The following is a 57671-nucleotide window of genomic DNA, read 5'->3' as shown; positions in this document are numbered from 1 at the left end:
ATGAAAATCTATTTTTCATGGCACTAATTTTATTATCCCTACTTACCGCTGCTTAGCCATTTTTCTTTAGCTGCTTTGTAAGTATCAAACCCCAGGTGAACACCTGCACCATCGCCGCGTATTAACTGATTGGGTAAGCACAAACCCAGCCCGTTTACAATAAATTTATCACAAAGGCGCTTAATCAAGTCAACTTGATCATTATCTACAGCATCCATATCAAGATCCATTATCGCAACGAAATCAGCGCTGCCGTTTGGGTCGTTTTTATAAACATCAGGTGCCTCATATATTTGGGTATCCGGGTTTAATATCGGTTTTAAGCACGGGTTTATCCTCACCAAACAAGCTTCATTGCTTAATGAAGGATCAATCATGGCATATGTTATAAATGTGGCAGAATCGGGTGGGTCACCCACAATACTGGTCGATAATTTCTTTATATCGGCAAAAAACGAAGAGCTGTTATCTGTAATGGCCAGTTTGTTGCCTTTGTTTTTATTATAAATAGCGGCAATTACAGGGTCGGTTGAATTTTGATAGTCGGCAATAATGGCTTCACCACCCGTACCTGTTCCCAACGAAAGAATATTAAAATCACTTAATGGCAAGTCGGGATTATTTGTGCGGGCTTCTATAAAGCCTGCAAGTACCGGGTTGTTAAAACCGGATATTGCGCCATCCCAAAACCAGGTTTTACGTTTATCATTTCCGCCAAGTAAGTTGGTAGTAATTGCTGCAGGCGAATCAAAGTAGTTAATAGGCGCGTTACTTGACGAATGTATGGCATCCGCCAGGCTTACCTGGTAAAACTTTCCGTTATTAAAACCTGTCTTGCTTGCCGGGTTTGATCTGAAGAAAACCGCTCTTTGCCTAAAATAATCAAAGCCGGCAACAAGTATCTGTAAATCATTTTTGCCAATGATAGCCGGCAGTTCATTTAAGTAGGTATCTAAAATAGGCTTGGTAGCCTTTTTTTGTACAATAAGGCTATCATATTTATTCAATACATTTTTAAATCCGCTTAGCTTTCTATCGGTGCTGTATTTGGGGCCAAGCACATTGGTAAGGCTTGCAATATTTTTAAATTTTAATTTTTCCCAGAAGGATAATTTTGAAAAAACCTGTTTTCGTTTACCTTCATCTTCAAAAACAGAGATTATCTCACTAATTAACATGTTGTTGCATAGCGAAGCCAAAACAAGGCTACCACCTGAATTTGCAATAACGAGGTTGAATTGGCGTAAAATTTCATGCCCCGAAACATCACCATAAATATCTTTAAGTACCCTGGCCTGTATCAGGGCCCAGGAGCCGCCGCCATCTAATGAAAGTATTTTATATGCCATTTTGAAAATTGGTTTTATGAATTAGGTTTAACATTATATATTCTTCAGGTGTGTTAGTGATAAATCAACTTGTTGTTAAAAGCCATTTGCGGGGGGAGCCAATATGCTATATGTAAAAAACCTCTTAAAAGCAAGGTTCGGGGTTTATCTTATAGAAGCTGTTGGATGGAGTGCTAAGTACTTACCGTTCAATGATTTAATCATGGTTCTGTATCCTGGCAGTTGGCTTTGCATAAAATACTTATTGGGTTACATATAAAGATTAAGCCAATTGCACCTCAATGATTTTAAATTCCAACATAGTGCCTCCTTTTTTATTAATTAAAGAATAAATTATCCAGGTATATCAGATCAAACTGCACAGCGGATTTACGCTGTTGCCATCTTAAATAAAAAACACTTTTATAATTAAAAAAGATTAACGCTGTACGGTAAATTAAAAGGCCGATGTCTTTTTTATTTAAGGTTTATGTACTATAAAACTCTTAAACATCATAGATACATGCAATAGTTATTAATAACTATTTATTAAGTTGTTTTAACTTTATAGATTTATAAATCAAATACTTAAATCTAAATTTCAGTATCAATACATACATTGATACTGACGAGTGTCTACAAAAAAAATAGTTATGGAAACCTATGAAACCGGGAATAATGAGCACCAGATAAGTTTGGCTGTTAATATCTTTACGTTTGGCCTTGCCGCCTCCAGTGCAACAATTAAGATTGTTGATCCGCCTACTGTGGGTATCTCCGTTGCTCAATCAGAGGATGCATCTGGGGATATCATTACTCAAGCTATTGGAAAAGCTTCAGATATCCAAAACAAGCGACTTACCATTTTGACCAAAATTGATCTTATTGGGTCATTGGAAGATAGAAAAAATGCATATAATGATATTGATGCAACCTATACTTTAAGCGGTGGATCAGACGGCTTACAAACCTATGTTGATCCGTTAAAAAGTGTAGATGATGATTTTACTACAGTGCTGTTAGCTAAACCAATTGATTTAATATGAAAAAGTTAATATCATTTAGCGCATTCTTGTTATTAGCCTTAATTACAAATGCGCAGGAGGGAGTAAAATTGCAGGATCTTGCCCTTCCCAATTCACCAGGTTTTATCCTTACTGATTTAACTCCCTCATTGGTACAAACGCCAAATACGCCAAGGAAGTTTATTTTAGGATTGGCCCAATCTTTTGATAAGTCATCTTCTGGCTTCCCGGATAATTATTCGGCTGAGTTTGCACCTTACTGGTTTATCAATCCCGATGGAAAGAGTGTTTACGCTGCAGTGGGGCTTAATACAAAAATAGGTGAGGATCAAAAGTTAAAAATAGGTAGTGAAGATATTTTTTCGGGACTAAAGTTTACAAGTTTATCGGTGTCATTTATCCATAAGGATCTTATTCCTGATAATGTGGATGTATCTCAAAAAGTATTTGCATTAGGAATAAAAACTACCTTGATAAAAGTGCCGCAATCCGGGTATGCTCAAAAAATCAATAATTTAATAAGTCAATGGCATGAAGCTGCGCAAAAAGATCTGGAAGACTTTAACAACCAAAAAACATCGGTTAGCACACAATTAGATTTAGATAATTTATTAAAGAACTACATGGAGAAAAAAGGCCATAAAAGTTTGGATCTGGCAAAGCAAATTGGCGATCTATATAAGCAAAAACCCAAATTTGTATGGGATTTTGCCGGTGCTTACGCCACCTATGGTATAGATAATGAACCATGGAAAAGCGGGCGTACAGGTATATGGAGCACACTATCATATTACGCGCAATTGGCCGGTACAAATAACAAACCTTCAAATAATTATGTAAGCCTCAGCTTTTCAGCACGGTCTTTATGGGATAATTTTGCAAAAGATGAAAACAATAATATTGTAAAAACCAACAATATTGATGTGGGAGGTAAGGTTGGTATCGATCTGGACGATCTTTCATTGGGTGTTGAGTCATTGTACCGGTACATAAATGGCAGGGGAGGCAACGAAAACAGAACTGTTGGTATTGTTACTTATAAAATAACTGAAAATATCATTTTAACAGGCGCGTTCGGGAAAAATTTCGAATCACTGGGCAAGTCGATAGCATTGTTTAGTATAAACTGGGGCTTTGGTTCCGAGAAAATAAATCTGCCGGATAAATGATAAAATAGTTATAAATGGCTATTTCACTTGTTATTAAAGATGCTCAATTTTAACGTATAGTTTAATTATGAAATATTTTTTATAAAAGCTATCTGGCCAAATCTATAACTGATTAAAAGCCTGCAATTTCTTAAAATACATCTATACTTATCATTTTTATGGAAACTGCTTTAAAAAATAACTGGTACATTATTTATACTTTTCCCAATCTCGAAAAAAGAATATATAATGAATTAACCAGGAAAAAGATCAAAGCTTACCTGCCTTTGCAAAAAGTAATAAGGCAGTGGAGCGATCGGAGGAAGGAATTGCAGGTACCTATGTTTCCTAACTATGTTTTTATTAATTCAACCGAAAACGATCGCTTTAAGCTATTAAGTATAGGTGGCATTTTGAAGTTTATTACGTTTGAAGGCAAGCCAGCAACAATGACTGAAGATGAAATTTTAAACATCATGAAATTTGAAAAAGTGGCCTTTGAGCTGGAGCCAAACCTTATTCAGGGAGATGATGTAATGATTGTTGAAGGCCCTTTTACAGGATTGCAGGGAAAACTGTTTTTTAAACGCGGAAAAGAAAGAGTAGGTGTGCATTTAAATTCAATTAACCAATCACTTTCTATTGAGGTTTGTTCATCATGCCTCCGGAAATGTTAATGTAAAATAGTTACTATTGGCTATTGTTCCTGATTTTGAATGCCCTTATTTTTATAATATAATAGTTGAGCTATTAGAGTTACACTACCATTGAATCTAAATTAGTACCAGGAATTTTACGCTTTAAACGGATATGTATGTGACAATCCTTAAGCGAAGCTTTATTCTACCGCCAAAATTCAGGTATTCCGCTTAATTACAATAAGAAAAATATTTACTGTCAATCAAAAGTATGGATAAGCTTCCGCTTGTATCATGCATCATGCCTACTTATAACCGCAGGCGTTTTATACCACATGCCATCCGGTATTTTCAGCGGCAGGAGCATCAAAATAAGGAATTAATTATCATTGATGACGGAACGGATTGCATTGAAGACCTGGTTTTGAACCAACCTGGTATAAAATATATTCGCCTTGATCATAAAATTACACTTGGCGAAAAATTAAATATGGCCTGCAGCAAGGCATCCGGCAGTATCATAGCCAACTGGGATGATGATGATTGGTACGCCCCGCATCGTTTAAAATACCAAGTACATGAATTGAATAAAAATAATGCAAAAGTTTGCGGAATAAACAACCTGCTTTATTATGATTTTTTTAATAACCAAGCCTATCAATATAAATACCCTGCAGATCAGCGTAAGTGGCTTTTAGGTAGTTCATTATGCTATTACAGATCGCATTGGGAAATGAACCCGTTTAAAAATATCGACGTAGGCATGGATGGTTTATTTGTATGGGGTACCGCGCCGGAGTATGTTACCGAACTTGAAGACACAACCATGTCTGTTCATATGATACATGATCAAAATATTAGTCCCAAACAAACTTCGGGAGATTGGTGGCATCCTTTTCCTGTAAATGATATTGAACAAATTATGCAGGCTGATTTAAAACACTACCGTGATTATCACATGGCCACAACGAATAAGCCTGTGGTCAGAAGTGCAAATGATGCTCCTGTTCAAAACAATACCCAAAAAGAAAAGAATATTTATGCCTGCCTGGTGCATGAAAACCCGGATTGTATAATTGACATGGTTCGTAATTTACATTATAACGATCCTTCATCCATAATTTTAATTTTCAACGGGGGAACCGACTTTGAGTTCAGCGCCACATTGTTTCCTTTTGAGCAATTTGGTGCTGTTATATGCCCGGTTAATTACCCGGTAAAGCACGGTTACCTGCATCCATTTGCACTTGAGTGTATGGAATTTGCGCTTGACAATTTTTCATTTAGTACATTAACAATTGTTGATTCTGATCAATTAAGTGTTCAGCCTGGATACTCATCATTTATATCCAATTTTCTTTCTGATAAAAGTAACGTTGGGCTATTATCAAGTCGGCCAGAACGCATTACTGCGGAAAACAAGGATGTATGGACATCTATTAAAGCATTTGAAGAATATGATTTGTGGAAGCCTTTGTTAAAAACCTTTCCCGATGGGGAGGATAAGTTTGTACACTGGTCTTTTTGGCCTTCTACAGTGTTCACTTATGATGCTGTTAAAGATTTGGTTAAACAATTTAAAAAAAATATCCTGCTCAAGGGAATCATGCAGCACACCGGGATATGGGCAACAGAAGAAATTATTTTACCTACAATGGTGAGTTTGCTTGGTTATGATATTTTACTGAACCCGTGCTGCAGTACTTTCAACAACTATCAAAAATCCTACTCAACATTTGATCTGGATTGTGCAATAAATGATCCTCACGCTTTTTGGATACATCCGGTGGCCCGGGAGTATGATAATGAGATCAGGAATCGTACACGTTTACATCTCAATAATTATATCCCAGCCAAGAAAAATACGGTGCAGAAAGCTATTGATCAGTCATTGTTTTTCCCGTTGAAGGTAATATCCGAAACAAAAAAAATTGAGGGATGGCTAAATGATGCTGAGTCCGAATTATTGATGGCTTTCGCTTTAAAGGCGTGTATTAAATTCCCTGACGCCCATGTGGTTGAAGTTGGTAGTTTTCATGGCAAAGCAACCATATTGCTTGGTAAAATTGCCAAATCCATATCAAATGAAATTAAGGTATACGCAGTTGATCAACACGACGGAAAATTGGGCGCTTTGGGCTCAAATTTGTGTGTTTTTGAACCATCTCTTGAAAGCTTCAACCTTAATATTGAAAATGCCGATCTATTAGATACGGTGATTTCATGTGTGTGTAAATCAATTGATGTTAAATGGGATAGTGCAATTTCGCTTTTATTTATAGATGGTTTACATGATTATATCAGTATCAATGATGATTTTCAGCACTTTTCATTCTTTGTGGAAGTTTACGGATATGTAGCTTTTCATGATTATGCAGATTATTATCCCGATGTGCAGGCGTACGTAAACCAACTGCTTACAAGTGGAAATTACCGGCAGGTTCACCAGGCAGATTCCCTTATCGTTATTCAAAAAATAAGCTAAATACTTTAATCGTGACTAACCAGGAATCAACAGATTTACCGGTATGGCTTTATTGGGAAGGAGATCTTCCTGATTGGATCAGCGAATGCCAAAAAACAGTATTCGCGCACGCCTCTGACGTTCGATTGCTGACATCTGAAAGCTTTGAAGAAATGCGCATTGCCGATCTCGATATCCGTCTTGAAAATCTGTGTGTTGCACACCGGGCCGATTTTATCCGGGCGTTTTTACTAGCCAAACATGGTGGTTTATGGATCGATTCGGATTGTTTGGTTGCTAAGTCTCTTAAGCCATTAACAGATACTTTAAATAGTTATGAGTTTTTGGGGTACAGGGAACGTTCGGGCGAGGTTACCAACAACCTGATGGGTGCATCTAAGAACAGCACTATCGCCCAAAACTATTATAATCGTGTTTGCGATATTTTGAGGGATGGCCAACCTATTGAGTGGCTTACCTTAGGGTCAAAGGCATTAACATCTACACTTAATGAAAGCAATGTTCCCTGGTGCGAATTAACTGTAGAGCAAATTCAGCCGGTGTGCTGGAGTAAACCCGAAGAGTTTTTTACCAAAAGGACAGATGAGGAACATCGGAAGTTTGTTAATCACGACTCTTACTGCTATATGATTTCCGCTAATATGGTAAGGAAACATGTTTCTGAAAACCCCGATGATGATATTTTAGATAAGAACACTTTTTTCAGCTACCTGGTGAGAATGTTTTTACCGGTTGAAGAGAATTTTTTAACAATTGCTTAAGCCTGGTACAATGAATGATGTTTTGGAAATAGCCTACCGTAAAGATACCGATGATGACCGTTGGGTAATTCCAGAGGTTATTGATCAGGATATGTATTGTGTAAAAAGCCTGTTAACTAATATTCAGCCAGCGGGGCCCAGTTATATTATTGATTGCGGTGCACATATTGGCGCTTTCTCCATTATGTGTGCACAGCATCTTTCAAATATTGAGGTAATTTCATTTGAACCCAACCCCGATAGTTTCATGTATTTGAGCCAGAATGCAGACCGGTTTGGTAAGATACAGGCGTTAAACAAGGCCGTTTCCATAAACGATGGAACATTAAACCTTTACGCTCCTGATCAAAGCGATTGGAGCGGAAGGTGGACAACATTGCCCAATTCAAATGAATTTTTAACGGTTGAATCTGTTGGGCTATTTTCTTTTATCAACAAACTGGATAAAGAGGTATTTATACTGAAACTTGATGTGGAAGGATATGAGGAGGCCCTGATAGATGAATTAAAAGATGGGGACCTGAAAAATATACAAGTTATCATAGTTGAAACCCACACAGATCATTTTGATCATCAGAAACTTATAAACCACGGTTATAGTCTTCTGTTTAACCCCGGCATATCATCTGCGCGGCAATTTGTTTACTCCCGGAATTGAGAGCAGGGTGCACATTTAATTAAAGATATGTTACGAACCACATTTGAATTTTTGTCGGATGAACTTAACGCTTACATCAAGCGGAAAGATTCAACAAACTTTGGTAATGAGGATGTAGTTGTGGTTTCATCATTGATGAATCCCGATGGCACATTTGCGGTTTCAACCGAAGGTAGTGACGTATCAAAAGTGATCCTGACACTTATTAACCTGGAAGAAGACCGGATAGCTGATTCACAATATAACTATCAAAAAATTGATGATCGTATCCAGGTTATCAATCCACCTGTAAATATTAATGCTTTTGTTCTTTTCTCGGTATTTGCCAATAATTACTCTACCGCGTTAAGGCTGTTATCATATGTGATGGCATTTTTTCAGGGTCGCCAGGTTTTTGATAGCGATCAGTATCCTCAAATAAATGCCAAGGTAGATGCCGATAAACCCTGGCAAAAGGTGGGGCGGTTACTTGTAACGTTTCACTCCACAACTTTTGAACAGCAAAATAATCTTTGGGCGGCATTGGGCGCAAAATATATGCCTAATGTGATCTATAAAATAAGAACCATAAGCTTTGTTGATTCCGAACCTAAAATGGAAACACCTCCAATTACCGAGATTACAATTTCTGATAATTAAGCATGTAGTTTATATAGTAATGATAAAAATTAAATATAAAGCGCTTTTTACTTTGGAATTTGCCCATACATTCTATAAATCGGGTAAAAGCCCTGATATCATCATGCAGCCATCTGCCAAGTGTTCAACACTTATAGCATCATTGGGGCTTCACTTTTTACCAACTGCATTCGGCGGGAAATTATTTGCCAAGGTGGATGTTGTTGCAGGCAATGATATTATTAAAAACCCCTTGCCCGATGGTACAAAATTTACTTTTTTACTGAAGCTAAGAAATAATTTATTTGAAAATATTACCAATATAAATTTAATCAAACCGCCCTCAAGCCACTACTATTTTAACAATAGGGGTAACAACATGTCAGCTGATAATTTGCCGCTGCTTGTGGCCAATACCGGGAGTAAAATAGTATCAGATGCTGATCTGCTTCCTTTTGCAAGCGGCAGTTTTTCTTCGGTTCAAAACAGTACTGCCAGTACGCAAAGCGGCCAGTTGAATTTTATTGATAGTAATGAGCAATTGCTGCAGGATTTAAACAATTCAAATAATTTATTTAACTATTCTTTTGATCTCAATAAAGCATCGGGTGGAAGAGCCAGTTTTTTAGTTGATGGTACAGAAAAGGCTTCTTTTTATTCGCTTGACCCTGCTGATATGTCTGATGTATTTGGGGTGGTTGAAATATTTTTCAAAACTGATTTAAATGGCAATTACCAGTTTCAGGGTGCCGATAATTCCATCACCACAGTAAATTATAAAATTCCGTTTGTTAACCGCGCAACCAAATGGCGCTATATCATTACCCGGAAATTTAACCCGGCAATTACATCGGTAAGTGTGGCCAAAACAAATGGTTCACCAATAAATTTTAGTTTACTTGGCGGTTCTCCTGATGGGACGTTTATTGTTACTTCAAACAATGCACTTCCATTATCAGAAGAGCCTGTAGCCGGCATCAAGCTAAGCGATAATACAAATAAAGTGCTTATTGCCAACTTGCCAAATCCTCCCTTAAATCTCATAAAAACAGAAGGAGCAGATACCTTCTCAGATATTTTAATCACCATTTAATTAAAAAAATACCGCCATGGCAGATGTATTTAAAACTCCCGGGGTTTACATTAAGGAAATCCCAACGTTTCCACCTTCGGTGGCAGAAGTTGAAACCGCAATTCCTGCATTCATCGGATACACCGAAAAATCCAGTTTCAATGGCAATGATTTTGGGAAACAGCCGCAGCGAATAGGTTCGTTGTTAGAGTATGAACAATTATTTGGGCTTGCTCAAAAAGAAACGGCAATAACGGTAACCATAACAGATACAAGTGATGTAAATACTGTTACCAGAACAATTAACGCGGCAATTAACCCTGTCACAAGTTCTAAGTACAAGATGTATTATGCCCTTCAAATGTATTTTGCAAATGGTGGTGGCCCTTGCTACATTGTTTCGGCAGATAAGTATAATGCGGGAGGTGTTAACGCCACCAAATTAACTGATGGCCTTACAGAGATTGCAAAGGTTGATGAACCTACACTATTACTATTTCCTGATGGTCCTTCACTGCCATCTGTTAACTACTATGCAGTTATAAACAGCGCATTAAATCAATGTTTTATATTGCAGGATAGGTTTACCATTATAGATGTTAAACAGTTAACCGGTACTATAAATGATATCAACTCATCGGCAGATGATTTCAGAAACACGGCTACTTTAGGCAGTAACCTTGATTTAATGAAGTATGGTGCGGCTTATTTCCCTTACCTGCAAACTATACTCAGCTACAGGTATGATGATGTTGATGTAAATATTATTTACAAGGTAAACGGTGTTGAGGCAACAGATATTGGCACTGGTAAAATAAGTCTGGCCTCTATTTTAAATCCGCCGGTAACTTTAAAGGCTGCGGTACGTACCGGGCTCAACCTGCAGAAACCTACACCTACAGTACCAACATCACCGCCGGCAGCGCCGCAGGTAGCAGGTAACTCTGAATTATACAACCAGGTTAAATTACAATTACAAAATTTAAATATTTTAATGCCCCCTTCATCGGCAGTTGCAGGAGCTTATGCTTCTGTTGATAGTTCAAGAGGCGTATGGAAGGCCCCGGCCAATGTTACATTAGCCTATGTAAATTCGGCATCACTTCAAATTTCTGCAAGTGATCAGATGTCGTTGAATGTTGATCCTACTTCGGGCAAATCTATAAATGCCATAAGGTATTTTACAGGGAAAGGAGTAATGATCTGGGGAGCGCGTACGCTGGCCGGAAATGATAATGAATGGCGGTATGTACCAGTTCGCCGGTTCTTCATCTTTGCAGAAGAATCTATTAAAAAAGGATCAGAATGGGTTGTTTTTGAACCCAATGACGCCAATACCTGGGTTAGGGTTAGGGCAATGATTGAAAACTTCCTGATAAAGCAATGGAGGGCAGGGGCGCTTGCCGGTTCTAAACCAGAACAGGCGTTTTTTGTAAGGGTAGGACTTGGCCAAACCATGACGGCTCTTGATATTCTGGAAGGACGAATGAATATAGAAATTGGTATGGCTGTAGTACGCCCTGCCGAATTTATTATCCTGAAATTCTCTCATAAACTCCAGGAATCTTAATTAACCAAAGGCTATCAAAACCTAAATAATATATAAAAACAAAAAACATGGCAAATTATCCATTACCAAAGTTTCACTTCAGAGTAGAGTGGGGCGGGTCAAACATAGGCTTCTCTGAAGTAAGCGGGTTGAATATCGAAAATAAATTGATTGAATACCGCGACGGAGCCTCGCCGGAGTATAGCAAAATTAAAATGCCGGGTATGCGTGAGTTTAGCAATATTACTTTTAAAAGAGGGGTATTTGCACACGATAATGATTTTTTCAAGTGGTTAAATACCATTTCATTAAATACCGTTGAAAGGCGGGATATTACTTTGACTCTGTTAAATGAAACGCATGACCCGGTTGTTGTTTGGAAAATTAAAAATGCATTCCCGGTAAAAATTCAGAGTACCGATTTAAAGGCAGACGGAAGCGAAGTAGCTATTGAACAGCTTGACGTTGCACATGAGGGTTTGGTTATACAAAACGATTAAACTAATTCTGTAATCATGAGCCTGATTAGCGGTATTGTAGATGGTCTGATCTATCCACCTCCGGGATTTCATTTCCTGGTGGTTATTGAAATGTTTCCGCAAACTCCGCAGGATATCCGGTTTCAGAGTGTAAGCGGGTTAAGCGTCAATATACCAACAGAAACTGTTGCCGAAGGTGGCGAAAACCGATTTAAACACCAGTTTCCGGGCGTACCTCAATTCAATAAACTGGTTTTAAAAAGAGGGTTGTTCCTGGGGTCGTTTGTTAGTCATTGGGCTCGCAACAGTATCGAAAACTTTGAATTCGATCCAAAAAATGTGCTGATAAGTTTGTTAAATGACAGCCATATCCCACTCAATGTATGGCATGTTTTTAATGCTTATCCAACAAAGATTGATATCTCTGAATTTAATGCCGAGCAGAATACCCTGGTAGTTGAAACGCTTGAACTTACTTATCAATATTTTAAACCAATGGGCCTCGATGATCTTGTTGCTGGTGCTGTAGGGGCAGTTGCGGGCGCAGTGTCAGGTTCTGTAAGCTTTTAAATTATGTCAGTTATAATTACGGAGATAGAAATATCTGTAGCTGTTGTTGATAGCAATTCAACAAACGGTGCCGGCTCTGCTGATGGCTCTTTAAAGCAGGAGATCATTAAAGAATGTATTGAGCAGATTATGGAAATTCTTGACAAAAAAAATGAACGCTGATGGTGAACATACTTAGTAGTTTATTGCCCGGTAAAGAAGCTCAAAAGCTTAAAATTGAATCGTGGACCGATATTAAAAGAAATGGCCCTGCCGAAAAAACATTTACTTCTTTTATTAATCCGGATGAGTTTACACTTAATTATACGGTTATAACCGAGAGCAACAATGCAGCTGGTGCCAACGGAAGTGCTGGTGGGTTTCTTGGTACCAGGCCCTTAGAAGTAGCATTAAAGTTTTTTCTCGATGGCACAAATGCCAATGGCGTTAAATTAGATGTTCCATCAAAAATTAAGGAGTTTTATGAGGCAGTTGGCTATGATGGTAAAAAACACCGTACCTGTTTCCTCAGAATAACGTGGGGACATCTTACATGGTTGCGAACCAATCAATATGAATTTGATTGCGAGCTTAAAACCACCTCCATTCAATATAAAATGTTTAAAAACGATGGCACGCCACTTCGTGCTATCATTAATGCAACATTTGCAGAAAAGCTTCAGGCTGCAGTAAGACAGGCTGAAGAAAGAAACTCCTCGCCAGACCTAACACACGTTCGTATAGTTAAAGAAGGTGATACATTACCAGCTATGGTAAATAAAATTTATGGCGATTTTAAATATTATCTTGAGGTTGCCAGGATAAATAATCTTAAAAACTTCAGGGATCTGCAACCCGGACAAAAATTAGTTTTTCCGCCTTTTGATAAAAATACAAAGCCAACTGATAATGTCTGAAGAAAGAGTTATTCCTGCGATTAATACGGTAGCCGAATTTAAAATATTAATTAACGGTACTGAAATTCCCAGGGAAGTGGCGAAGCTTTCGGTTAACGTTATGAAGATGGTAAATAAAGTTTCATCAGCAACAATCGTGATCCAGGACGGTGAGGCTTCAAGTGGTGAATTTCCATTAACCGATGGGGATCTGTTTACTCCGGGCAACGAGGTGGAAATAACAGCCGGTGATCCTGATAATAGCGTTAGCATATTTAAGGGTATTATCATTAAGCAATCCATCAAGATAAGAGAGTCGGTATCGCCAAATCTGGTAATTGAATGTAAACACAAAGCGGTAAAAACCACCATCGGTCGTAAAAATGCTTATTTCCATGACCTCACCGATGCCGATATTATTAGCCAGATTTTAGAAAGCGATGGCTTTGCATCTTCAGATCTGGACATTGGATCAACAGATGTTACTTATAAAGAAATGGTTCAGTACAACAGCACCGATTGGGATTTTATATTGAGCAGGGCAGAAGCTACCGGGAATGTTATACTCACAAACGACGATAAAATAGTTACTAAAAAGCCTACTGTTTCTGGGGATGCCACCCTGTCATTACTGCATGGAGCAACCGTTATGGAGCTTGATGCTGAAATGGATAGCAGAAATCAATTTACTGCGGTAAAAAGTGTTTCATGGGATATGGCTAACCAGGCAAATGCCGAATCGACAGCTAATGACCCTGCTGATCTGGAAGAAGAAGGAACCCTTTCGGTTAATGACCTGGCGGGAGTTGCTAGTCCGGAAGATTTTGTTTTAAATCATTCTGGTTCAATCACCTCAGAAGAGCGCCAGGCCTGGGCCGATGCGCAATTATTAAAATCGCGCCTGTCTAAAATACGCGGCCGGGTTAAATTTGATGGTATCGCTACTATAAACCCGGGCGATGTTATTGAACTGAACGGCCTTGGTGATACATTTAATGGAAAAGCTTTTGTCAGTGGCGTGCGGCAGGATTTCTCCGCTGTTTCCGGGTGGAAAACTAATGCCCAGTTTGGCCATACGCCTGATTGGTTTATTGATGAAAATAGTGTAACAGCACCCAAGGCCGGTGGTTTATTGCCGGGTGTTATTGGTTTACATACCGGCATTGTAACAGACAATGAAGATCCTGACGGAGAGCAAAGGGTAAGGGTAAAAATGCCATACGTAAATGCTGATGACGACGGTGTATGGGCAAGAATAGCGCTTACAGATGCCGGTAACGAACGCGGGATGTTTTTTAGGCCGGAGGTTGGTGATGAAGTGCTTTTAGGCTTTTTATATGATGACCCACGCCAACCGGTAATTTTAGGCATGTTGCACAGCTCCAATAAGGTGCCGCCGATAAGTCCTACCAATGATAATTTTAAAAAAGGATATACTTCCAGGGAAAAGTTGAAACTTACTTTTGATGATGAAATAAAAGAAGTTGTTATTGAAACCCCGGGAGTAAACAAGGTACTCATCAGCGATGACAAACAGGGGATACGACTGGAAGACCAGAATGGTCATGTCATAACAACCGAGCCATCCACCATAACCATTAAAGACTCAAACAGTAATCAAATAATTATTGATGTAAACGGCGGAATTATTACGGTAAAGGGGAATACCAAAGTGATAGTTGACGCGCCACAAATAGAATTAGTTGACGGGGCATCGCATCCCCTGGTTTTTGGAGATGAATTGCTCAGTTATCTTAACCAGATAGTTAATATATATCAAACACACATGCACCCCGGCGAGCTTGCTTTAGGGGCATTACCGGTAACTCCAGCTCCTCCTGTTCCGCCTATGCCTCCACCAACTCCATCCTTATTATCGGTTAAAGTAAAAACAGGTTAAAATATGGCGCTCAAAGCAGGCACACCATCAGATTTTTCGGGCAGTATGGCCGAGGCTATACAAACCGCGTTTACCAACCACTACCAGGAAGTAATGGGAAGTGCGGCCCCGCCGCCAAGTAAACAGATGCAACTCTTATTTGTAGCTGTGGCCGAAGGGGTGATCAATCACCTTAAAGCACATCCCGAAGCTTTTAAAGTTAAAACAACTTTCAACGATGGAACGCCTTACGATGGTGTAGTTGAAATTTCCTGATCCGCAATAAAATCTCTTATAAATGGACAAGCTTACCAATGTTTCTGAAAAGTCTTTTTTGGGTAGGGGATGGAGTTTTCCGCCAACTTTTTCAAAAATAGCGAGCCAGGTTTTAATGACCGCCGATGAGGAGGATATTAACAAAAGCCTGGAAATACTGCTTTCAACCACTATTGGCGAACGTTTTCTCCAACCTTTATATGGCTGCAACCTGGAAGATTATGTATTTGAAGCAATGAATGCTACAACAGAAACCGCTATTAAAGTAACCGTAAAAAACGCGGTGTTGATTTATGAACCCAGAATAAAATTATTAACTATTGAGCTGCTGGATGATTTTTTAACAGAAGGAAGAATTGATATACTGGTTGACTATGAAGTGATCAGTACAAACACCCGGTTCAACCTGGTATATCCGTTTTATTTAAACGAGGCTAATAACAAATCGGCATGAGCACTAAAGCTATTGACTACAAAATAATTCTTAAACGCGATGGGCAAACTCAGCAACAGCGAATGCCGCAGTTGCTTGATCCGGCCCTGGTTCCGGTTGATCAGCGTAGTAAGGAAGATTTGTATAAATACGTTCAAAAAATAGCATCACTGATCAAGTTTTACGATCTGAATCCTGCTACCCAAAAGTTGATTGAAAATGGCGCCTGGAATAACTTTTTTGATAAAAGTATTGAAGAATTGAATGCCCTTGCGGCAAACGCTTCCCTGCCACCTCATATTGCTTTGCTGGATTGCTTTTTTGAACTGATGGATCAACCCAAGGCGCTGATGAATACGCTTACCAAGCGTCATCTTGATTTTTATTACCAGCAAGTTTTAATGCTGGGTAAAAAGGCGCCCGTGCCGGATAACGCGCATGTTATTTTTGAGCTTAAGAAAAACACAGAAGATACTTTGCTTACAGCCGGTACAGCCTTACTTGCAGGCAAGGATGCTACTAAGAAAGATCTTAACTACGTACTTACACATGATATTGTAGTTAATCAATCAAAAGTTGCTCAGTTAAAGTCGCTATATGTAAACCCGGTTAATAAAAACTATTTGCATTATGCACCAATAGCCAATTCAAAAGATGGCCTGGGCGCGGTTTTAGATCCCACAAACCCTAAATGGAATGGATTTGGAAATTCCAGTCTTCCCCTGGCTCAGGTTGGTTTTTGCCTGGCCAGCGATATTTTAATGATGAAAGAGGGTAATCGTAATGTAACTGTTAACTTAACGGTAAGAAACCTGGATGTTGCCGCCAAAAATGCGGTGTTAACAGCTAATCTTTTTAAAATAAGTATCACGGGCGAAAAAGGGTGGATTGGTCCTAAGCTTTCATCAGCTACCATCACTTCGGCAGATAATCAAGTGTTCAATGTTCAATTCACCTTTAATATAACTAAAGATGAACCCGCGGTAATTGCCTATAATAAAGCAAGCCACGGCAGCGACTTTGATACCACTCATCCTATACTACAGGTACTTGTTAATACAGATAAATATGATTTCGGATATCGGAATTTGGTTAATGCCGAACTCATTGATTCAACAATTGAAGTTAATGTAACCGGTATTTCTTCGCTCAGCCTGGAAAATGATTTCGGAACGTTGAATGCCAAGAAGCCGTTTACTCCATTTGGGCCGTTATCTGATAAAAACTCAAACTTTTATATCGGCCACCAGGAAACGTTTTCAAAACGATTAAAAGAATTTTCGCTTGATGTGGATTGGAAAAATATCCCGGATTCAGACCTGGCATCATATTATATTAATTATAACCAGTCAAATAACGGCAACGGCGATTTTAATGCAGTAGCAGCTTTTAAAGATGGTTTTACCTGGCAGGAGCAACATAAATCTGTCCAGCTTTTCAACACTGCCAATGCGCAGGCTGCTACAACCTGGAAGTTTTCAAACCCTGCATTCCCGGTTTTATTTCCGCTATATATCCTGCCACAATTTGTTACGCCATATTATATAAATCCCGGTCATTCAATACTGCAAACAGTAACAAGCAAAATGTCATACCTGTTACCCGGGTTTTCAAACCTGCAGGCTAAAACCAATTTTGTAAAAGCTAAGGCATCTTTAACACTGCAGTTATATAAACCAGTTCTTCAGTTGCTTTTTGATGTGTATAGAGATATCAGGAAAGGGCAGGTACAGCTTCGTTTAGATCATAGTTTCCTGTTTAAAGATTACCGTGAAAAATATACGGCAGAAATTTTAAGATTTAGCAGGGATGGCGGAACATTGAAACTTCCATCAGAACCTTTTGCCCCCGAAATTCAATCCATAACCTTAAATTATACAGCTACAACGGCTAAAATTAATTTTAGCGGAACTACACTGAATGATTATATAAATGAGGAGATTGAATTTTTTCAATACGGAGCATTCGGGCAAATGCGCGAACATGCTTATACCCGTAGCAAGCACGATTTTTTGAACAATACGCTGGTAAAACTGGTGCCGGAGCATATTGATGAGGGATCATTACAGATAGGTTTAAGCGGCCTTTATGCCGAAGATTCTGTATGCATGCTTTTCCAGGCGGCAGAAGGTAGCGCCAACCCGGATAAACCTAAAATTGATATATCATGGAGTGTGCTTTGTGATAATTATTGGAAAACCTTAAGCAACGAAGATTTTATTTTTGATACAACCAACGGTTTATTAACCAGTGGTGTAATAAAGATAGTTGTCCCTCCCGAAGCAACAACATCCAACACTATTTTGGCAAATGGCTTATTGTGGTTTAAAGCGGCTATAAAAAATGACAGCGATGGTGTTTGCAATCTGCTTGATGTGCAATCAAATGCCGCCATTTCATCTTTTAACAACCAGGATAATGATCCTCAGCATTTAGTAAATGCCATGCCGCCTAATACCATAACAAAACTTAAAAATGATAACGGCAACATTAAAAAAGTAACACAGCCATACTCATCATTTGGGGGGCATTTAATAGAGGACGACCAAGCTTATTATATCAGGGTAAGTGAACGGTTAAGGCACAAGGAAAGAAGCGTTGCTATATGGGATTATGAGCGGATGATCTTAAACCATTTCCCTACGGTACATAAAGTTAAATGCATTAATCATGCTACACCAACTTCCTTTTATGCGCCGGGCAATATCCTGATGATTGTGGTACCCGATTTAACAAATCGTAACGCTGTTGATCCTTTTAAACCAAAGGTTGATAAAAATACCCTCGATCAGATTAACACATTTCTTACTCAACATTCTTCAGCCTGGGCACAATTCCAGGTCATGAATCCTTTATATGAAGCCGTAAAGGTATCGGTAAAGGTTAAATTAAAACGAGGATACGAGTTTAATTATTACGAAAAAATAATCGATCAAAAACTACAGGGCTTTTTATCGCCGTGGATAATATCAGATGGCGGGAACGACCTTCATTTTGGCGGTAAGGTTACCAAATCGATGATCATTAAATTTTTAGAAGACCTGGAATATATAGATTATCTGACCGATTTTTCGTTATATAAGTATTCGCCTAATAGGCAGATTTTTGGCCGTAATGTTGAAGTTGCCGAGGCATCAAGCCCTGCATCTATACTGGTATCGGCTATGCATCATGATATCATCAATGATTGATACTGCAAGTGGTACCCGTTTTTTAACTATTAGATGAGCAGTAGCTTATTCATTTTAAACAGAACAACAAGATAACCATGAGTGATGCACTAACTATTTCACCGCAAAAACCTCAAAACAGCGCTTTTGATTTTGAAGAATTAAGAAAGGTTGGAGTTGGCCATATTGAAAAAACTGCATCCGCTCTCTGGACGGATTATAACGTACACGATCCGGGTATTACTACGCTTGAATTGCTTTGCTATGTAATTACCGATTTAAGTTACAGAACAAATAATACCATTCCCAATTTATTGGCCACACCTACCGATACCAAGGCCAATATCCTGAAACATTTCTTTTCGGCAGGCCAGATATTCCCTAACAAACCGGTAACTATTAATGATTATCGCAAACTACTAATTGATATTGTAGGCGTAAAAAATGCATGGTTGCAAAAAAGAACCATTCCTATTTTTGCCGATATCAGCCTTAAAAAACTACAGTTTACTCAACCTTTAAGTTTGAAATGGGAACCGGTAAATGTGCAGGGTTTTTATGATGTGCTTATTGAGTTTGACACTACCGTAGCCGAAACATTTAAGCAAGGGATTAAAGATAACGTTAGAAAGGTGCTGATGCAAAACCGCAACCTTTGCGAAGATTTTTTATCCATAAGCGAAGTTGCCCGGCAAGAATTTAGAATCTGTACTGAATTGGAACTAAAGCCCGGTGCGGACCCTTTTGATGCCGTTGCTCAACTTTTTTTTAATATTCAATTATACTTAACACCACTAATAAAATTTTACTGGCTTAAAGATCTGTTGGCGCAGGGGTACACTTCTGATGTGATTTTTGAAGGGCCTATGCTTATTCACGGCTTTATTAAAGAAGATGAACTAATAAACGCCGGCCTGAAAACAGAAATTCATTTATCTGATATCATGCAGCAAATATTGAATGTTGATGGCATAATTAATATTCTTGATATCATTTTTAACCCCCTGGATCAGGCTACCGAATTGCCAAATAAATGGATAATTCCGGTAGCTACCGGAAAACAACCTTTAATCAATATTCTTGATTCCAATATTTTGATCTATAAAAACGGAATCCCGTTGCGGCCGGATATGAATATCATTAAAAGCAGGTTTGATAAGTTGATGAGCGACTTTATAGTTGGCAATGACAAAGTATTAACCGAAGATATTACATTTGATACAGGCAGCTTTATAGATACAGGCAATTACTATTCTTTTCAAAATCATCTGCCCAAAAACTACGGAATAAGCCATTGGGGCTTGCCCGGCGATGCTACGGATGAACGAAAAGTGCAAGCAAAACAATTGCAGGGGTATTTATACTTTTTTGATCAGCAATTGGCAAACTATGCTTCGCAGCTTTCACATTTGCCTAACTTGTTTTCGGTGAACCAGGAGTCAAGTACTTATTTTACACAAGTAGTAAAAAGCTTTAAAGATGCCGATACATTATTTGTAAACAAAAACACGGTAAGTTCAAATATTCAGTCGGCTGCCGAGGACAAGCCTACTTATTATAAACGGAGAAATTTATTTTTAGATCATTTGCTTTCGCGATTTGCCGAATCGTTTTTTGATTATGTGAATGTGCTTTATTCCGGCTTTACCTCAAATCCTAAGGATGTTATAAGCCCGGCAGTTGTAAATCCGGATGATATAATTCAGGATAAAATTGATTTTCTTAAAAACTATCCCGAATACAGTTCTAAACGGTTTGGCGGATACAATTACACCGATGGTAGTAAAATATGGGATACGGATAACATAAGCGGCCTGGAGAAACGATTAGAACGTTTATTGGGTTTTGATAATATTACCAGGCGCAACCTTGTAAATTTATTTACGCTTATTCAGCATGGCTTAAATGCTGCTAATAAAGATGAATACTGGTTTCGGATTATGGATTACCGTACCGGCAAAATTCTATTGGAGGGGGCTCAAAAATATCCCGGACAGGAGGAAGCCGCATTTGATCTTGATGATGCACTTACTTTACTTTATACTCCTTCGGCTTTAAAAATTATTACAAATGCCGATGGCACCTTTTCATACCAGGTTTTAAATGCTGCTAAAATCATTGGCACCAGCGTTATAAAATATGCATCTGCGAATGCTGCAAGTGTTGATACTATAAAGCTGGTTTCGTTGGTAACAAAGACGAGGGCAGAAGAAGGTATGTTTTTAATTGAAAACACGTTGCTTTTACCTAATCAGGATGTACAAGCCCCCGCAAGTCCGCCATTATCACCACCAGCAGCATCTTATAATGGCTTTTTGCCAATTTGCGTTGATGATAACTGTAAAGACTGTGATGACAAAGATCCATATTCATTCCGCATCGGTGTTGTTTTACCGGCTTATGCACCACGTTTTCTTAATCTTGGTTTCAGGCAATTTAGCGAACAAACTATCCGGATGGAAGCTCCGGCCCACGCTTTTGTAAAAATATGTTGGGTTAGCAACGAACAGTTGGTGGAGTTTCAGGATGCTTATAAAGATTGGCTCCGAGTAAAGGCGGGGCAATCTGTTGATGTTGGTAACGTTAAATTAAATAGGTTCATAGCAATTTACACAGCGCTAAAAACAGTATACCCTGTTGCACGCCTTGAGGACTGCAAAAGCACCGAAGAGCGTACACTTTTTTTATTGAATCAAAACGCATTGGGAACACTTAAAACATAAAATTATGGGTAACGTACTCGACAACATAAGTAAAGACAATACCCGCTTTACTATTTTTGAAAACGACCAGGTTTTAACTGCCGATCAGTTAAATGATTTATTTAATTACCTGGATGTGCAAACCCGGTTAACCCGTACTCAGGCAATCGGGGTTGGTATAATTACGGGTTTAGAGATAGGGGTGCTGAGTAATAAGCACCTGGTAGTTTCAAAAGGCGCCGCCATAACCACAGATGGAGACCTGCTACTGTTTCAAAACGACCAGGAGTTTGATCAGTATGATACCTTTGAGGATAAGAATGCAAAGTACTCCTACTTTCATCTGGATACAGATCAAACTATCCCAATGTTTCTGCTTAGCAACAGCCAGTTGGTGGGGGCAACTCCCGGTAAAAACTTATCAACGCTCGAGGATACAACGGGCACGGTGTTTAAAGATTATGTGGGTATACTTTACCTGGAAGATTATGATAACGATCCGGATTTGTGTACAGGAACTGATTGCGATAATAAAGGCATGGTAGCTGTTAAGGATCTGAAGGTTTTGCTTGTTCATAAAAACAATGTGCGTACGCTTTTACAAAGTATGCCGTCAATGAACAAGGATTATTTCGCGCTTGATGATCTAAACATACCCAGGGTAACAATCAGCACGGCAATTGATACCTACGCCGAACTGAATGCCTCTTTTAATAATGTACTGGCGGTTAAGGATGATATAAAGAATAAATTAACAAAGGCCTACCAGGTATGCCAGCTTATTGTAGAAGATGAATTTGACAGCGGCGACCCAACCACAAACTGGGGTACCTTGCTTGATCAGTATTTTACCGCTGCTACAACCACATCTACCCAGTATGTATATGATTTTGCCAGGGATATAAGCTATGCATATAATGAAATGCGCGAAAGCCTTTTTTCTGACGATATGCTAAGCTCTCCGGATGTTGACCTGTTTCCAAAACATGTATTGCTTGGCCTGGTTAGAGATGCAACAGTAAAAAATCCAATTATTACGTTGCCTGGTGTGGGCGGACCAACTGGTATCGGGCTGCCAATAAGGGAATTGCCACCAATTAACACTACGGCAATAAATAATTTGCTAAACCCGAGGGCTGCTTTACTCAGCAATATACGTTTTAATATAGGCGTTCTCATTCGCAGGTTTACCCCGGTATTAATTGATCTGGAATACCGCCACCATTTTTATGAGTCACCTATATTGAACAATAATGATGAATCTGATGAGCTTACCCGGTTTTGCTTTAAGCGGATACACAGTATGATCACTAATTTTAAAGTGCCCACTGCCACCGAGCTTCAAAACCTTGACCAGGGATTTAAAATTACACCAAGCTTTTATGAAGATGCTGAATTAGGTAAACGAAGTATTCCTTTTTACTATAGGTTCAATCCAAATTTACCATTAAACCTTTACTGGAATTTTAAAGCAAATAACCGCAAAAGGGAAAATAAAATACTTTCTTATTCGGCCAGTCAATATGCCCCAAATGATGCCGCAACTTTTAACCCGTTATTGTTTAATATTCTGCCCTATAATTTCTTCAGAATTGAAGGGCACATAGGGTTTAAATTGTCCGATGTTGAGGCTGCACTTAACAGAGTGATCTTAGCTAATAACTTGCCAATAAATATTCAATCTGTTCAGGTTGAAAAGAAGCTGGAAACCATACCCGGCAGGCCATGGTATTTTCCGCATTTATATATGTATGAAAAATCAATAAAAAGCACTTTTAATGATAGGTTGGATAATGCCGATATTGTAAATGATAACCTTCAGGCTAAAGATCAAACGGTGCCTGTTACCGAGTTTAAAACAGCAAAACAAAGCGTGCTTGATAATAGCCTTGAAATTGCTAACCCTAAATTTAATATGCTGAGTTACCGTGCTGCCATATCCAATGTAGTCACCGCAGCAAGCAACGTAAAAGCTCAAACTAAACAATACACCTTTTCAAATGCAGCAATTCCTCATGATTTTATTCTAAATTCTGATGTGATCAGGAAAACAGATGTTATTTCGGGTATTTACCAGGACTCCGTTGTAAAGAAAAAAACAGGGCTTATGCTGGGTAACTTTATGAAAGACAATCCGGGGCTTGAGCATGCCGGCGGGGTTTTACGCGGAGGTACGTTTGTATTGGTATATACCGCCGATGATCAAAATGTAATAGCAGATTTTATGTTACCATACGCCAGCATTGATAAGGATGTAGTGCCAAACCCACCGATTTACACACCGTTGCCTTTGCCACTACCAGAAGGGATACCGTTTATTCCTAAATTTCCAATTGATAACGTATTTGAACTTAAGCCAACTTATGTGAAACATTTTGAAGCCAATATACTTCCGTATGCCAAGGAAGCCGAACTTGATGGTGTAGTAAGCCAAAAAGTAGCATCTACAATTGATCTTAAAATGGCTGTCACCAATGCCAGAATTGATGGCATAGCTCCGCAGATAGCAAGCTTTAATTCCCGGTTGGATGACAATTCGGGGCTATTTAAAACCGTTTTGAGTAAAGGTACTCTTAACACCCTTCCAACTGGCGGTTTAACTTTTGGCACCCAGAATCTTACCGCCGATGTTACAGATCTTCGTCAAAAACAACTTGTCTTACAGCAACTTGCGCCTGAAGATCCTACAAGGGCAGAAAAGGAAACAGAGGTCTTAAAAGCAGCGGATATTGTAACGACGAAATTAAATGATCCATCGGTTGCGGCTGATCCTAACAACGCCGAAGCGGTAAAAAGCGTTTTAGCTGATGTGCATGGAGCTACAAGCCTTGTTCAGGATGCTAATTTGCAGCAACAGGTATCCGCGATAACTACTCGAGCTAATGTTATAACCAGGAGCTTTATCAGGTAATTGTGGATGGGGATGTAATAATTTGTAAGCAAAAGATCAGGATACAAGCCTGTAATGAAAAACTTGCGTTTAGTTGTAGTCAATATATCAATGAAATAGCCAATACAGAGCTGCCAAAGATGTTTGAGCGGATCTTTCATCAAACTGTTCGATCAGACAAAGTTTTAAAAATAGATTCAATTAAAATTGATATTGGATCATTAGCCGGAGATGAGTTTAACGATAACTTTATAAGAATAGTCGAGCAAAAGATCATCAACGAGCTGGTAAAGCAATTTGAGGCAAACCCGCAAAATACACAAGCTCCGGAATCTGAAGGAAACGACCAATGGGCACAGCATGAGCCGGCAGCTTCTTTACAATATGTTTCCCAAAGGCAACAAAATAGCTCGGCACTATTTTACTTTTTAGAAAACGGGAATTACCCCTGGTGGTATAAAAAAGAGCAGAGACAACCCCCTGCCGAACTTCTTGCCGCTCTGGATGCTGCCGAACAAAGTAACCTCCTGCTTAAGCTCATACCCAAAGCACGTAACTCATCAGCAAAAGATGTTGAACAGTTGGTAAAACGCCTGGTTAATCATCTTGATGACTCTGCTTATAATAATTACATCGATCAAATTGTAGGCTTATTTAACAACGCCGCATTTAAGGTAAATGTAGATATACTCCTTAATCAGAAAGAGCAATTTATATCCATTTTCGGCATCACATTAAAAGTATTTCATGAACAGGTGCTAAGCTTTGTTTTGCTACATGCTGATGAAGGTAATTTCTTTAAAGCATTTTTAAACCAATTGATGAGTTTGTTTCCGGTTACTAAAAATGAAATAACAAACAGGATCAATGCGCTTGATTTAAACCTGGCTTTCCATGAATCATTGAAAGGAAATATCGATACCCTAAATGGATCGGGCGATTCTTCTGAAACGTTGCTCAATCAAAAAAAAGCAGTACGTAGTAGCCAACCCGATAAATATGATTTATATATTGAAAATGCAGGCCTGGTTTTGCTTCACCCGTTTTTACCAGCTTATTTTCATGCATTGAAGCTTACTGATGAAAATGATCAGTTCATATCTGCAGAAGCGCAAACCAGAGCAGCTGTACTACTTTACTATCTGCAAAGCGGTGATGAGAATTATAAAGAATGGGAAATGGCGCTGAATAAAATCTTATGCGGTCTGCCTGCCAGCGAGGTTATTGTAAACGGCATCGGGCTAACTGAAGAAGAAAAGGAAGAGTCAAGGTTATTACTCCAAACTGTGATTGGTTATTGGGAAGCCTTAAAAGGATCAGGGATTGCAGCTTTACAAAATACCTTCATTTTGCGGGAAGGAAAGGTAACCTATAAAGATGATTATTGGTTGATACAGGTTGAACGAAGTGGCTTTGATATTTTACTTGACCGCCTGCCCTGGGGTATTGGTACAATAAAACTTCCATGGCTTAAAGAGTTAATTTATTGCGAATGGTAAGTGAATCCCCGGTGCTAAATAAGGACGCGTATCATTTAAACGCGTCAGCCCTGCTTGATGAGATCACCTGGTTTCAAAATGTACTTCAGGCGCGCCTAGAGGGGTATTGGGGTGAAGCATCAGCAACAGATTTAGTTTATAGTATCCCCCCGCCTGAATTATCAGCGGGGCGCTCTGTTTATTATGAGTTTGTTGATTTTTATAAACTAACATTTTCTGAAAGATTGGTACTAATGCTTGCATTATTGCCACATATTTGCCCGCAGGCGCTTGATGTATTTTTTACCCGCAATCAAACTAAAGATCGCGGTAGTACTGAGTTTGGGGGCTTGAAAGGAACAGCACACAGCGGCTTTTTGCCAACCGGCGAAACAGCTTTGTTTTTGCTTGCTGGCAACGACCTCAGCAAGCGTTTTAAGGCTCAGCAAATATTTGATACAGACCATTTATTTAGGGTTCATAATATTTTGTGGCTGGCTTCTTCGCCGGCAAATGAGCCCATATTTAGCGGGCAGCTATTGATTAATGACGAGTATGTAGATTTGTTTACCAGTGGCACACTTCGCAGGCCATCGTTCAGTATGGATTTTCCTGCCAAGAGGATCACCACAACCCTTTCCTGGAATGACCTGGTGCTTGAAAGGCACACCATGGAGCAGTTAAATGACATAAAGATTTGGCTGGAGCATGGTAAAACACTCATGAACGAGTGGGGGATGAAAAAGCAATTAAAACCAGGGTATAAAGTATTGTTCCACGGACCGCCGGGTACGGGTAAAACACTTACTGCCGGGCTGTTTGGCAAACTTGCAGGAGTTGATGTATACCGGGTTGATTTATCAATGGTTGTTTCAAAATATATTGGCGAAACCGAAAAGAACCTTGAAAAGGTATTTGTTAAAGCGGAACACAAAAACTGGATATTGTTTTTTGATGAGGCAGATGCTTTATTCGGCAAAAGAACAGCCATTTCTGATGCCCATGATAAATATGCCAACCAGGAAATAGCCTATCTGCTACAACGGCTCGAAGACTATAATGGCCTGGTGATATTATCATCAAATATGCGTAGCAATGTTGATGAAGCTTTTGGCCGCAGATTGCAATCCGTTATTTATTTCCCTGTACCCAAAAGTCATGAACGGCTTTCACTTTGGCAAAATGCGTTTAGCACTAAAACCACATTATCAGATGATCTGGATTTAAGTGCCATTGCCGATAAATATGAAATTGCGGGCGGTTCAATTATAAACGTTGTTCAATACGCATCACTTATGGCCCTGCATCGTGGTGAAAGTGTAATACGTCAGCCTGACGTATTAGAAGGTATAAGAAAAGAATTCAGAAAAGACGGAAAGACAATTTAAAAAAGGAGGGAAGTATGTTTGCTACAGTTAAAAAAACAGGTATTCAATCAGGCCCCGGATCATACAACAATGAGAAAACAACCATAGGGAATGATCTTTCTGTTCAACCTAAACTAACGGTCGGAAGTTCTGATGATCATTATGAAAAGGAAGCCGACTCAATGGCCGACCACGTGATGAATACATCCGACAATAACTTTATCCAACGTAAATGTGCTGAATGTGAAAAAGAAGAAGAAGTGCAAAGGAAACCATTGGCCGGCGATGTAACACCACTGATTCAGGCAAAAGGAGACGGAGGTGTTGCAGTAAACGAATCGACCTCAAATTCAATTAAATCGCCTTTAGGCAAGGGTGAAGCTCTTGATCAGCAAACAAATTCATTTATGAGCAAGCGTTTCGGTCATGATTTTAATAGTGTGAAAATCCATTCAGACGGCGAATCGGCGAAACTTAGTAACGATTTGCATGCAAAAGCGTTTACTGTAGGAAAGGATATATATTTTAATCACGGCCAGTATCAACCAAACTCAAACAACGGCAAATATTTGCTGGCCCATGAATTAACGCATACTCTTCAACAGAGCAACAGCGCTCAAAGAGTGCAAAAGTTAGATCTTTCGCTGCATTCATTTAGCAAAGGTACCTGTGGCGAACGAAATGTTCAATGGGTATTTGCATTGAGCAGTCCAGCACCGGATGATGGTTACCTTGTTCAACATATCAGATCATTAGAAACTAAGGCCGATTGTCCGTCGGATATTAGTTATACAGAATTAGCGCCGAAATTAGAGTTTTGGGAAGCCTGGAAAATAAATAAAGGTGATAAACTTGACTGGACAACCGTTAGAGATGCCTGGACAGATGGAAGCACCAGACCGGCGCAGCCTAACACCAGCGGAACACAAACTTCTTTAGGAACCATTAAATTTTTTACCAAGGCTGTAACCGGAGACCTCGGCGATTTTAATGTTGCACCCGCCGGAAGTAGCAGCTGGGGACCTGGGAAAGAGCCAACAAGCGGCGCCTTACCCTCAACTAAATCCGAACCTTCATGGTTTAACGGTGCTGCAACAGAAGGGCCGTCTTCGCGCTGGGCAAGTTCCTGGTGGAATTGTTGCGGTGAAGAAAGTAAACATTTTAATAAAGTTGATTCAAAGCCATAAATGGAAAATGTAATAAGCCAGGCAAAAGAACTCATAAGTAAGTTAAAGTCCTGGAAAGACGGGAATTTTACAGATGCAGACTGGGCCTTATATTTTGAATGCGCCCTGCTTATACAAAAAATGGATTCGCATGATATTATTCATCTTTTTGAAAATGAACGTGTAGTATTTACGCATAAGGATAATAATGATGTGTTACAATCACGGCTGTTTATTCTTTTAAGAATCATTTTTGATTTACCTGTCCACGCAGATATTTCATTAAGGAGATCTTTTAAAGGCTGGGAAAACTGGCCCGATGAAGACGAAGAAAAGCGAGTAAACCTAAGTTGGCCGGTTAATTGGAAAAATGGTCAGCCTTATATCGAAGATTCTTACCAAGGCTCAATGGGTAAGCCCTATGCTTTGATAGATGAATTTAACTACTTCAAAAGCTTATTTAAGTATCGGAAGATCTGAAAGGTTTTAACCGACGCGGCCTTATATCGCCAGGTGATGGAGGATAATATGATTTGCATATTGCGTCCCTGTTTTAAAATTGTATTTTTTCTTAGCTATATAATTTCATTGATATTTTGTGAAGGAAGTTGCCGCTTCAGAACCCGTTGCTACTCCTGCTGCAACCGTACAGCAGCAAGATTTGCCACAAAACGATGTGTCGCTTGAGGGAAATGTGGCTGGCCCGTTCCTTCAGGCTAAATTAAGTGTTGGCGCGCCTGATGATGCGCTTGAACATGAGGCTGATAATGTTGCAGACAAAGTGGTGAATATGCCAGAAAATTCATTTATTCAGCATAAAACCCATTTTAGTGAGGGAAGAAAAGCACAGCTTAGCCCACTTACAGGATCTATACAAAAGAAAAATGATATCAGTGGTACTGCGGTGCCTAGTGATGTAGGCCGGCAAATTGAATCATCTAAAGGTGGTGGTAATACCATGGATGAGGGAACTAAAAGCTTTATGGAAAGCCGTTTTGGAACCGAATTTTCTGACGTTAAAATTCATACGGGAGCTGAATCGGGCCAGCTTTCAAAAGCATTAAATGCACAGGCATTCACCGTAGGAAAAGATATTTATTTTAACCAGGACAAATATAATCCTGGTACCAAAAGCGGCAAAAGGCTGCTGGCCCACGAGCTTACCCATACTATTCAACAGGGAGATGTACCGCAGTCTGTTCAAAGAGATACAGATGTTGTTAATATGCCGCCTATGACAATAACTGCGGGAATGCCAGATACAAGTTCATTGACTACACCGGTTCCGGCTGGTAGCATGACAGCAAGCAGACCTCAGGCGGATATTGAATTAAATAGCCAGTTACCAGAAACTGTTTTACCTTTTACAGCCGGCGGATGGGATGGAAATGATATTGCCAACAAGCTGGGGCAGTATGATCGTATGCCGGGTACCGATAGTGATACCGTTCGTTGTGTGCAGGCAGTGGCATTAATGAGCCATATTTTAATGGGGCCGGCTGCTGCAATAAGTTACCTATCCGCAATTTCGCTGCAGGGGCTTTTACAGGCGCCCCAAGTTGGTACAAGGGAACGAACTGCCATGAGAGTCATTGATTTTGTTAAATCAAGAATTACAAGCAGGCAGGCTACTTATGGTAATATGTATTGGGCAATGGAGGCAGTGCATGACCTCTTTTTTGCTGATAATGCCGGTACACCTGCAGCAAATGCCAATACAGTTCGTAGCCAGATAACCCCAAGTCTTGATTTGTCTCAAAATATGGTAAATATGGATGTTTGGTGCAATAATAGGGCCGAGGTGTTAACCCAGGCATCATCACTCAATCCAGGTGAGCAATTAATGCTAAATACATGGGCAGTAAGCTTTAATTCAACGTTTGATATGGCAGGTTTGCCAACTACACAACAAACTGGTACAATTACCCAGGTTGATGAACAGGGCCGTAATCCCAGAAATGTATTTATAAGAAGGATTGATGCATCGCATAAGCCCAGGGCAAATCAAATAGACAATAATAGAGATAGTAAAGCAGGGCATCAGATGCTTATTTATAAAGATTCGGCAGATAGTCACATAAAAATGTATGAGCCGGAAATAACAACATCTGGTAAGCATTCGTTCGATCTCACGGCAGATCCTTCGGTAATTGATACTTCACTCTTTAGTGATCAGCCCAGTTTTGAATTATACCATTATGTTCAAATTTGGGGTAAAATTGTTCCATCTTCCTTAACCACTCCATTTAATCCTTAATCAACATTTAAAGAACAAAAATTTTGGAGTTCTTTAAATATTTATGCGGCCTGTATCTTACAGGTTAAATGGGGAGTTAATTCTATTGTATCTTCTTAATACAAAATATTTTAGTGAAGGAAAGTGCAGTTACTGAGCCCGTTTCTACCCCTGCTGCAATAGTTCAGCCACAAGGCTTGCAGCAACATGACGTATTACCTGTTGAAACCGGGTCCGGTTTATTTTTTCAGGCTAAGCTAAGTGTGGGGGCACCGGATGATCCGCTGGAAAAGGAGGCGGATGATACGGCTGATCATGTTATGCGTATGCCGGAGTCATCATTTATCCAGCGAAAATGCGCTCATTGCGACGAAGAAGAAAAGATCAATAGAAAGGAAATTACATCAACTCCACAATTGGTACAAAGGGACGGTGAAAATGGAGAAACTCCACAGCCACCAGCGCCAGCACCACAGCCACAACAAGCTACCCCGCCTGCTCCGCTTCCTTTTCATTTAATAAATCCTGCAGAACTTCAGCTGCGTGTACCTTCATTACCCCGAATTTCGCTTTTTCCAACAAGGCTGCCATCTACTGGGGTAACCACGCTTTCGATGTCAGGTTCTACTGCAATCGCTGCGCCGGCCAATGCTATTGATTGGTTTGCCATGAACCGCCCTTTTTGGAACAGGGGCGCCGGACAGATATCGGCCGGTGATTACAGTGCCATTGAAACCCATTGGAATTACTCCTTTCAATTTTTTCGCTCTATTGGTGCTTCTGCCGGCCATGCAACTTTCTTCTCAAATTTGCTTGTTCCCATGGCTATTGATTCTTCATTGCAAAGGGATAATCCCACCTGGTGGGAAACCACTGATCGTGAATTAGGCACATCATCAAAAATTATAAGTCCAACTTTACTTCGTTTTGATCTTGATAACCTTTTTGGTACCATAAGGCCCATCTGGGATCCGTCCAATCCATACCAGATCCAGCGGAAAAGTGAAGCATCAGCTCCCGGGGTTGCCAGTGAAAATACAACTTCTCAGATCAACTCTTCCAAAAATAGCGGTAGCCCGATGCCTGAACGTACCCAAAGCTTTATGGAAAGCAGGTTTGGGTATGATTTCTCAGATGTAAGGATACATACGGGTAATGATGCGGCAAATATGTCGCGCGATTTAAATGCCAAAGCATTTACAGTAGGCAATAATATATACTTTAACCATGGAAATTTTTCGCCGGATACATCTGAAGGAAAACAACTGCTTGCACATGAGTTAACCCATACCTTACAGCAGGGCGGAAGCAGTGTGAAAAAGAAACAGGTGCAGGGAAGTGTTTCCGAAAGCTTACGAACTAATCAAACGGAATCGTTTATTCAGCGAAAATCAAACCATGCTGAGACTGCACAGTTAGAAACAAGTTCCGCATCTCAAACCGAAATTAAGCCCGATGTTGTCGGCCAAAAAAACATAACCGGCTCGCACACGGGTTATGCCGCTCCGCCACCTGATAATACACCAGAAAAACCAACTTCACCCCAAAATATAAATATCCAAAAGAAAGAAGATTTTAGTAGCATGGGTAAATTCAGTACCCGAGCCAATTTTCTGCAATCACAAGCCATTCAAACAGATATTGAGCCAGGAAGCATCCCCGGGGTTAATTTCATCCAACGAAAATGCGCCGCCTGTGACCAGGAAGAAAAAATACAACGTAAAGAATCTACGGGATTTTCTGCTGCAATTCAGCAACCTCTGCCGGTTGCAGGTGTCAATAATATCTCAAATGCCCCCAAACAGCATATTCAGCGAAATGCCATTACTTCCGCATTGGGTAGTGCCTGGGATGCAACCGGTGGTAGAGTTGTATCCGCTGTAGGGGATGCGGCATCGAGTGCAATTGAGTGGGTTGAAGACCAGGCCGAGAGTATCATTGAAAGAATTGCTCCTGGTTTACTTGATTTTTTGAGGGGCGATATTATTGATAATATTAAGAATTTACTGGCGCGTGCTGTGGATGCTGCAACCGGTGGTTTATTCAGCAGGTTACAGGCTGAAGGTTTGCAGGGCATACTTGAGGATTTTATAAGCAGCTTGATTGATACCGTTTCTGGTGGTGTTGAACGGGGATGCCAGGCTTTTGCTGTACTGGCCCAAAAGATACTTGATTTTATAAGATCGCTTGGTGGTGCCGCCCTACAGCGCATCCGCGCTTTTTTTCAGCAGGTTGGCAGTTTGCTATCTTCTTTCTGGAACAACTTTGCCCTGCCAATATGGGATGCTATTAAGGCTGTGGCCGGTACCGTTTGGGAATGGATTACCAGTACGGCCGCCTGGTTATGGGAATTGATAAGGCCCATACGCGAAACTATTGCACGAGCCTGGAACTGGTTGATGCGGCAGTTTGGTATTGCCTGGCGGGCAGGGGGCTCTGTACTTGACTGGATAAAAGGAAAGGCAGAGCAAGCCTGGAACTGGCTGATGGAAGCCATAGAGCCAATTAAAACCCCGCTTATGGTTATTGGCGGTATATTGCTTATGCTATCGCCATTGGGGCCGGTTGTAGCAATAGGCGCCGGTGCCTATGCTATTTATCGTGGTGTTCAATGGGTTCGTGCCAATTGGAATAGTGAAGTTTTTGTTCGCTTCAGGGCATACCTGCAAGAAAATATTCTTGATGTAATAACCGCCGGAATTGAAACACTTAAAGATAATGTTGTTGGGGCCTTTAACTGGGTGGCAAATACATTACTATCACTGCAGGAACCAATAGTTACGCTTCTTGAAAATATTGGGACTATTGCTGTTTTCAGGTTTATACAGCGTGGTATTCAAAGTTTTGCAAACACCATTAGGCGGGTAGTAACCTGGGCCGGTGCAAGGCTTACCGAAATTGGGCACCACATTATTAACGTAGCCCGGGATATATGGGAGTTTATTCGCCCATATGCAGAAATTGTTGCCAAACTGGCTTTCCTGCTTATGAACCCATGGCTAATTCCTATTGTATTGGCAGCCTGGGCCTGGAGGGTATTACCAGATTGCTTTAAACCGCCTATCATCAATTTTGTGATCCAGATTATGATAAGTGCGTTGCAGAATTTGCCAAACTTTAAGCTCTTTGGCGATACCTGGCCAGGTGTTAAGTTACAAATTATTCAATTTTTGCAAAGAACCCTGGCAACTGAAGAAGAAGAAAAAGTTGCTGCTACAAATAGGGTAGCTCGTATGGTTTCGGAACTTGACCTGGAACTGATTAGTAATCAGATTCAAGCTGCGCGTTTAATGCCAGGGGAATTTGAAGGGCAAATGGAAGAAGAGCTTTTAGGAGCTGATTTAACAGCTCCATTACCATTTGAAAGAACTGAAGAGCCAACACTAATACAGCAGGTGCAATCATCAGGAGTTGAAAGTGAAATTGCTCCCGAGGATATGAGCTTATTCCAAAAAAGCACATATACCCAAAGTGATATAGACGTTGACCAGGTCGCGCCGCTTGAGCTTGAACCTGAACTGGTCCAATCGATTTTACGCAGGACCGGTAGTACTGGAGGCGAGGTGGAATTTGGCAATTCAACAGACGGTACAAGAACTGTTCATGATATATTGGGAGGAATGCTTCCGCAAGATGGAGCTTCAGGTGCCGGGGGGGCAGGTATTCCGGCCGTAGGAGCAGCCCCGGATTCGGGTGATGTTGCCCAACCTGTAGTTGATGCGGCTCCGCAAGGCCCTCCACTATCCCGCGAAGAAGAAACTGAAAGCCGACTCCAGGAAATGATGGCCCAGAGTGAGCAAAATATGCTTTCGCAGGCCTGTAACGCATCCCAGGAGCATGCGGGCGGACAGGCAGAGCCAGCAATAGCATTTCCAGAAGCTGCTAAATTTGGTCCGCTCAGCCGCGGTCAGCGTGCACGCTACACTTTAAACCAAATGTATACCGGTTTACGAAGGTGGTTTAACTGCAATAGCAGCTGGCTTATCCCAACTATTATTGGGACTATTGTATTACTGGTTGTTGCCGAAGTTTTAACCGGCGGCGCGGTTACTGCTGCATTACCTGTTATCATGGAAGCGATTACAACCATTATGATTGGCGTGGCTGTTGTAAGAGGAGCTTATTACCTTGGTGAATATGTTTATAAATCCATAGCTGGCGACATTATAGGAGCAGCAAAATCGTTAGCGCGTTCAATTGCTGTTGCTGCCGTTGAAGCCATTTTTGCTCTGCTTGGTAGTGATGCGTTTTGGAAATCATTAAAGTCTGGCGCGGCTGCTGTTGGGCGGGTAGTAGCGCGTGCCGGTCGTGCAATAGGGCGTGCTTTTCCAACACTTGGTAGGGCCGGAAGAGCCATCTTATCCTCCATTCACGCAGTTGTTGAAAGGGGCCGGTTGATTATGCGCGGAATAGGTGAGCGCGCCGGCAGAGGTATGAAAACGTTGGATGAATTTGCTGAAAGATTGTTTTCACGAGTTCGTTTTAGAAGGTTCAGGATCAGGTTTGAAAGGCGGAGGTTTCGGCTTGAAGGATACATTAATCCATGGATACTGCTGGCAACAGGCGATGTTGAATTTATTGAACAGGGCGAACTGCGCGTTGTAGGTGCAGCTGATGATACAGCAAGGTTAGGTGATGATGTATTTATACGCGGGGGAAGACAAAGAGGGATTGTTGTTGGGGTTGAAAGCAACCCGCGCCAGTTTATTGACGATATTAATTCCTTATCACAAAATGCCAGGAGAGACCTGCAGCGCGATTTACGACGGGCAGGGAACAGGCAGGCGCGTCGTGCTGTTATTGAGATGCGGGAGAGTACTGCCGAGCTTAGAAGGGGAATTGCAGGCTTGCAACCAGGTAGCTTCCAGGCTCACCATGTTATTCCCAGAGAGTTACGGACAACTTTTCAGGATTTGTTTGATAGGGTGATTCCGCCATTTAATATTGAAGATGGTTTGCGAAATGGCATCATGGTTCCGCCGGATGCTGCTACTTTAGCCGATGCAGTTTTAACCAACCCGAATGTTGCAACACAGTTTGGTAATAGTGCTTTTCACCTGGGATCGCACCCAAATTATACTTTACTGGTGGAAACAAGGTTAACTTCCATACGTTCAAGTTTGCATGCCGGAGCTATAACTCCAAGTCAGGCACGTGTATTAATAGATGATTTGATAAGAGATGCACGTGCAAGCATAAGAAATGGCGCAGGTGTGAGTTTAAATAACATAGTATTTTAATGATGGTTTACAAACAACTTTTACCCTGGGTAGATGAGGGCGTGTTAGAATTTAACGAGTTTGAATGCTCTGCCTCATTTAGTGAGAAAATGTATAAGGGAGTACCTATAAATGATGAGCCATCCCCAAAGGTTTTCATTAAAGACCCCTCCAAAAAGATACCCGATTTTTTATCCGGGATAGGAATGGTATTACCAGTTACTTCGGTTAAGGCTACAAACTTTTTTAAGGCATCAAGTGACGCAAAATTTATTCAGTTTATTAAACCTGAAATAATTAACTATGAAAAAAAGGATGAGTTCACTATTTTAAACATTTTGCAAGTACTTGACGCTTTAGATTGGGACAAATCAGATTATGACTTGTTTGATGAACCTGGTCCCCAAGGTAATAAAGTGATAAGGAAAATGAGAAAATTAATTTTAAAAGAAGATGTAATAAACGGAAGAAATATTTTTTACCTAAAGGAGTTTCCTGCTGTTGTTTATATATCTGAAGAACTTGAAAATGATATGATAAAATCCGGAATTAAGGATTTCAGAACCCTCCCTGTTTAAAAATCAAAGCATCCCATTTTTTACAGCCCTATCAACCAATTGTAAAATGTTTTTACAATTGGATCTGCTCAGCATGTTTCGCCGGTGATTATTGATGGTGTGGATACTTATATTAAGTTCCTCGGCTATCTCTTTACTTCCCAAACCTTTGCTGGCGAGTTTTAAAACATCAACCTCCCGTTTACTGAGTACATCATTGCTATCTTTTGAGTGGTAGCACTTATCTTCAATTACACACCTTTGTCCTTTTTCATCAAACTGCTCAATAAGATGGTTAATTTTTGAATCATTTTTAAAGTAAGTAATGTCGGTTAATGAATTAATTGATCCGATGGGTATCCGGTCATAATCGTTAAAAAGATAACGTGTTCGCTGAATTACAACAGACCAGGAGTTATTGAAATTTTTAATTCGGAAATTTGTAGTAAAAATATATTGACATTCATTATCCTTTAAATGGTGTGCTAAAAATGACATCTGATCTGGAAATATTTGCTCATTAAAAATGCTTAGATCTTCCTGGTTTCGGATTTCGTTTAAAAATGAGGGGGTTGTTTTAAATAGAAAATCTGAAGGATACCCAAGAAATTTATCCATGTTAAAAAGCCGGAAAGAATAAGTATGTTCTGTGTAATCAATAGAATATAAAGCAGAAGGGAATAAATCTTTGTTTAAAGATTCATGGTCAAATTGAGATAATTCTGGCACTTCGGGAAAGTGTGTCCCATTCCTTTTTCGGGAATACTTTAAAAAATCATAGTAGGATGATTGATAGTTATCTTTCATGGCGGGATGATTTATGTGAAGGTTGGTAGTCGTTTTTTAATAAGGAAAATATATTTGCTTGTTAATCCATATAAATTTATTTTAAGTAAATATAGGGTTGAAATCTTTTTTGGTTGAACGTATAAATACGCAAACTTCTGCGTAGTAGTACCTAAGTTCATAAATTCTTCTCGCAATGGCCAAACCATCATGATCTTCACATATTACTTAGCTGCTTTATATATAAAACGTACCAATAATGTTTTAACAACGTGGCACATCTTCATCTTTCAACATGACCGCTTACCGTATCTACGTTGATTATAGATGAATTAAAAAGATGATACTTTCACTGGAAGGGCTTTCAAACAATTGGTTCGGCTATTATCGTCTTATAAAATACATCTTTCAACGTGATATAATCCTTTAAATGGCGAAAGATATTAGTTATAATTAATTAGATTTTTAGGTTATGCAATTTAATAAAAAAAATACTCAAGGTCAATACCTGTTTTATGATATTTAACTGATTATTATTTAATTAACGTATTAGATTGGGGTTTTGGAACGTAATACGCAACTGGATTTCCAATTAGGAGAACGGTAATTGAAAACCCCCGATTTACAGATTTAAAATAGCTAAGCCCACATTGAAATCATTTTCAATGTGGGCTTAGCTATTTATGTAAAAAGCAATTTGGTTATGTAGTTAATTTGCCCGTCATCCATTATTGGATACGGGCTTTTTAATTTTAAGAGTAACAAACATTGAGATAGTTTCATATTAATCGTAACACGGACGATCATCACGCTTTTATAATGTATGCTTGAAATAGGCATAGGTTTAATTTTGATTATTGGTATTTTTTAAATATTTAATTATTCAGGAATAGAGCCTGAGATGGTGCTTTTTCTTCGATTTTGGGCCGTTCAACTACAGAAAATTAACAGATGATAGCAGCATTTTATCCGGTTAATGCCCGGTGTTGGTTATTAGAGTTAAGTAATTGTAAATTCAAAGAGGATTAGAATAAATCAAGAAGAAAGTTTTACAAAAATCATTTCAAAAAAGCAACGTTTACTTACCCTTTAATATTAAAATTGTGCCAACCGCGATAAAAAGATCACTTACACCTGTCATCGTATTATTCCTAACCATGTGTGCATTTGCAGTTAATGCGCAAACTGGTGCTTCTGCCACTAATCTTTATGAACAAACCAGCGAAATTGCAGGTAAAATAATTCAATACGGGCAGGATATTAATGCAATCAAAGATTTTTACTCGCCATATAACGTAAATGAGCATGCCGAAGATCAGTACAAAATGAATGTACTTAATTCGCCCGAACAGCGTAAAAGGCTGGTTGAGGTTAATAACGATTATTTAAAGCAACTGCAGCAAACAGATTTTGAGTCGTTGAGTATTTACGGCAAGGTTGATTACATATTACTTAAAAAGCGGATTGATTTTGAGTTGAATGATTTAAAAAAAGAAGAAGATAAGTATAACCAGGTAGCAAAATACCTTTCATTTGCTGATGATATTTACTTGTTAGAGAAAAAACGCCGCCGAGGTGATTTTGTGGATGGCGAAAAGGTGGCTGCCCAGCTTAACAGTATTCTTAAGCAACTCAAAGCAGATTCGGCAGTATATTCAAAACTTCCGGGTTTGGATATGCCATTGGCAAAAATTATCCGTGATGCCCTTATTGGTTTAAAAGGACGGTTAAAGGATTTTTATGGATTTTATAATGGATATGATCCCGCATTTACCTGGTGGGTGCCTGTACCGTATAAAGCCCTTGACGTGGCATTGTTGAAGTATAGTGAATTGGCAAAGCGTAAAGGCAAAATAAATACAACTCAAAAACCCGATAGCAGCGGCATAAAAGGCGTACCCATTGGCCGCGACGCGTTGATAAGCCAGTTGCAGGCAGAAATGATCCCTTACACACCAGAGGAACTGATAAAACTGGCTAACAAAGAATTTGCCTGGTGTGATAAAGAAATGCTGAAGGCCTCGCAGGAAATGGGCTACGGCAACGATTGGAAAAAAGCGTTGGAAAAGGTAAAGAATAGCTATGTGCCTGTGGGCCATCAGCCAGAATTAATTGTTAAACTATATAACGACGCTATAAGCTTTATTAAAGAGCGCGACCTGATAACCATACCACCACTTGCCGAAGAAACCTGGGGCATGGTTATGATGTCGCCCGAGCGCCAATTGGTTAATCCATTTTTTACCGGTGGAAAGGAGATCAGTATCTCTTATCCAACCAATACAATGGAGGCACAGGATAAGCTAATGAGTATGCGGGGCAACAACCCTTATTTTTCAAGAGGTACGGTACAGCATGAGTTGATTCCCGGTCATAACCTGCAATATTTTATGAATAGCCGTTATAAGGCCTACAGGCAGGATTTTACTACTCCCTTAGCTACCGAAGGCTGGGCCTTGTATTGGGAGTTATTGCTGTACGATAAGGGTTTTGCCAAAACGCCCGAGGAACGGGTTGGTATGCTGTTTTGGCGTATGCACCGCTGTGCCCGTATCATATTTTCTTTAAACTATCATTTAGGTAACTGGACACCGCAACAATGTGTTGACTTTTTGGTGGATAGGGTAGGCCACGAAAAAGCAAATGCCGAAGGCGAAGTAAGGCGCTCATTTGAAGGTGGATATAGTCCGCTTTACCAGGTGGCCTACCTGCTGGGCGGATTGCAGCTGATGGAACTGAAAAAGGAAATGGTTGATAGTGGCAAAATGACCTATAAGCAATTTCACGATGCTGTTATCAAGGAGAACCTTATTCCCATAGAAATGGTAAGAGCCACATTAACTAATCAGCCTTTAAAAAAGGATTTTACTACCAGCTGGAAATTTTACGATTTTAACAAGTAAGCATCAATATTTACTCCCCTAATTTTTTAACACAGATCAAAGTTTTGCATGGATACTAATACATTAGTTAAATCATCTACCACATTTAAACCATCGTTAAGATTAATTGATGCAACCATGCTGGTAGCTGGTAGCATGATCGGTTCGGGCATTTTTATTGTAAGCGCCGATATTACCCGTAATGTAGGCAGCGCGGGCTGGCTACTGTTTGTTTGGCTCATAACCGGTTTTATGACTCTTACAGCCGCACTTAGCTATGGCGAATTAAGTGCTATGTTCCCAAAAGCCGGCGGGCAATATGTTTACCTCAAAGAAGCATATAATCCGCTGGTAGGTTTTTTATATGGCTGGAGTTTTTTTACGGTTATTCAAACGGCAACCATAGCAGCCGTAGGTGTTGCCTTTGCAAAGTTTACAGCGTATTTAATACCGCAGCTTAGCGAAACACTGGTAGCCATTGATCTCGGCTTTATCACCATATCGCCTGCCCAGTTGCTTTCTATCCTGGTTATTGTACTGCTAACTTATATTAATACCCGCGGGGTAAATAGTGGTAAAATGGTTCAAACCATATTTACAATGGCCAAGCTGCTAAGTTTGCTGGGTTTAATTGTCTTTGGCTTATTCGCCGTAAAAGCGTCGGTATGGAATAGTAACTGGCAGAATGCCTGGAGCATGCACAGCTTAAAGGCCGATGGATCAATTGCATCTTATACTACCCTTGCCGCATTAGGTGCCATAGCCTCGGCCATGGTTGGTTCCATATTCAGCAGCGATTCATGGAACAACGTTACTTTTATTGCCGGCGAGATTAAAAATCCGAAAAGGAATATTGGTTTAAGTTTAGCTTTAGGTACATTAATAGTTACGGTTATTTATATTTTAACCAATATCATGTACACAGGTGTGCTGTCATTACATGATATTGCCACAGCAGATAAGGATAGGGTAGGTGTAACGGCATCACAACAGATATTCGGCAGTTCGGGTACAATTATTATAGCCCTGCTTATCATGGTATCCACTTTTGGTTGTAATAATGGACTCATCATGTCTGGTGCCCGCGTGTACTACTCCATGGCCAAGGATAAATTGTTTTTTAAACAAGTTGGTATACTCAATAAAAACTCGGTGCCGGGCTTTGGCTTATGGCTGCAGTGCATTTTTGCCTGTTTGTGGAGCCTTAGCGGTAAATATGGCGATCTGCTGGATATGATATCATTTGTGGTGGTAGTTTTTTACGTTTTAACCATTATCGGCATATTTATTTTGCGCAAAAAAATGCCCGATGCCGAACGACCTTACAAAGCCTTTGGTTATCCTGTTTTACCTGTAATTTATATCATCATGGGGCTGGCCTTTTGTTTGTTGCTTATCAAATATAAGCCCACTTATACATGGCCCGGTTTAATTATTACCCTTACCGGGATTCCTGTTTATTACCTGATAAGCAGAACTAAACAGCCAACGGATAGTAGGCCAATCTGATCACCGGTTAGCATCTGATTATAAACAAAACAATTATCATAAGTCCCTTTTTTAGCTTGACAGGTATTGTTATTCCCATAATTCACTAATATAATGAACAATAATTTTTTTACTATTACCTCGTTTTAATTCTATCTTTAAGGTTATTATACCTAATAACACAAACTTCTCCTAACGTTACATGAAGCCTAAGGCCCGGTTGTTGATCTTTTTGATGCAGTTGATTACGGCTGGCTTATTACATGCGCAAAATACTCAGTTCCAATTTTCGCATCTTGATTTAAACAGCGGCTTATCACACAGCTATGTTACTGCTATATTGAAAGATGATAAGGGATTTATGTGGTTTGGCACCGTCTCGGGTTTAAACAGGTACGATGGTTATAAATTTAAAATATTTAAACACGCTGCAAACGATACTACAACCATTAATGATGATTACATTTTAAGTATTACAGCCGGCCCGCAAAATAAGCTTTGGGTAGAAACCCGAAACGGTTTTAATATTTATGATCCAGTTACCGAAAAATTCAATCACGATGTTAACACCTACCTGCGGTCTATCGGCATTACCGATTACCATGTGGTATCTATAAAAAAAGATCGTTCTGGTAACTTCTGGTTTCTTAATCTTAATAAGGGCATTTACAAATACGACCCTAAAATCAATAAAACCATCCATCTAACGCATGCCGTCAACGATACCACATCTATAAATTCTGATGCGGTTTCTGATCTTGCACAGGACTCCAAAGGAAATCTATGGCTAACTTACGGTAGCGGCACACTTGAAAGGATGGATCCTAAAACGAACCGCGTAAATTACCGGTCGCGGATATTTCATGAGACGCCGGTTGGACTAAACTCATCCTATAAAATATTTATTGATAAGCAGGATGATATATGGGCGTTTGTACCTACGTATTCGGCAGGGGTATACTATATAAATATTAATAAACACATCTTTAAGCATATAGATAAAGGGAACGATCAGTTGCATCTGAACACAGATGTAGTATCAAGCGTGATACAGGATGATAAGCAAAGGATCTGGATAGCAACAGACCATGGCGGCATAAACATTTTAAATAAACAGGATTTTAAAATTCAATATCTCCTAAATCGTGAGGATAACCAAAAAGCTATAGGCCAAAACAGTATTACCCTGATGTACAAGGATAATACAGGCATTATATGGGTTGGTACATACAAAAAAGGGGTGGGGTATTACCATGAAAGTATTATCAAGTTTCCATTGTATACGCATCACATGGCCGATCCGTTTACTGATCCCCGCAGTTTAAGTTTTAGCGATATTAATTGCTTTGCCGAAGATAAAACAGGCAATATCTGGATAGGTACAAATGGGGGCGGCCTGATTTATTTCGACAGGAGGAACGGAACTTTTAAAACCTATTTGCACAGTGCAAGTAACTCCAACAGCCTTACCAATAACGTAATTGTGTGTTTGTATATAGATCATGATCAAAAGTTATGGATAGGGACTTATTTTGGCGGTTTGGATTATTTGGATGGCAACATATTTAAACACTACAAACATAACGATGCTGAGCCTGGCAGTATTTCGGAAGATAGGATTTGCGCTATAACAGAAGATGCCGCTCATAACCTGCTTGTTGGCACGCTTTCGGCCGGCTTTAATGTATTGAATCGCAAAACACAGCGTTTTACTCATTATGTTTATAATCAGCGCGAAAATGCAATTCACTCCAATTATGTAAGTAAACTTTTGATAGATAGGTTTCAAAACTTATGGGTGGTTACTTCTTACGGTGTTGATGTGCTGATGAAAAAAACTAACCAGTTTATACATTATGTGCATGACGAAAAAGACCCCAATAGCCTTATCAATAACAATACAAATAATATTTTCGAAGATACAGACGGCCTCATTTGGATAAGTACCCGCGAGGGTATAAGCATATTTGATTACAAAACCGGCAAGTTCACTAATGTTACCAAGGTTGATGGTTTACCCGACAATATGGTGATAGATATGCAGCAGTATAACAGAAACAACATTTGGGTTAGCACGCCCAATGGTTTATCCAGCATTTTTATTGATCGTTCGGCGGGCAAGCTAAAGTTTCATTTTGTAAACTACAATGAAACAGAGGGATTGCAGGGACGGGAGTTTACCGAAAATTCATCATTTAAAACCCGCGAAGGGGAATTGCTGTTTGGTGGAGGAAATGGTTTTAACCTGTTTAAACCTTCAAATATCCTCACCAATAAAAAGCAACCCGGATTGATATTTACCGATTTTCAGGTATTTAATAAGAGTTTAAATGTTGGTGAAAAAGTTAATGGCAAGGTTTTATTGCCAAAATCAATAACAATTTTAAAAGATCTTAAACTCAACTATGACGATAACGTATTTGCCATAGAGTTTGCTGCACTCAATTATTTTAACCCTGATAAGGTAAAATACCAGTATAAAATGCAGGGCTTTGATAAGGAGTGGATCAATGCTGATAATAAAATAAGAAAAGCCACCTATACCAACCTTGACCCCGGTGATTATACCTTTAAAGTAAGGGCAGGTGACAATGATAGCTGGAATAATAACGAACTAACTTTAAACATCAATATATCACCACCATTTTGGAAAACTACCTGGGCCTACATCATCTATATTGGCCTTACAGTCGGTTCAATATTATATTTAAGACGGCGCGGCATTCAAAAACTACGTGCGCAATTTTCTATTGAGAAAGAGCGCGAAGAAGCCCAGCGAATGCATGAGTTGGATTTGATGAAGATCAAATTCTTCACCAACGTTAGCCATGAGTTCCGTACTCCTTTATCGCTCATTATGGCGCCGGTTGATAAGATCCTTAAACAAATTAATGAGCCCGATGTACAGCGCCAGCTTATGTTGGTGAACCGGAATGCCAAACGTTTGCTCAACCTGGTTAATCAGCTGCTTGATTTCAGGAAGATGGAATACCAGGAATTAAAGCTGCATAAAATGAATGGTGATATTATTGGTTTTATAAAAGACCTTTCGTTTGCCTTTAATGATGTAGCTGAGCAAAAGAATATCTGCTTTGTATTTGATACGGAAATAGAAACGTACTTTACCAGTTTTGATCATGATAAGATAGAAAGGATCATGTTCAACCTGCTCTCAAATGCTTATAAGTTTACGCATGCGGGTGGGCAGGTAAGTGTTTTAATTAACCTGATAGATAAGGGAGAGGAAATAGGGAGTTTATTGGAAATAAGGGTTGTGGATACCGGAATAGGCATCGCGGCCGATAAGCTGGAAAAGATCTTTGATCCGTTTTTTCAGAATGATTTGCCGGGATCTATGCTTAACCAGGGGAGTGGGATAGGTTTATCAATAACCAAGGAGTTTGTAAAGCTTCATGAGGGCGAAATTTTTGTAGAGAGCGAGTTGAACCAGGGAAGTTGTTTTACGGTATTGTTACCGGTAGTTCAGTTAGATATTAGTGTTTTTACAGATACACTTTTAACGGTTGATCATACCAATGATTTTTTAGCAGAAAACACCCTGCAAAAGAATGATATTCATAAAGAGAACCGGGATGGCAAAAAGGCAACCATATTATTGGTTGAGGATAATGAGGATTTTAGATTTTATATTAAAGATAATTTAAAATCTACTTTTAATGTTATCGAAGCAGAAAATGGTAAAAAGGGATGGCAAAGGGCCTTGGCCCAACACCCCAATTTGATTGTGAGCGATATTAGTATGCCCGAAATGAACGGTATCGATCTTTGTTTAAAAATCAAGAATGATAAGCGTACTTCGCATATTCCTGTGATTTTACTAACTGCATTAACTGGCGAGGATCAGCAACTAAAGGGATTGGAAACCGGTGCAACGGATTATCTTACCAAGCCTTTTAACTTTGAGATATTGCAGTCAAAGATCAGGAATATATTGAGCCAGCAGGAAAGCATGCGCAAAACCTATACCAAGCAGGTGGAGGTAAACCCTACCGAAATGCATGTAGATTCGCCGGATGAGCTGTTTATTAAAAAAGTACTTATCCTCATTGACAACAATATCTCAAACCCCAACTTTTCTGTAGAGGAGCTTAGCAACGATGTTTTTGTAAGCCGGTACACTTTATATAAGAAAATATTAGCCATGACCGGTAAAACGCCTAATGAATTAGTACGTTCCATGCGTTTAAAACGGGCGGCCCAGCTTTTAGAGACAGGCCATTTAACAATCTCGCAAATTTGCCATAAAGTAGGTTTTAAAAGCCAAAAATACTTTGTGAAGATGTTTAAGGCCGAGTACAATACCATTCCATCCAAATACATTGAAGGGATGGAAGAAGTAGAGTCTTAAGTTATCGCTTCTACAATAAGAAAATTCCCAATTGATTAAGCGCTTAAGTTGAGTTGACGTTTTAAAAGGTTTGTCATCCTGAGGAACGAAGGATCTATTCGCAGACTGTACAGGGCGAAGAAGGATGGCGAATAGCAGATCCTTCACTCCGTTCAGGATGACAAAAAGGTTTTTACGAACACGTCGTGCTTCCGCGTATATTTCCCGGCAGTTCATAACTACAGCGCATTACTGGCATTGGCGGGAAATCCTCTTTTTCCGACGATTAATATTAGTGGTTAAATTCATGCCTGTAGTTGATACTATTATCTCACTTCAAAAAGTAATATCCTATTGGTATAGGTGCACATTTGTAACCTTTTAGAAGCTGCTTGTTGATTTATTTAAGGCTATATTTAATTAAGTAATTGATAGTCAACTACATGGGTGTGGTTGACATTTGTGCCCCTATTTATCCACAACCATACTTTGTTTACCATATAATTTTACCCTCAACAAAACGAATATTCAATAATTGCATTTAGCACATCAGTTGAATATTAAACCTGAAGAATCAGTTTTAAATTTTAGTAAAGGCGGTTTCCCCAAATTTTTGGTGGCTTAACTGTGGATGTCGATAGATTTTTTTCGGTCGGCATTTACCTTAACCTATAATCTGTTGCTGGCTTAAAAGAACGTGTTGTACCAATTAGCAAAACCAAAAATTAACAATAAATCAATTATCAACTAACCAATTATTATGCGAAAAATTCTACGAATAGCATTGCTGTTCATTTCCTTGATAGTGTGCGCCAGGGTATCGGCGCAAACCCAGGGAACAGTGATCAAAGGTACAGTAACCGACGAAAAAGATGTTACACTGCCGGGGGTAACAGTTACTGTAAAAGGTTCCCAGGCCAATGCCATTACTGATATTGACGGAAAATTTACCATCCAGGTGCCGGCGAACGGTAAAATACTCGTTTTTTCATTTATAGGGATGGAAAAACAGGAAGTTGCCATAGGGAACAAAAAAACGCTGAATATTAAACTGGTATCATCTTCAAAATCCTTATCAGAGGTAGTAGTAATCGGTTACGGTACCCAAAAAAGGGGAGATGTTAACGGAGCTATTTCTTCTATTACCGCTAAGGATATTGCTAACATCCCTCAACCAAGTGTTGATCAGATGTTGCAGGGAAAAGCAGCAGGGGTAACCATTACGCAAAACTCTGGTGGTCCGGGTAGTGCAACTTCGGTTCACATCAGGGGGATTACATCGTTTGGATCAAGTGAGCCATTATACGTTATTGATGGTGTTCCTGTACAGGGTGATGCCGGAAATTCGGGGACAAGCGGCCAATCGGTTCAACTAACCCGTACGGGTGGCGGTCAGGAAGAAACAGGTGTTAGTCCACTTTCTCTGATCAACCCCAATGACATCGAATCTATTGATGTGTTAAAGGATGCATCAGCAACCGCTATTTATGGTAGCCGTGGTGCAAATGGGGTAATTATCATCACTACCAAAAAAGGTAAAGCCGGTAGCGCCAAGATCAATTACGACGGATCATATGGGATTCAAAAACAAGGTAAGTTTATTGAAATGATGAACCTGAAGCAATTTGCTAACCTTGAAAATGTACTTGCCGATGCTTTTGGTACCACAAGGCGCGGGGAATTTGCCAACGCCGACAATTTGGGCCCCGGTACAAACTGGCAAAAAGCTATTTTTAAAAATGCACCTATGCAAACCCATAACTTATCAGTATCAGGAGCAAAGGATGGATTAGATTATTACATATCAGGGGGTTACTTTAAACAGGAAGGTACTATCATTGGCAGCGATTTTAATCGTTACTCTTTCCACACAACTGTTAACTCCCAGGTAAAAGATTGGTTTAAACTAGGCACAACCTTTAATGCAAGCCGTAGTAACCAAAATGTGGGTTTGGGCGAAAATACAGGTATTGTTTATTATGCATTGCTAAGTGCACCCGATAGCCCGGTATATAATGCTGATGGCAGTTTTGCCGGCCCGGCAGTTACTTCTGGTGGCTTGGTTCAGGGGCAGGTTAACCCGGTTCAGCAAGCTTTAAGTCTTACAAATACACTGTTGAGGAATAATATTCAAGGCAGTATTTACGGCGATCTGCGTTTTTTTCCAGGGCTTACTTTGCATTCTGAATTGAATGGAAATTTCAACTTTACTAAAGCCAAAACTTTTCAACCTACATATTCATACGGTTCAACAGGATCTGGTGCTGCATTTACAAATGCTACTGCGCGGTTAAATGAGTACAATACGGATGATACTTATTACAACTGGAAAGAGTTTTTAACTTACAACCATAACTTTGACCATAAGCATGATATTACAGTATTGGCAGGTCATGAAGTATGGGAATCAACCTATAATGGTGTTTCGGCCGGTATTTCTGGCTTTACTGCCGGTAATACGCTGCAAACATTGGGTTTAGGTACCCAATCGTCAGATCTCATAGGCGAAAATAAGGGCAGCACTGTAATGGAATCATGGCTTGCCCGTGGTATCTATACTTTTGATAACAAATACAGTGTTACCGCATCTATCCGTAGCGACCGTTCATCAAATTTTGCACCGGGGCATCAAACAGGGTATTTTCCTGGTGTTGCTGTTTCCTGGAGACTATCTGATGAAAAATTTATGGCAGGTATTAAACAATTTGCCGATAATATTAAAATCCGTGTAGGTTATGGTACTACAGGCAACTCCAATATTCCTGGTTACCGTTATGGTTCGGCAATTACACCTGTTAGCACAGGATTTGGTACAGGTTTTATTGTTGGTAACATTGCCAACCCTAACCTTACCTGGGAAACGGCCATCCAAAAAAATGCTGGTATTGATTTTAGCTTATTTAATAACCGCATAGACGGCTCATTTGATGTGTATCAAAAAACATCAAAAAACTTCCTTTTCCAACAACCATTGCCGGCATTTTTGGTGGGTGGTACTGCTGAGTACTCTGGTGCTGCTGTATTGCAACCGCCATATAAAAATGCAGGTGAGATAGAGAATAAAGGTTTTGAGTTCAGCATCAACAGCCATAACATACAAGGGCAGGATTTTAAATGGACTACTACTTTAATTTTCTCAAAATACACCAATAAAGTAGTTTCATTAAATGGATATCCATCACTTATTGGTAACGAAAATACCAGCTACATCAGCTTGCCTGTTACAAACACGGTAGTTGGCGGTCCAATAGGCGAGTTTTACGGTTATAAGGTTCAGGGCGTTATAAAAACTCCCGAGCAGTTATCTTACCTGGCTACACATCCTCAAAATGTTACAGGTGGTACTTCACCTGCTACCGTTACAAATGATCGTACGGTTGCTAACTCCATTTGGTTGGGTGATATTCAATACCAGGATACAAACCACGATGGCAAGGTTGATGGCACCGATCAAACAGCTCTGGGTAATCCAAATCCAACTTTTACTTATAGCATTACCAATACCTTTAACTACAAAGATTTTGATTTATCAATATTCCTGAACGGATCATACGGAGGCAAAATTTTAAATGCTTTACGTTATCAAACTGAAGGCTTATCAAGTCTTTACCAAAATCAAACAGCAGCGTCGGCCAACTTCTGGACTCCGGCCAATCCAAACTCAAACATTCCGGCACCACGTGCGGGTATAGCTAATAATAACCTCGTAATGTCTGATCGCTTTTTGGAGAGTGCTTCATTCCTTAGGATTCAAAACGTAAGATTGGGTTATAACTTACCGGCCAGGTTAGCACATTACGCAAAGCTTAATCACTTAAAAGTATACGTGAGCGGCCAAAATCTGTATGTATTTACCAAATACACTGGTCTTGATCCAGAAATTGGTTCATTAAACCAAAGTCCTATTCTACAGAATATTGATAATGGCCGTTACCCGATACCCCGTACCATCATTTTGGGGCTTAATGCTGAGTTTTAAATCTTAACAAAGGAATTGACATGAAAAAACATATAAAATATATTTTAAGTATGGCCACCCTGGCAAGCATTGCTGCTACAGGTTGCAAAAAAGAATTTTTTAACCGCCCGCCCGAAAGCCAGACAACAGTAGGCAGCTACTACCAAACCGCCGAGCAGGTAAAATCAAGTACCAATGCACTTTACGCAGCGCCGTGGTTTGGGTTTAATACAAAAGCAGGCTGGTCTATAAGTGAATTAGCCAGCGGCAACGGGCGTACTGGATCATCAGATGTTGTTGCGTTCGGTAACTTCTCGGTATCTAACGGTAACTTTGAATTAAGCGCCGCCTGGAATTCATTATTTACGGTTATTGCGCAATCAAATGCGTTGTTAAACAATTTGCCTGCCAACGTGCCATCGTCGGTACCTGCAAGCGTGGTAAATAATGCATTGGGCGAAGCGCGTTTGATGCGCGGCCTGGCTTACTTTTACTTAACCCGGTTATTTGGTAATGTTCCCTTGATTGAGAATCCGCTTGACCAGGTTAGCAATTTTCAAACGGTAAATACCAATCCTGTAACTGATGCTTATAAATTCATCATCAGGGATCTGAAATTTGCAGAAGCAAATTGCACGGTTGGCGTGGCCGGCACCGGCCACGTATCAAGTGGTTCGGCATCGGCGTTACTGGCAAAAGTTTACCTATATCAGCAAGATTATGCAAACGCCCGCCTTGAAGCCGAAAAGGTAATCAACAGCGGAGAGTTTCAGTTATTTGGGTTAGATATTGCCGGCCAAACTTTTGAAGATCTGTTCAAGATAGCTAACAATAACAACAAAGAATCGGTTATTGCCCTACAATGGCTTGCAAATGCGGGCTATGGCTTTGGAAATGCGGTACAGGCATCATTTGCATACAGCAGTGCAATTACCCAAACAGGAGACGGCTACGGGGTATTGGCTCCAAGTTTTGATTTGATAGATGCTTATGCAGCCAGTGCTGGCGATTTACGAAGGAAAGCCACCATTATGCTGCCGGGTGATTATTACACTTATTTAGACCAGGCGCAAGGCGGTTATACACTACCGGCTAACGCAAGCTCGCAGGGTACACATGCGCAGATCAAGAAATATGTAGTCGGTTCTCCCGCTGATAACGGCGGTAAAAGCGCATTTCAATCTACTGGCATGAATACCTATATTATGCGTTTATCTGATGTGTATTTAATTGCAGCGGAGGCAATATTAGGGCAATCGGCTGCTCCTGCAGTTGGTCACGGATTGGATACCACTGCAAGCACTACAGATGCAACAGCTTTAAAATATTATAACAAAATAAGGCAAAGGGCAGGTGTTCAGCAAAAAACTAAGATCACCTTCAGGGATATCATTAAAGAAAGGCGCCTGGAGTTTGCTATAGAAGGCGATTACTGGTACGATCTGTGCCGTTTAGATGGTTTCAATTCTAAAACTCACCAGATAGCCATTTCTATCATCAGCAAACAGGACAGGGGAGATTCAAGTACAGACACTCCACCGGTTAGGTATCACGATGGTACTTATACACCTAAGGATGCCGATTTCCTGTTCCCTGTTCCGGCAACAGAGGTAGCTGCAGATCCAAATTTAGTTAAAGAACCGGTTCCTTACGTATTCAAATAATCTTAGTCATGAAACAAGTAATTCTGAAATCAAAAAATATATACTGGATACTGTCGGCTTTGATGGTATTTGGTTTAGCTTCCTGCAAAAAGGAACATAGTAACCTGGTAGGTGGTACCGGTGCACCGGTAATAACATCGGTTGCTACAGCCAATAAATCAAAAACCGATACCCTGATCACCATAACTACTACTTATGATGCTAATGGCGTGGCTACATCAAAAAGCGATACCAATCGTACACATAGTTCAGTTATCGCGTTTGATTCAACCACAACCGAAGGTAAAAAGCAAAACCTGTACGTTATAAAAGGGAAAAACCTGGGCAGTGTAACGCAGGTAAAATTTAATGGCGTTTCGGCATATTTTAACGCTGCCCTGGTATCTGACAATACTATCGTTTTAAGTATTCCCCAGGATATTCCAACCGGGCCAGATCAACCTAATAAATTAACGGTAGTAACATTACATGGCAGTGTTGATTTTTCCTTTACCGTTTTAACGCCGCCGCCAACCGTTTCTAAAGTATCTGATTATAACTTTAGGGCTGGTTCGCAAATCACCTTATCAGGTGTGAGTTTTGCTACGGTAACTGCTATTACCATAAAAGGTACAACCGCGAATGCAACTATTGTAAGTAAAGTAGATACACAACTGGTTATCAAAATGCCTGCAACTACTATCAACAGGGCCAATCTTATATTTACTTATGCATCTGGTACAGCTACGTCATCCCAGGAGTTTGTTGACCTGGATAATGCTTACACTTTTTTCTATAAAGATGCATATCAAAATGGTTGGTCTGATAATTCATGGGCGCATCCATCGGGCTTGTCAACTGCTGCATCACACTCTGGTACTTCATCAATTGTGGCAACTTATCCAGCCGGCGGCTGGCAGATAGAGGGCATGGCTAACTGGTATCCAAGCGTTGATTACTCGCCTGATTATAAATACTTAACCTTTTGGGTTAAAGGGGGTACAGTTACACATACCCTTGTGTTGGTTGGCGATCAGATGGTAGGCGGTTACGGGCAGGTTCAAAACGCCAATGCTTACGCCGCGCAGTTAATAGTTGTACCCGCAAAAGTGTGGACATATTATAAAATTCCGCTTGGGGCACGTACATCAACAAATCCTAACCTGCTTAATTTTTGGGCAAATGGAACTACATCCAAACAGCTTGGTTTCTTCCTGCAAGGCCAAAGTGGCGACGTAAATGAAACCATGTATTTTGATGAGATAGCATTTGTAAAATAATGTTCCCTCTTAATTTATGAATAATACCCTGGTTAAAATAGTTGATTAATTTTTAGGCCATCACTGGTTAAAATCATAGCTGGTGGTGGCTTTTTAATGGTAATTAACATGGAAAAATTAATATTAATGGCTTGCTTATCGCTGTGCCTGGTTGATGTTGGTAGTCAAATAGAATTGCCTTTCCGGTAGCCATTTAAATACCTTGATTAGTAACCTGTTTTGATTCTTGTGATATAAATTATTTATGACAACAAGCAATGTAATGCGTGAGATTACCCCGCTGACGGCCGGCGATTGCTTTACTGTTTTCGCGAAGAGCGATAATAAATTTGACTCGCCGCTTCATTATCATGATGATTACGAGCTGCATTTGATTTTGAATGCAAAAGGTGCAAAGCGGGTAATAGGCGGCCATATGGAGGTAATTGATGATCTTGAACTGGTACTTATTGGCCCCGATCTTTACCACGGCTGGTTTACCAATGAATGTGAGAGTGAAGAAATAACGGAAGTTGTTATTCAGTTTCATAAAGATCTTTTTGATGAGAAATTTTTAAGACGAAACCAACTCAGTTTCTTAAAGGGGATGCTTCAATATGCACCTATGGGAATCATATTTACTCCCGAAACGATTTTATCGGTAAAGGAGAAGATCTTGGCCTTGAATAAAAAAAGCGGGTTCATTTCTGTTTTAGAACTTTTATCTATTCTGCACGAGTTGTCGACAGCGCCTGACATGAAAACGCTGTCGGATCTGAGTTTTATAAATGAGCGGTTTTGCCATAATAGCCGGCGTATTGAAAAAGTGTTTGAGCACATGAACAATAACTATAACCGCCGGGTAACGCTTGCCGAAGCTGCGCGGGTTATTCATATGCCCGAGGCTTCTTTCAGCAGGTTTATAAAAAAAAGTACCGGCAAAACCTTTACCGATAGTTTAAACGAAATAAGATTAGGACACGCCTCCCGGATGCTGGTAGATTCGACAACTACAGTGGCCGAGATAGCCTATCAATGCGGCTTTAATAACATATCAAATTTCAACAGGATATTTAAACGTAAAAAGTCATGTATCCCCAAGGAGTTCAGGGAAACCTACCTGTTTAAATCAGTTTTTTAAGTACCAGTTCTGTTATAATCAATTTAAATATACTAAATGAAAAATATAAAGGCTTGGATAGCTTTGCCCATTATCGCCCTGGCAGGTCTGGTAGCTTGTAAAAAAAACAGCAAAGATACCAGCGTAACATCCGTTGATCAAACAACAACCATAACAGCTCAAAAAGACCCGGCACTCGCAAGCTCCGAAGGCTTTTTTATAGACGATTGGCAACCTAAAACATTTCTTAAACCAGGCACTACAACAAATGTAAGCAAGCCCTCGGGCAATGCCGCGGTTAATGTTACTGTTGATTATAGTAATGTGATTACCAAAGTGCCTGTATCTGTTTATGGTAACAACACCAATCCGTTTATGGGGCAGTTTGTTACCGAGCCTGTATTGTTGAAATATATCAATGACCTGGCACCGCGTTTTTTGAGGTTTCCGGGTGGTGGTTTATCTGATATTTATTTCTGGAACGGCACTCCCGGTAATCCTCCGGCAGATGCTCCCCATCAACTTTTGGACGCGGGGGGCAATGCCGGTACAGCAGGTTATTGGTTTGGCAATAATACAGAGTCATGGACTTTTACCCTTGATAATTATTACAAAGCCCTCAATCAAACACATAGCAAAGGTATTATCACCATTAATTATGGTTATGCCCGTTATGGAACCAGCGCGCATCCGGATCGGGTGGCCGCGCATCTGGCGGCCGATTGGGTGCGTTATGATAAAGGCAGAACCCGCTACTGGGAAATAGGTAATGAAAACTTTGGTACTTTCGAAACCGGGTATTGGATTGATCAGTCGCTGAATAAAGATGGGCAGCCAGCCAAGCTTACCGGCGCACTATACGGTCTGCATTTTAAAGTGTTTGCCGATTCGATGCGCAAAGCCGCATTGGAAGTTGGGGCTGAGATAAAAATTGGAGCAGTATTGACCGAAACAGCTGCATCCGCATCAAACGCTATTCCCGGCTGGAATGCTGGAGTAATAGCAGGGGCAGGGAGTACTGCCGATTTCTATATTGTGCATAATTACTATACGCCATATAACGCTAACGTATCTGCATCGGCTATACTGGCTACACCACAGCCGGTTACATCATCTATAATGCAGTTTGTAACCAGTCAAGTAACCGGCGCTGGGGCCAAACAATTACCTATTGCGTTTGATGAATGGAATATACAGGCTATGGGCGGAACTCAAAACACTTCAAATATTGCGGGCATCCATGCGGCCATGACCGAAGGCGAGATCATCAAAAATAAATTTGGACAGGCCAGCCGCTGGGACTTGGCAAATGGCTGGAGTAGTGGTGATGATCAGGGAATGTTTAACAATCCTTTTAATAAAGATAATGAGCCGGATGCCGATAGGTGGAACCCGCGACCTGCCTTTTATTATATGTACTTTTTTCAGCAGTTTTTTGGCGACAGGATGGTGGCCTCAACGGTTGAGGGCTCTGCTGATATTTTTAGTTACGCGTCGTCATTTACATCGGGCGAAGCTGGAGTGATCCTGGTGAACAGGTCAAAAACAGCTACTCGGGTAAACGTTAAAATATCCAATTTCGCGGCAGGTACATCCTACTACTTTTATACCCTAAACGGCGGAACGGATAATGGCGATTTCTCTCGCAAGGTATATGTAAACGGAGTAGGCCCCGCAGGTGCATCGGGTGGCCCTGCAAATTATCTTACTGTTCCGGCTGGTTTGGCGCCTATTGATGGTGGAATAAATGTTACTGTTCCGGCATATGGGGCAGTTTTTTTAGTGGCCGATAAAAAGTAGCCCTGTTGTACTGTGAGTATTCCAAACGATATATAGCAAACACCATCTAAAATCAATAAATTTTATTCAATACCCCTGATTGTTAAATTGTGGCAGTGTTTTGATTACGACATCACTCGTCGTAATCAAAATTATTGCTTCTTATCCCCAAGCCTGTTGGTAACAACCTCCTCTATAACCTGGTCCCTGTAACAGGCTATAAAAAAGCATCGGCAACCCCTATAAAACTCAAGAAGGAATGTGCCCGGATCATTACAATAAATAAAATGTATCCTATATTTAGGCGATGAAAAACGTGATAAAAACCTGCATCATTCTATTGCTGATTACCAAAGCCGCATTTGCCCAGCAAAAAACCTTTACCAATCCCCTGTTGCCATCTGGTGCCGATCCCTGGGTTATTTATAAGGATGGCTTTTATTATTATACCAATTCATTAGGGAACAGGCTTGCTATATGGAAAACAAAGGATTTGACGCAATTGAACTTAGCCGAGAAAAAAACGGTATGGCTGCCGCCGCCGGGTGGTAGCTATTCAAAAGAATTGTGGGCACCCGAACTTCATTTTTTTAAAGGTAAATGGTATATGTATTTTGCTGCAGATGATGGCAATAACAATAATCACCGCATTTATGTGATTGAAAACTCCGCTGCTGATCCTTTACAAGGCAATTGGGTTTTTAAAGGGCAGGTAGGTGACGAAACCAATAAATGGGCTATTGATGCTTCGGTATTTGAAAACAACGGGCAACTGTATATGATATGGGCCGGATGGGAGGGCGATGTTAATGAACAACAGAATATTTACATCGCTAAAATGAAGGATCCTTATACCATAAATGGTTCGCGGGTGAAAATATCAAGTCCGGTTTATGACTGGGAAAAGTATGGTGATTTGGGTGCAGCCTCAAACCCGCCACATGTAAATGTAAATGAGGGTCCTGAAATATTAAAGCACAAGGATAAATTGTTCCTGGTATACTCTGCCAGCGGCTGCTGGACAGATTATTACGCCCTGGGCATGCTTACTGCATCAAAAAATAGTGATCTGATGGACCCTTCCTCATGGAAAAAATCAGCTCAGCCGGTATTTAAGCAATCTCCGGAAAATGGCGTTTATGCGCCCGGTCATAATTCTTTTTTCAAATCTCCCGATGGTACCGAGGATTGGATACTTTATCATGCCAACTCAAAACCAGGGCAGGGTTGCGGTAATGACCGCTCGCCACGGGCACAAAAATTCAGCTGGAAAAAAGATGGATCACCTGATTTTGGGATACCTTTAAAGGAGAATACTGTTATAGCTGCACCCTCAGAAAAACAATAGTAAATTATATTTTATGATTCAAAAACGATAAAAATATCAACGTAATAATAAGTATTGTAACAAATTTGTTATATTATAATTTGATAGGCTGCCAAATTGTTGAAAATTTGCTTTGCTGGTTAAAATTTGTTTAATTACTGAATAAATATTAACTGCATGCCTAAACGATATCCTGCCAAAATAATATGTTGTTTTGTACTGGTCCTGTTATGCAAAACCACATTCGCACAAGCTGATGTCGATAGTGCAGTTTATGATGCTGCAGTTACCAATGTAGTCAATCGTTTTTACCAGGGTGTTGGTGAACAATCCCGCCTTTATAACGGCCTGGTTTATGATTCATATGACTCCTCCATAAAAGGCAATGCCTACCTGGATGATATTGACGGGTGGAGGAGCGGCTCGGTTGCCTATGACGGGCAGACCTTTGAAAACGTACCCATGATTTATGATTTGTATACCGACCAGCTGGTTGTATTAT

Annotated in this window: 39 protein-coding genes (2 of these 39 cut by a window edge); 36 read left to right on the top strand and 3 right to left on the bottom strand. The window is 40.0% G+C overall.

All coding sequences use genetic code 11. The annotated features are described in order from the left end of the window. Both Q0R88_RS25335 and Q0R88_RS25330 read right to left on the bottom strand, forming a co-directional pair. Positions 1 to 19, bottom strand: the beginning of a protein-coding gene (locus Q0R88_RS25335; protein ID WP_295721245.1) for a cache domain-containing protein. 2141 nt of this gene lie to the left of the window's left edge; the window shows 19 of its 2160 coding nt (coding positions 1–19); the start codon lies at positions 17 to 19; the stop codon falls past the left edge of the window. Between the two features lie 19 nt (positions 20 to 38). Then, positions 39 to 1349: a patatin-like phospholipase family protein gene (locus tag Q0R88_RS25330; RefSeq protein WP_295721243.1), complete on the bottom strand. Its 1311-nt coding sequence runs from the start codon at positions 1347 to 1349 to the stop codon at positions 39 to 41. A 632-nt stretch (positions 1350 to 1981) separates the two neighbouring features. On the opposite strand from Q0R88_RS25330, the gene Q0R88_RS25325 reads away from it, so the two are divergent. From Q0R88_RS25325 to Q0R88_RS25200, 26 genes are all read left to right on the top strand, one after another. Then, positions 1982 to 2374: a hypothetical protein gene (locus Q0R88_RS25325; protein ID WP_295721241.1), complete on the top strand. Its 393-nt coding sequence runs from the start codon at positions 1982 to 1984 to the stop codon at positions 2372 to 2374. Next, positions 2371 to 3522, top strand: a complete 1152-nt coding sequence (locus Q0R88_RS25320) for a hypothetical protein (protein ID WP_295721239.1) — start codon at positions 2371 to 2373, stop codon at positions 3520 to 3522. Before Q0R88_RS25325 ends, Q0R88_RS25320 begins: the two co-directional genes overlap by 4 nt. 158 nt (positions 3523 to 3680) lie before the next feature. Beyond that, the gene (locus Q0R88_RS25315) at positions 3681 to 4178 is read left to right on the top strand and encodes a UpxY family transcription antiterminator (RefSeq protein WP_295721237.1); all 498 of its coding nucleotides are present in this window, start codon (positions 3681 to 3683) and stop codon (positions 4176 to 4178) included. A gap of 232 nt (positions 4179 to 4410) precedes the next feature. Beyond that, a complete protein-coding gene (locus Q0R88_RS25310; RefSeq protein ID WP_295721235.1) occupies positions 4411 to 6624 on the top strand; it encodes a glycosyltransferase in 2214 nt (737 codons plus the stop codon). A gap of 11 nt (positions 6625 to 6635) precedes the next feature. Further along, positions 6636 to 7385, top strand: a complete 750-nt coding sequence (locus Q0R88_RS25305) for a capsular polysaccharide synthesis protein (protein ID WP_295721233.1) — start codon at positions 6636 to 6638, stop codon at positions 7383 to 7385. A gap of 10 nt (positions 7386 to 7395) precedes the next feature. Beyond that, the gene (locus Q0R88_RS25300) at positions 7396 to 8043 is read left to right on the top strand and encodes an FkbM family methyltransferase (protein WP_295721231.1); all 648 of its coding nucleotides are present in this window, start codon (positions 7396 to 7398) and stop codon (positions 8041 to 8043) included. Positions 8044 to 8070: 27 nt separating this feature from the next. Continuing rightward, entirely contained in the window at positions 8071 to 8682 is a 612-nt protein-coding gene (locus tag Q0R88_RS25295) for a DUF4255 domain-containing protein (protein WP_295721229.1), read from the top strand. 19 nt (positions 8683 to 8701) lie between these two features. Further along, positions 8702 to 9754, top strand: coding sequence for a hypothetical protein (locus Q0R88_RS25290; protein ID WP_295721226.1), 1053 nt, complete (start codon positions 8702 to 8704; stop codon positions 9752 to 9754). 16 nt (positions 9755 to 9770) lie between these two features. Then, positions 9771 to 11303, top strand: coding sequence for a phage tail sheath C-terminal domain-containing protein (locus Q0R88_RS25285; protein WP_295721224.1), 1533 nt, complete (start codon positions 9771 to 9773; stop codon positions 11301 to 11303). Positions 11304 to 11350: 47 nt separating this feature from the next. Then, positions 11351 to 11782 (top strand): phage tail protein, encoded by a 432-nt coding sequence (locus Q0R88_RS25280; protein WP_295721222.1) that lies wholly within the window; start codon positions 11351 to 11353, stop codon positions 11780 to 11782. Positions 11783 to 11797: 15 nt separating this feature from the next. Further along, positions 11798 to 12331 (top strand): phage tail protein, encoded by a 534-nt coding sequence (locus tag Q0R88_RS25275; protein ID WP_295721220.1) that lies wholly within the window; start codon positions 11798 to 11800, stop codon positions 12329 to 12331. Between the two features lie 3 nt (positions 12332 to 12334). Then, positions 12335 to 12493 (top strand): DUF5908 family protein, encoded by a 159-nt coding sequence (locus tag Q0R88_RS25270; protein ID WP_295721219.1) that lies wholly within the window; start codon positions 12335 to 12337, stop codon positions 12491 to 12493. Then, on the top strand, positions 12493 to 13227 hold the full coding sequence (locus Q0R88_RS25265) for a hypothetical protein (RefSeq protein WP_295721217.1): 735 nt from the start codon (positions 12493 to 12495) through the stop codon (positions 13225 to 13227). Before Q0R88_RS25270 ends, Q0R88_RS25265 begins: the two co-directional genes overlap by 1 nt. Beyond that, positions 13220 to 15106, top strand: a complete 1887-nt coding sequence (vgrG, locus tag Q0R88_RS25260; RefSeq protein WP_295721215.1) for a type VI secretion system tip protein VgrG — start codon at positions 13220 to 13222, stop codon at positions 15104 to 15106. Before Q0R88_RS25265 ends, vgrG begins: the two co-directional genes overlap by 8 nt. Positions 15107 to 15109: 3 nt before the next feature. Further along, the gene (locus Q0R88_RS25255; protein WP_295721212.1) at positions 15110 to 15361 is read left to right on the top strand and encodes a hypothetical protein; all 252 of its coding nucleotides are present in this window, start codon (positions 15110 to 15112) and stop codon (positions 15359 to 15361) included. Positions 15362 to 15383: 22 nt separating this feature from the next. Continuing rightward, positions 15384 to 15815, top strand: a complete 432-nt coding sequence (locus Q0R88_RS25250) for a GPW/gp25 family protein (protein ID WP_295721211.1) — start codon at positions 15384 to 15386, stop codon at positions 15813 to 15815. Continuing rightward, complete coding sequence (locus tag Q0R88_RS25245) at positions 15812 to 18985, top strand: baseplate J/gp47 family protein (protein WP_295721210.1); 3174 nt, start codon at positions 15812 to 15814, stop codon at positions 18983 to 18985. Before Q0R88_RS25250 ends, Q0R88_RS25245 begins: the two co-directional genes overlap by 4 nt. Before the next feature lie 77 nt (positions 18986 to 19062). After that, entirely contained in the window at positions 19063 to 21687 is a 2625-nt protein-coding gene (locus Q0R88_RS25240) for a hypothetical protein (RefSeq protein ID WP_295721209.1), read from the top strand. Positions 21688 to 21691: 4 nt separating this feature from the next. After that, positions 21692 to 24577 carry a hypothetical protein gene (locus Q0R88_RS25235; RefSeq protein ID WP_295721208.1) on the top strand — a complete coding sequence of 962 codons (2886 nt, stop codon included), beginning with the start codon at positions 21692 to 21694 and terminating at the stop codon, positions 24575 to 24577. A gap of 2 nt (positions 24578 to 24579) precedes the next feature. Then, positions 24580 to 26055 carry a contractile injection system tape measure protein gene (locus tag Q0R88_RS25230; protein ID WP_295721207.1) on the top strand — a complete coding sequence of 492 codons (1476 nt, stop codon included), beginning with the start codon at positions 24580 to 24582 and terminating at the stop codon, positions 26053 to 26055. Continuing rightward, entirely contained in the window at positions 26049 to 27422 is a 1374-nt protein-coding gene (locus tag Q0R88_RS25225) for an ATP-binding protein (RefSeq protein ID WP_295721206.1), read from the top strand. The genes Q0R88_RS25230 and Q0R88_RS25225 overlap by 7 nt, the downstream gene beginning before the upstream one ends. A gap of 14 nt (positions 27423 to 27436) precedes the next feature. Further along, entirely contained in the window at positions 27437 to 28588 is a 1152-nt protein-coding gene (locus Q0R88_RS25220) for a DUF4157 domain-containing protein (RefSeq protein ID WP_295721205.1), read from the top strand. Further along, positions 28589 to 29047, top strand: a complete 459-nt coding sequence (locus tag Q0R88_RS25215; RefSeq protein ID WP_295721204.1) for a hypothetical protein — start codon at positions 28589 to 28591, stop codon at positions 29045 to 29047. 118 nt (positions 29048 to 29165) lie between these two features. Further along, on the top strand, positions 29166 to 30824 hold the full coding sequence (locus Q0R88_RS25210) for a DUF4157 domain-containing protein (protein WP_295721203.1): 1659 nt from the start codon (positions 29166 to 29168) through the stop codon (positions 30822 to 30824). A gap of 113 nt (positions 30825 to 30937) precedes the next feature. Continuing rightward, positions 30938 to 36043, top strand: a complete 5106-nt coding sequence (locus tag Q0R88_RS25205; RefSeq protein WP_295721202.1) for a DUF4157 domain-containing protein — start codon at positions 30938 to 30940, stop codon at positions 36041 to 36043. Then, the gene (locus Q0R88_RS25200; protein ID WP_295721201.1) at positions 36043 to 36600 is read left to right on the top strand and encodes a DUF1629 domain-containing protein; all 558 of its coding nucleotides are present in this window, start codon (positions 36043 to 36045) and stop codon (positions 36598 to 36600) included. The genes Q0R88_RS25205 and Q0R88_RS25200 overlap by 1 nt, the downstream gene beginning before the upstream one ends. A gap of 3 nt (positions 36601 to 36603) precedes the next feature. On the opposite strand, the gene Q0R88_RS25195 is transcribed toward Q0R88_RS25200, so the two are convergent. Continuing rightward, positions 36604 to 37386, bottom strand: coding sequence for a helix-turn-helix transcriptional regulator (locus Q0R88_RS25195; protein ID WP_295721200.1), 783 nt, complete (start codon positions 37384 to 37386; stop codon positions 36604 to 36606). A 1082-nt stretch (positions 37387 to 38468) separates the two neighbouring features. Between Q0R88_RS25195 and Q0R88_RS25190 the strand changes: the two genes are divergently transcribed. From Q0R88_RS25190 to Q0R88_RS25145, 10 genes are all read left to right on the top strand, one after another. Continuing rightward, positions 38469 to 40268, top strand: a complete 1800-nt coding sequence (locus tag Q0R88_RS25190) for a DUF885 family protein (protein ID WP_295721199.1) — start codon at positions 38469 to 38471, stop codon at positions 40266 to 40268. A 48-nt stretch (positions 40269 to 40316) separates the two neighbouring features. Continuing rightward, positions 40317 to 41756: an amino acid permease gene (locus Q0R88_RS25185; protein ID WP_295721198.1), complete on the top strand. Its 1440-nt coding sequence runs from the start codon at positions 40317 to 40319 to the stop codon at positions 41754 to 41756. 181 nt (positions 41757 to 41937) lie between these two features. Then, positions 41938 to 46104: a hybrid sensor histidine kinase/response regulator transcription factor gene (locus Q0R88_RS25180; RefSeq protein WP_295721197.1), complete on the top strand. Its 4167-nt coding sequence runs from the start codon at positions 41938 to 41940 to the stop codon at positions 46102 to 46104. Between the two features lie 739 nt (positions 46105 to 46843). Beyond that, positions 46844 to 50062: a TonB-dependent receptor gene (locus Q0R88_RS25175; protein ID WP_295721196.1), complete on the top strand. Its 3219-nt coding sequence runs from the start codon at positions 46844 to 46846 to the stop codon at positions 50060 to 50062. A 20-nt stretch (positions 50063 to 50082) separates the two neighbouring features. Then, positions 50083 to 51705: a RagB/SusD family nutrient uptake outer membrane protein gene (locus Q0R88_RS25170; RefSeq protein WP_295721195.1), complete on the top strand. Its 1623-nt coding sequence runs from the start codon at positions 50083 to 50085 to the stop codon at positions 51703 to 51705. Between the two features lie 8 nt (positions 51706 to 51713). Continuing rightward, complete coding sequence (locus tag Q0R88_RS25165) at positions 51714 to 52964, top strand: IPT/TIG domain-containing protein (RefSeq protein ID WP_295721194.1); 1251 nt, start codon at positions 51714 to 51716, stop codon at positions 52962 to 52964. Positions 52965 to 53208: 244 nt separating this feature from the next. Then, positions 53209 to 54084 carry an AraC family transcriptional regulator gene (locus Q0R88_RS25160; protein ID WP_295721193.1) on the top strand — a complete coding sequence of 292 codons (876 nt, stop codon included), beginning with the start codon at positions 53209 to 53211 and terminating at the stop codon, positions 54082 to 54084. A 36-nt stretch (positions 54085 to 54120) separates the two neighbouring features. Next, a complete protein-coding gene (locus Q0R88_RS25155) occupies positions 54121 to 55863 on the top strand; it encodes an alpha-L-arabinofuranosidase (protein WP_295721192.1) in 1743 nt (580 codons plus the stop codon). A 286-nt stretch (positions 55864 to 56149) separates the two neighbouring features. Beyond that, a complete protein-coding gene (locus tag Q0R88_RS25150; RefSeq protein WP_295721190.1) occupies positions 56150 to 57190 on the top strand; it encodes a glycoside hydrolase family 43 protein in 1041 nt (346 codons plus the stop codon). A gap of 156 nt (positions 57191 to 57346) precedes the next feature. After that, positions 57347 to 57671: the 5' end (the start) of a hypothetical protein gene (locus tag Q0R88_RS25145; RefSeq protein ID WP_295721189.1), read on the top strand. 419 nt of this gene lie beyond the right edge of the window; the window shows 325 of its 744 coding nt (coding positions 1–325); its start codon is at positions 57347 to 57349; its stop codon lies beyond the right edge, outside the window.

It is taken from the genome of Mucilaginibacter sp. (assembly GCF_025362475.1).
GTDB lineage: Bacteria > Bacteroidota > Bacteroidia > Sphingobacteriales > Sphingobacteriaceae > Mucilaginibacter.
This window is presented reverse-complemented; position numbering and strand designations above follow the sequence as displayed.

What these genes read in the sequence shown, in the direction of transcription:
- Q0R88_RS25330 (WP_295721243.1), bottom strand. Translation starts at nt 1,349, where the DNA reads ATGGCATATAAAATACTTTCATTAGATGGCGGCGGCTCCTGGGCCCTG.
- Q0R88_RS25325 (WP_295721241.1), top strand. Translation starts at nt 1,982, where the DNA reads ATGGAAACCTATGAAACCGGGAATAATGAGCACCAGATAAGTTTGGCT.
- Q0R88_RS25320 (WP_295721239.1), top strand. Translation starts at nt 2,371, where the DNA reads ATGAAAAAGTTAATATCATTTAGCGCATTCTTGTTATTAGCCTTAATT.
- Q0R88_RS25315 (WP_295721237.1), top strand. Translation starts at nt 3,681, where the DNA reads ATGGAAACTGCTTTAAAAAATAACTGGTACATTATTTATACTTTTCCC.
- Q0R88_RS25310 (WP_295721235.1), top strand. Translation starts at nt 4,411, where the DNA reads ATGGATAAGCTTCCGCTTGTATCATGCATCATGCCTACTTATAACCGC.
- Q0R88_RS25300 (WP_295721231.1), top strand. Translation starts at nt 7,396, where the DNA reads ATGAATGATGTTTTGGAAATAGCCTACCGTAAAGATACCGATGATGAC.
- Q0R88_RS25295 (WP_295721229.1), top strand. Translation starts at nt 8,071, where the DNA reads ATGTTACGAACCACATTTGAATTTTTGTCGGATGAACTTAACGCTTAC.
- Q0R88_RS25290 (WP_295721226.1), top strand. Translation starts at nt 8,702, where the DNA reads ATGATAAAAATTAAATATAAAGCGCTTTTTACTTTGGAATTTGCCCAT.
- Q0R88_RS25285 (WP_295721224.1), top strand. Translation starts at nt 9,771, where the DNA reads ATGGCAGATGTATTTAAAACTCCCGGGGTTTACATTAAGGAAATCCCA.
- Q0R88_RS25280 (WP_295721222.1), top strand. Translation starts at nt 11,351, where the DNA reads ATGGCAAATTATCCATTACCAAAGTTTCACTTCAGAGTAGAGTGGGGC.
- Q0R88_RS25275 (WP_295721220.1), top strand. Translation starts at nt 11,798, where the DNA reads ATGAGCCTGATTAGCGGTATTGTAGATGGTCTGATCTATCCACCTCCG.
- Q0R88_RS25270 (WP_295721219.1), top strand. Translation starts at nt 12,335, where the DNA reads ATGTCAGTTATAATTACGGAGATAGAAATATCTGTAGCTGTTGTTGAT.
- Q0R88_RS25265 (WP_295721217.1), top strand. Translation starts at nt 12,493, where the DNA reads ATGGTGAACATACTTAGTAGTTTATTGCCCGGTAAAGAAGCTCAAAAG.
- vgrG (WP_295721215.1), top strand. Translation starts at nt 13,220, where the DNA reads ATGTCTGAAGAAAGAGTTATTCCTGCGATTAATACGGTAGCCGAATTT.
- Q0R88_RS25255 (WP_295721212.1), top strand. Translation starts at nt 15,110, where the DNA reads ATGGCGCTCAAAGCAGGCACACCATCAGATTTTTCGGGCAGTATGGCC.
- Q0R88_RS25250 (WP_295721211.1), top strand. Translation starts at nt 15,384, where the DNA reads ATGGACAAGCTTACCAATGTTTCTGAAAAGTCTTTTTTGGGTAGGGGA.
- Q0R88_RS25245 (WP_295721210.1), top strand. Translation starts at nt 15,812, where the DNA reads ATGAGCACTAAAGCTATTGACTACAAAATAATTCTTAAACGCGATGGG.
- Q0R88_RS25240 (WP_295721209.1), top strand. Translation starts at nt 19,063, where the DNA reads ATGAGTGATGCACTAACTATTTCACCGCAAAAACCTCAAAACAGCGCT.
- Q0R88_RS25235 (WP_295721208.1), top strand. Translation starts at nt 21,692, where the DNA reads ATGGGTAACGTACTCGACAACATAAGTAAAGACAATACCCGCTTTACT.
- Q0R88_RS25225 (WP_295721206.1), top strand. Translation starts at nt 26,049, where the DNA reads ATGGTAAGTGAATCCCCGGTGCTAAATAAGGACGCGTATCATTTAAAC.
- Q0R88_RS25220 (WP_295721205.1), top strand. Translation starts at nt 27,437, where the DNA reads ATGTTTGCTACAGTTAAAAAAACAGGTATTCAATCAGGCCCCGGATCA.
- Q0R88_RS25215 (WP_295721204.1), top strand. Translation starts at nt 28,589, where the DNA reads ATGGAAAATGTAATAAGCCAGGCAAAAGAACTCATAAGTAAGTTAAAG.
- Q0R88_RS25200 (WP_295721201.1), top strand. Translation starts at nt 36,043, where the DNA reads ATGATGGTTTACAAACAACTTTTACCCTGGGTAGATGAGGGCGTGTTA.
- Q0R88_RS25195 (WP_295721200.1), bottom strand. Translation starts at nt 37,386, where the DNA reads ATGAAAGATAACTATCAATCATCCTACTATGATTTTTTAAAGTATTCC.
- Q0R88_RS25185 (WP_295721198.1), top strand. Translation starts at nt 40,317, where the DNA reads ATGGATACTAATACATTAGTTAAATCATCTACCACATTTAAACCATCG.
- Q0R88_RS25180 (WP_295721197.1), top strand. Translation starts at nt 41,938, where the DNA reads ATGAAGCCTAAGGCCCGGTTGTTGATCTTTTTGATGCAGTTGATTACG.
- Q0R88_RS25175 (WP_295721196.1), top strand. Translation starts at nt 46,844, where the DNA reads ATGCGAAAAATTCTACGAATAGCATTGCTGTTCATTTCCTTGATAGTG.
- Q0R88_RS25170 (WP_295721195.1), top strand. Translation starts at nt 50,083, where the DNA reads ATGAAAAAACATATAAAATATATTTTAAGTATGGCCACCCTGGCAAGC.
- Q0R88_RS25165 (WP_295721194.1), top strand. Translation starts at nt 51,714, where the DNA reads ATGAAACAAGTAATTCTGAAATCAAAAAATATATACTGGATACTGTCG.
- Q0R88_RS25160 (WP_295721193.1), top strand. Translation starts at nt 53,209, where the DNA reads ATGACAACAAGCAATGTAATGCGTGAGATTACCCCGCTGACGGCCGGC.
- Q0R88_RS25155 (WP_295721192.1), top strand. Translation starts at nt 54,121, where the DNA reads ATGAAAAATATAAAGGCTTGGATAGCTTTGCCCATTATCGCCCTGGCA.
- Q0R88_RS25150 (WP_295721190.1), top strand. Translation starts at nt 56,150, where the DNA reads ATGAAAAACGTGATAAAAACCTGCATCATTCTATTGCTGATTACCAAA.